Source organism: Sediminibacterium sp. (assembly GCF_030695065.1).
Classification (GTDB): domain Bacteria; phylum Bacteroidota; class Bacteroidia; order Chitinophagales; family Chitinophagaceae; genus Sediminibacterium.
Window position 1 is genome coordinate 288,356 of the sequence record NZ_JAUYTR010000016.1, and the last position, 57,671, is coordinate 346,026.

The following is a 57,671-nucleotide window of genomic DNA, read 5'->3' on the forward strand; positions in this document are numbered from 1 at the left end:
TCTTCAGGTAATCCGGCCAGCAAACCTCAGTTTATTCAAGGAGAAATGAAGTCAATTAGCGACACCATTTTTTACAACATGAAATCGGGTAAGGGTTTAACTAAAAACACTTTTTTTCAAGAAGGCGAAATTTATGTGAATGCCATAGACCTTAAAAAGATAAGTGCAACTGAAGTATATGCCAAAAGAGCCCGATTTACTACCTGTAATTTAGATGTACCACATTACAATTTCAGAACCAGCAAAATGAAAATCATCAATAATAAGATGGGGATTGCTGGTCCGTCATTTCCAGAATTTGAAGGCGTTCCTATGCCAATAGGAATACCCTTTGGTATATTTCCATTAAATAAAGGGAGGCATGGGGGATTATTGCCGCCGGCATTTACAGCTAGTCCCGATTTTGGTTTAGGCTTAGAAGGACTAGGCTATTATTTTGTGTTGAGTGAAAAAATGGATGTTACCTTACGCTCTAATTTATATTCATTTGGAGGATGGAACTTAAATATTAATTCGAAGTATATAAAGCGATATGCATACACTGGTAATTTGAATATTACTTTTCAGAATACCAAGAGTTTAAACAGAAGTACTTTATCTAAAGACGAATTTAATTCAAGCAGTTCATTCATGATTAACTGGTCTCATAACAGAGATTCAAGAGCAAGACCTGGTACCAATTTTTCAGCAAATGTCAATTTCGGCAGTAGCCGATTTAACCAAACCTTGCTCAACAACCCTTTCGTTAACTTTCAAAACCAGTTAAGTTCTTCTATTAGTTACAGCAAAGATTGGAAGGGCAAATACAATTTATCTGTTAACTTGAATCATAACCAAAACAACAATTTAAGATTGGTAAATATGAATTTACCAACGGTTAACTTTAACGTAGTAACATTTTATCCTTTTCAACCTAAAGACCAAGTTGGATCAGGTAAATGGTATGAAAAAATAGGTATTGGATATAGTGGGAACTTTCAAAACCAAATATCATTTTACGATACCGCATTTAGTATTAGAAGAATATTAGATACCTTGCAATACGGAGCACAGCACAGTATCCCCATTACATTATCACTTCCGTCTTTAGGTCCAATAACTATTGCACCAAGTGTATCCTATTCAGAAAGATGGTACGGCCAAAGAAATTTCAGGTCTTGGAACAATACCACCAATAAAGTTGATACAGTTATTCAACGAGGATTTTATACTGCCCGACAAATGAGCTTTGGCATTGCTGCAAATACACGCATATTCGGTACTTACAAGTTTAAACCAACCAGCAATATAGTTGCTATACGCCATGAAATAAGGCCTACCATTTCAGTTAACTACCAACCTGATATGAATGCCAAATACTATTACAATTTAAAAGTTGATACGAGCAACAGAACATTAAGGGTGTCTCAATTTGATGGAGGGATACTAGGAGCATTTGGAGAAGGAGCATTTGGAGGTATTGGTTTTGGCATAGACAACTTGCTTGAAATGAAAACAAAGAACAAACAAGACACTGCAGATAAAGCTGGTAAAAAAATAAAATTGATTGATGGCTTTGGATTCAATTCGAATTACAATTTCTTAGCAGATAGTTTTCAGTTAGGTAATTTTAATTTCTATGCAAGAAGTACCCTTTTTGAAAAAGTAAATATTACAGCTAGTGCCAACTTAGACCCTTACGATATTGATAACAGAGGGTTTAGATCAAAACAGATTTTATGGGATCCAGCTAAGTTCAAATTTGGAAGAATCACAAGCGGCAATGTGGCCATTGCTACTTCCTTTAGAAGTAAGTCAAAAGATGGGAAAGAGGAGAAAGACAAAGAAATTCCGGTAGATCCATTTATGACACCAGATGAACAGCAAAGACAATTACAATTTGCAAGGGCAAATCCTGCTGAGTTTACTGATTTTAATATTCCATGGAATCTTTCCATTGCTTACTCATTCAATTTTACCAGGGTACTTGCCCCAGATTATAGTGGATTTATTACTCAAACATTTTCCACTTTTAATTTTAATGGAGACTTTAGCCTTACAGATAAATGGAAAGTTGGGGCAACAGGATTCTATGACATTACAAGAGGAAATCTACAGCAGCTAAGTACATTTATTACCCGTGAAATGCATTGCTGGCAATTGTCTATTAATGTTACCCCAATTGGATTATATAGATCTTTTAATATAACCGTAAACCCTAAATCGGGTATTTTAAGAGACTTAAGAATCAACAGAAGTAGAACTTTCTCTAACTTTTAATTGGTGTGCTTTAAATAATGTTCAGCCATTTTATTATAAACAAGTTCCTTTAATACAGCAGCCGATTGTCCATTTACTTCAATGGGTTCTAAAAAATGAATGGCTAATGCGTGGGGCATCAAATAAAAAAATCGATTTGCTGGCAATGCTTTCTTTGTATTTAAAATAACAGCAGGTATAATAGAATAACCAGAATCTGCAGCCAATTTAAATGCGCCATCATAAAAATTTTTTAGTGGAGCGGCAGTTCTATTCCGAGTTCCTTCAGGATATATGCACATATGAAAACCCTTTTGTAGTGCAGCTTTCATTAGCTCATAACTTTTTCTTCTGCTTGCATCACTCTTGCGATCTACTATTACAGACCCTCTTTCATAATACCATCCAAAAAGGGGAACTTTAGTAAACTCTTTCTTTGCAATAGTTTGGTTTGCACCAGGTATAAAAGGAGAGGAAAGTGGTATATCTAATAATGAATTATGGTTACAAGTAACAATATAGGTTTGGCCTTTTTTAAAGTGAAATTTACCTCTAACAGAAACAGGGCATCCAATCATAAACAACCATGTATTCATCCATAATCGAGCAAGTTGAATAAAGTACCCCATTCCTTTTGGATCAGGGATTAATGCAGTAAGTAAGGAGGGTATTAAAATAATTAAAAAAGTGGCAACAAAACTTACCAATCCCCATAGGGCCCAAACTCTAGCAAATACCGATTTAATGCTATTCATTTTACTATTTTACAACCATTTTATAATTGCCAATTAATAGGGTCAATTCCTTGCTGTGCTAGCAGTTCATTGGTTTTACTGAAATGCTTACATCCAAAGAATCCTTTGTCTGCACTAAAAGGAGAGGGGTGGGCTGCTTTTAATACATAATGTTTGGTTTCGTCTATCAATGCTTGCTTTTCGTGTGCAAACTTACCCCATAGTAAAAAAACAATCCCTGTTTTTTCTTGTGATATTTTCCTAATAACGCTATCGGTAAAATCCATCCACCCTATTTTAGCATGACTGGCAGGCTCATTGGCTCGAACAGTTAATACAGCATTTAATAGCAATACACCTTGTTTAGCCCAGGGCAACAAATTGCCCGTATTGGGAATGGGCATTCCAATATCTTTATGCAACTCTTTATAGATATTAACCAAAGATGGCGGAGGTTTTACTCCATCAGGAACAGAAAAACTCAACCCATGTGCTTGCCCTGGTCCATGATAAGGATCCTGACCAAGAATCACAACTTTTAACTGATTTATTGGGGTTGTATTAAATGCATTAAAAATAAGTGGGCCTGGTGGATATATAATCGCTTTAGTAGCTTTCTCCGTTCTTAAGTGTGCAACAACTTGCAGAAAAAAAGGTTTCTCGAATTCCTTTACCAACAATTGCTTCCAGCCTTCTTCCATTTGAACGTTCATACCGCAAATTACAGAAATTACAGCTTAAATTTGTGGCTATGCAAGTATTTACAACGCAAGAGAAAATTATCATTACCTGTCATAAATGGTTATCTCCCGCATTACAGAAAGAAGTTACCAACTTGGGTTACCCAATCATCAACGTTTTTCAAACTGGCATAGAATTAAGAGGCACCATGCAAGATTGTATTCGATTAAACCTCCATCTTCGTTGTGCAAGTCAGGTCATGTATTCCTTAAAGCAATTTACTTGTAACGATCCAGATGAATTATACAATCAACTGGTTAGTATTCAGTGGGAAAATTTAATAAAAGCAGATGGTTATTTTTCTGTTTCAAGCAACGTATTTCATCCAACTATACAAACTAATTTATATGCTAATTTAAGGGTGAAAGATGCTATAGTTGATCGGCTTCGGAAAGAAACGGGGAAAAGGCCTTCAACTGGATCTGATCTTATTGGAGCAGTAGTTTATTTATTTTGGAAACACGAAGATGCGGAAGTATTTATTGATACTTCTGGGGAAACTTTGGCAAAACATGGGTATAGAAAATTACCTGGCAAAGCGCCCATGCTAGAAGCATTGGCAGCAGCAACCATTTTGTCTACTAAATGGAACTTTTCGGCCCCTTTCATTAATCCGATGTGTGGATCGGGAACTTTAGCTATTGAAGCAGCATTAATTGCATCCAAAAGAGCCCCTGGCTTATTAAGGAGTAATTATGCATTTATGCATGTATTAGGGTATGAAAAAACGATGTTCGAAATCGTGCGCAAAGAGTTAGAAGATCAAATAAAAGTATTGAGCAATATTAAAATAATTGCATCGGATATTAGCAGTTCGGCCATTGCAACCGCAAAGCTAAATGCTACAGCAGCAGGCGTTTTAGACTTAATAGAATTTGAAGTGGGAGACTTTGAAAAAACAACTATTCCAATAGAACAAGAAGGCATAATCATGTTTAATCCAGAATATGGAGAGCGCTTAGGTGATGAAACCGAATTGGCTACTACCTATGCTCGAATGGGCGATTTCTTGAAAAATAGCTGCAGAGGGTATACTGGATATATTTTCACCGGTAATTTAGATTTAGCCAAAAAGATTAGATTAAAACCAAGTAGAAGAATTGAATTTTACAATGCAACCATAGATTGTAGGCTTTTAGAGTACGAGTTGTATGCTGGCACTAAAAGAGTTTTATAAATTAAATGCAATAGATTTGCTCAAAAATTAGGGCTAATCCCTCTTTACAGTTATTATTTATGAGAAGAATCGCTAGTTACAGAAAATTATTAGGAGTGGATGAAACCGCTGAATTAAAGACTTTAAAATCAGTTTATAGAAATCTAATGAAGGAATGGCATCCCGACAAATTCAATGATGACCATGCATTAAAGATAGATGCCGAAGAAAAAAGCAAGAAAATAATAGAAGCATATCATTTTTTGGTAAGTATTGCATCAGAAACAATTTCTCAAACTTTACCGGAATACACCGAAACAATTAATAATTCGGTAATTGAAGACTTTGAATATAAATCTGAAATACTTACCATTCGTTTTGAAGATGGTAGCGAATATGAATATTACGGTGTTCCTAAGGGCATTTATGTAAAGTTGGTAAACGCAGATACGCCAGGTAGATTTGCTAGAAGGCATATTTTTAGCAATTATTTGTATAGAAGTACGTCTAAACAAGTAGCATCTGCTTAATACTATTTCAGAATAAAAGACAATAAAAAACCCTACAATCAATTGAATTGTAGGGTTTTGTTATTTTAAAAAAATGTGATTCGGATTGGATTCGAACCAATGACCTACTGCTTAGAAGGCAGTTGCTCTATCCAGCTGAGCTACCGAACCTTGATTTGGAGGTGCAAAATAAAGGATTTTTTTTTACTAAATCAAACAAGGAGTCAAATTGGGTCGATAAATTGTAAAACTGTTTACTTTGCACCAAACGATTGCCTTCATGAGCTACAATTATTTACCACTTGATAGTAAACCGCTACAATTTCAGCAAATCAAGCATTTATTAGAATATGACCAATTGGTATCCATCACTTTTGATGCACATGAAAAAATAACGCGCTGTAGGGAATATTTAGATCAAAAAATGCAGGAGCCAGGTAAAATGTATTACGGTGTAAATACAGGATTCGGATACCTGCAAAACGTACAAATAAGCTTAGATCAAATTGAACAATTACAATATAATCTGATTGTTTCCCACTCTTGCGGGCTGGGAGAAGAAGTGCCAAATGAAGTTGTAAAGTTGATGATGATGCTTAAAATTAAGCAATTGAGTTATGGGCATAGCGGTGTTCAAATACAAACAGTGATTCGGTTAATGGACATGTATAACAACAGTATGTTTCCCGTTATATATACCCAAGGTTCTTTAGGCGCTTCAGGAGATTTAGCTCCACTTAGTCATTTAAGTTTGCCCTTATTAGGTCTTGGAGAAGTTTACTTTAACGGCGAGAAAATGGCTTCAGCAGTAGCTTTAAAAAAGATGAACTGGGAGCCCATTCACCTACAAAGTAAGGAAGGCCTTGCGTTAATAAACGGCACCCAATTTATGAATGCCTATGGCTTGTTTTGCTTAAAAAAAGCGGAACAATTATTAGAAATGGCCAATTTAATAGCTGCGCTGTCTATTGATGCTTTTGATTGTGTTACTGAGCCATATCATCCTTCCATACATAAAATTAGAGGGCATAAAGGTCAAATAGATACTGCTGCAAGTATACAATGTTATTTGTATGGAAGCGAAATTGCCAACCAAGCTAAATCACAGGTTCAAGATCCTTACTCATTTAGATGTATTCCACAAGTACATGGTGCTAGTATAGACGCATTTAAGCATGTATTAGCAGTGTTTATGCAAGAAGTAAACTCTGTAACAGATAATCCGAATATTTTTCCAGATGAAGACCTAATTGTTAGTGGGGGTAATTTTCACGGCCAGCCCTTGGCAATTAATTTAGATTATTTGTGTATTGCAATGAGTGAAATTTCCAGCATTTCCGAAAGAAGAACCTATCAATTAATTTCTGGTCAGCGAAATCTTCCTATGTTCCTCGTTAAAAATGCAGGATTAAACTCTGGGTTTATGATACCTCAATATACTGCTGCCGGAATTGTAAGTGAAAATAAACAATTGTGTACTCCTGCTTCAGTAGACAGCATTTCAAGTAGCAATAACCAGGAAGATCATGTTAGCATGGGTGCTAATGCAGCTACTAAATGTTATAGATTAATGCAAAATGTAGAAAAAGTATTGGGAATAGAACTACTCACAGCCGCTCAAGCACTCGAATTTAGAAGACCTGCTAAAACATCTCCCATATTAGAAGAATTGATGTCTGAATTCAGAAAAGTAGTTGGTTTTAATGACGCAGACAGAATTTTACATACAGACATGATAAATTCAATTAATTTTATAGCCAATTATAAAACGAATAATTCAACAAATAAATAGGGAATGAGCAGCGAAGAGAAAAGTTTGAATTTTATAGAAGAAATTATTGAGTCAGATTTAGCCAGCGGAAAACACGTTTCAATTACAACTCGTTTTCCTCCTGAGCCAAACGGCTACTTGCATATTGGTCATGCAAAAAGTATTGTACTAAATTTTGGCTTAGCTAAAAAATATGGTGGTTCAACCAATCTTCGGTTTGATGACACCAATCCAGTAACAGAAGATACAGAATATGTAGAAAGTATTAAGAACGATGTAAAGTGGCTAGGCTTTGATTGGGCCAATGAATTATACGCGTCTGATTATTTTGATCAGCTCTATGCAATGGCATTAAAACTGATTGATTTAGGATTGGCTTATGTAGACGATAGTAATAGTGAAGAAATTGCTGCTCAAAAAGGAACACCTACCACTCCTGGAAAACGAAACCAGTACGCTGACCGCAGCCCCGCTGAAAACAGAACTTTATTTGAAGAAATGAAGGGGGGTAAATATGCGGATGGATCAAAAGTTGTTAGAGCAAAAATAGATATGGAGTCTCCCAATATGTTATTGAGAGATCCAATTATTTATAGAATTAAACACGCACACCATCATAGAACAGGTGACAAATGGTGTGTATATCCAATGTATGATTTTGCACACGGACAAAGTGATTCAATTGAAAAAATTACCCATTCCATTTGTACATTAGAATTTGTTCCACATAGACCATTGTACAATTGGTGTATTGAAAAATTAGCAACTTTCCCTTCTCAACAATATGAGTTTGCCCGTTTAAACATGACTTACACGGTTATGAGTAAACGGAAATTATTGCAGTTGGTTAACGAACAAATGGTAAACGGTTGGGATGACCCCAGAATGAGTACCATCAGTGGTATGAGAAGAAGGGGATACCCTGCGGCTGCTATAAGAGAATTCTGCGATAGAATTGGGGTTGCAAAACGAGATAATTTAATTGATGTTGGATTATTGGAATTCTGCGTTAGAGAAGATTTGAATAAGACAGCCCTCAGAAGAATGGTCGTGTTTGATCCACTTAAAGTAATCATTACCAATTACGATAAAGTGAGCGAAGATTTGACTAGTGAAAACAATCCAGAAGATCCTAATGGAGGCGTTAGAACGGTTCCTTTTAGCAAAGAAATTTGGATAGAGAAGGATGATTTCATGGAAATTCCTTCTAAGAAATATTTCCGCTTAGCACCAGGTCAAATGGTTCGTTTAAAAAGTGCTTATATTATTAAATGCGAGGAGGTTGTTAAAGATGCCAATGGAAATATAACTGAAGTGCATTGTACATATATTCCTGAGAGTCGCAGTGGCGCAGACAGTTCTGGCATTCATGTAAAAGGAACTTTACATTGGGTAAGTGCTACACACGCTATTCAAGCTGAAGTAAGATTGTACGATCGTTTATTTAAAGTGGAAGATGTAGCAAATGCTGAAGGAGATTTTAAAGATCATATTAATCCTGATTCTTTAACTATTTTATCCAATGCCTATGCTGAACCAGCTTTAGCCAATGATGCACCTAATCAAGCATTTCAATTTTTAAGAAAAGGGTATTTTGTTCAAGACCAAGATAGTACCTCTAGCAAATTGGTTTTTAATAGAACAGTTACACTGAAAGATTCTTGGGCTAAAGAAGTAAAAAAAGGGTAATCATAAGTATATTAACGTTTCCAAAGGAAATGGTTTCAGTAGAAATAATCATTTTTGAATATAAATATTCAATATGAAAAAAACGCTACTCTTAACCATTTCCTTTGTTTTGTTTTGGGGCTTGATTAACGCTCAATTTGGTGAGGTAAATCAACAATTATTAAGTGGGTCATTTAACCTAAGCCCTAATTCAAGTAAAAGCCAGCCTAATTTTTCGAGCCAACAAAAAAATCTTTTCTTAGGTGTAGGTATTGGGTATGGTAGGTTTGTTAAAAAAAATGTATTGACTTTTTTTAGTTTAGGTTACAATTATAGTAGCAATAAAAATATCAATAATAATCAAGAAGTGTCTAATCTAGGTAATGGATTGAATATTGGCTATCGGCAAATTCACTTTAAAGAAATTGCCAAAAAACTTTTTATTGGATTAAGCATTGGCGGCAGCTTGAATTTGCAAAATACTACACAAAAAAACGTGCCCAATCCTGTAAAAACAAATACTTATGCAGTTACCGTAGGCATCGCACCTGTTCTTAGTTACCAAATTTCTGAGCGATTGGTAATCAACCTACAGCCCAATAATAGTTTTGCTGATTTAAGTTATTCCAACAGTTCAACTAAAGATAATACAGGTACACTTTCCAAAAACAATAGTGTGCTGTTGAACGCCGGGTTCTTTACTTCACCGCTTACTAATTTGAGTTTTGGATTTAATTATTTACTCAAAAACAAGGGTAAATTCTAGTAGTACTTCAGTGGGTTTCTTCTTGCTGCAAAAACATAATTTTTGATGTTTTTCCAGAATGCCAATATCATGTAAATAATGATGGGAGAACCCATCGTTAGAAAGGAAATGTATATAAACCACATTCGAATTTTGGTAGAGGCAATTCCTAGCCTAACACCTATGGAGGAACATACCCCAAAAGCCTGCAATTCTAAAAATTCCCTAATTTTTTGCATGGTTGCACTTTCTTTGTAATAGTTAAAGTTAAGCACTAAATTATCAATAATGTGCATATTAATCTTTAATTCCATTTTAACCTAAGCCCGTTTTTTAGTAAATTTGCCCTGCTTACGAAAAGATATCAATTAATATAAAATCACTTCTTTATGGCTTTTGACATTGACATGATTAAGAAAGTGTATGCAGAAATGCCTGCCAAAGTAGATAATGCTCGAAAAGTATTAGGTAGACCACTTACTTTATCTGAAAAAATCCTATTTGCACACCTCCATTCAGACCAACCAATTGCTAATTTTGAAAGAGGCAATAGTTATGTAGATTTTGCCCCAGACCGAGTTGCTATGCAAGATGCAACCGCTCAAATGGCATTATTACAATTTATGCAAGCAGGTCGTCCTAAAGCTGCAGTACCCTCAACTGTTCATTGCGATCACTTGATTACAGCAAAAAATGAAGCTAAAAAAGACTTAGAAGTAGCTAATGCAGAAAGTAAAGAAGTGTACGATTTCTTGGCTTCTGTTTCTAACAAATATGGAATTGGATTCTGGAAACCTGGCGCAGGTATTATTCACCAGGTTGTTTTAGAAAATTATGCTTTTCCAGGCGGTATGATGATTGGAACCGACTCGCATACGGTAAATGCCGGTGGATTAGGTATGATTGCCGTAGGTGTTGGTGGTGCCGACGCTTGTGATGTAATGGCAGGATTGCCATGGGAGTTGAAATGGCCTAAACTAATAGGTGTAAAGCTAACTGGTAAGTTAAGCGGTTGGACTGCTCCTAAAGACGTGATTTTAAAAGTAGCCGGCATTTTGACTGTTAAAGGAGGTACTGGCGCTATTGTAGAATATTTTGGAGAAGGTGCAGTGGCAATGAGTTGTACGGGCAAAGGCACCATTTGTAATATGGGTGCCGAAATTGGAGCAACCACTTCTACTTTTGGATACGATGAAAGCATGAGTCGTTATTTAAAAGCGACAGGCAGAGATGAAGTAGCCAATTTAGCAGACGGAGTAAAAGCTTATTTGAATGCAGATTCGGAAGTGTATGATTCCCCAGAGAAATATTTTGATCAGGTTATCGAAATCAATTTAAGTGAATTAGAACCACACTTAAACGGGCCATTTACACCAGATTTGGCTACGCCTATTTCAAAAATGAAAGAAGCTGCAGCTGCAAATGGTTGGCCAACTAAAGTGGAAGTGGGTTTAATTGGTAGTTGTACCAATAGCTCATATGAAGACATTAGCAGAGCGGTAAGTTTAGCACGTCAAGCTGCTGAAAAAGGATTAAAACCAAAGGCACAATATACCATCACACCTGGTAGCGAACAAGTTCGTTATACCATTGAGCGTGACGGATTCTTAGAAGTTTTTGATAAAATAGGTGCTACTGTTTTTGCAAATGCTTGTGGGCCTTGTATTGGTATGTGGGATAGAGTAGGTTCTGAAAAGCAAGAGCGCAACACCATTGTACATAGTTTCAATAGAAACTTCGCAAAACGTGCGGATGGCAATCCAAATACCATGGCATTTGTTGCGAGCCCTGAATTAGTTACAGCTTTGGCAATTGCAGGAGATCTAACCTTCAATCCTTTAACTGATACCCTTACTAACGAAAAAGGGGAGCAGGTAAAATTAGACGAGCCAACTGGTATGGAATTACCTCCAAGAGGCTTTGCGGTTGAAGATGCAGGATATCAAGCTCCCGCAGAAGATGGTAGTAAAGTAAATGTTCAAGTAGAACCAACTAGTAAGCGTTTACAACTATTGGATCCATTTGCAGCTTGGGAAGGCACTGACCTAAAGGGATTAAAACTGTTGATTAAAGCAAAGGGTAAGTGTACCACAGACCATATTTCAATGGCAGGTCCTTGGTTAAAATTCCGTGGTCACTTAGATAATATTTCTAACAATATGTTGATAGGTGCGGTTAACTTCTTTAATGAAAAAACCGATAATGTAAAAAACCAATTAACCGGTGAATATGGTGCAGTTCCTGCAACACAGCGTGCTTATAAAGCTGCTGGCTTAGGATCAATTGTTGTTGGTGATGAAAACTATGGTGAAGGTAGTTCTAGAGAGCACGCTGCAATGGAACCTCGTCATTTAGGAGTTCGTGCCATTTTAGTAAAGTCTTTTGCACGTATTCACGAAACCAACTTGAAGAAACAAGGAATGTTGGCATTAACATTTAATGACAAGTCAGACTACGATAAAATTCAAGAAGATGATGTAATCAATATTGAAGGATTAACTTCATTTGCTCCTGAAACGCCTTTAACCATCGTGCTTCAACACAAGGATGGTTCTGAAGATAAAATTGTAGTGAATCATACTTACAATGCTCAGCAAATCGAATGGTTTAAAGCTGGTGGCGCATTGAATATTATTCGCAAACAAGTTGCTGGATAATTATTAATTGTTGAAATACATAATTCATATTAAGTCCTGCTAGTTAACATCTAGCAGGACTTTTATTTTTTGAAACTTTAATTTTTTTCTGACTAGATCACTTATCATATTATACTTAATCATTTTTGGATCATATATCTTATGGACAAGGCAGCCAGACTATTTTGATGGAGAAAAATATCCAGCAACTATTCAAATGGTTAAAGACAGTACCAGTAATAAAATGATACCAAAAGCATTTTATTCGATTGGTATAAATCAATATGCTATTGAAGTGGCATATCCATTATTAACTTATGAATCTAATGAGAAAGTGACAGTTATATTTGAAACAGAGCACCCTTCAAAAGCAAGCGTATATAGGTTTTGGGGCTATTGGTTGCACTGGGAAGAATTAATAGGGTCAATTATTGCAGCCATTGTTTTATTTCAAATTGCGGTTTCTATAACCAATAATCCTACAGAATCTGCAATGAAAGAACAAATGGATTACATCCCAGAAAAGAAAACCAAGTACGATTAAAAGGATTCAATAACTTAGCTTTTTATAATTTGAATATGAAAAAAAATGTCCTCATTGCACTAAGCTTAATTACGATAGGATTAGCTTGTAATAAGAACCCTTATAAAGCCACCAATAAAGTTTATAAGAAACAAGTAAAAAATTATTTAGAGAGCATTGCATCTATACCCGAACAGTCCATAATGAATGATACCATTCCCCCATCTCCTTATTGGGTAGGTACAACCAATTTTGGAATTCGTAAACCCAGCTATGTAATTATTCATCATACTGCACAACATTCTACCGATCAAACATTAAAAACTTTCACCTTACCTAGAACTGCAGTTAGTGCACATTATGTTATTGGAAGCGATGGCAAAGTATTTCAAATGTTAAACGATTATTTTAGAGGTCAGCATGCAGGTGTAAGTAGGTGGGGAAATCAACTTGATATGAATTCTGCATCCATTGGTATTGAATTAGACAATAATGGATTTGAATATTTTGAACAAGCCCAAATAAATAGTTTATTGGTTGTATTAGGGAAACTCAAAAAAGCATACAATATTCCAACTGCTAATTTTATTGGCCATGGAGATATTGCACCTACTCGAAAGAATGACCCCAATTGGAGATTCCCTTGGAAGCAATTAGCAGACAAGGGCTTTGGATTATGGTACGATGAGTTAAGGTCTACTGTACCTGAAGCATTTGACCATATTACTGGCCTAAGAATTGTAGGTTTTGATATAAAAGATACTACTGCAGCAATTGTTGCATTTAAAAGACATTTTCTACAAGATACTACCAAAGGAATGACACCATATAGTCGAGAAATTTTGTTCAATCTCCATAAGAAATATTTCTAATGGAGTAAACCAACTAATATGATAAGGAGATATTGGCTAATTGCTTTTCTAATAGTGCACTTAGCAAATACTGAGGCCGCTGGACAGTTATTACCTAATATTGAAATCATTAATGCATTAAAAGAAAGTGACCGCCATATTGCGAATGGTAAATCTCAATATGCACTGGTTCAACTTCATCAAGTGTTACAAACCAAAGAAGCTGTAACAGATCAAAATATTCTCTCTCATTTGTACAACAATTTAGCAATCGTACTTGCGCGTTACAACAATTTTACTGGTGCAATGGCTTGCTTTTATAAAGCAGGATCAATTGAAACTAAATATAATACCACAAAAAGAGGCAAGCGATATCTGTCATTTTTTAGCACCAATGCTAATTATGACAATAAAATAAAAGAAGATATTGTGAATGACGACATATTAGAGTTAATGGTTCAAGATCAAATTAATCAAAAGGAATTAGAAAGAACCGAAGAATATGAATCAGAGCGAATTCAACCCGAAACAATTGTTGAAGCTTTTTTAGATCAAAAAGAAGCAACCCACTACGCATTGGCCATTCTGATAAAACAACCCATTCCTGGTCAAAAAAATACAAATACCGGATTGGGTGAAGTGGGGCATTCCTTTATTTCGTTAATTAAATACAATAAAGACCAGTCGGCCATATGCAAATCTTTTGGGTTTTATCCTGAAGAGGGGCAATTGATTCCAGTAAATCCACTTATACCAACAGCCCTCTCTGTTATTAAAGATGATTCTTACCACAATTGGGATCAATTATTAGGAAAGTTTGTTTCGAAAGACCAATTTGAAAAAATATTAGAATACATTGACCATAATATTGCAAATGAATATCATTTAAGTGATTACAATTGTTCGGATTTTGCATTGACTATTGCCCAACTAGGAAATATTCAAATTGATAATACAGTGGGATATTGGCCACTTGGGAAAGGAGATAATCCAGGATATATAGGTCAAAGTATACTAGGAGGCAAATACTTTAATCTTGATACAAAAACGAAAGAAGGGCTCTTTACTTGTTCTAACAATTTATTTACAAAAACGAAGAAGTAACCATTTTTTTACAAAACATCGTACATCCTAACACTTGTTAGCTTATTTTTGCGCCATAAAATTTTACAACCATGCATTTTCAGTTGAGTGAAGAACATTTGATGATTCAGAAGGCGGCAAGAGATTTTGCCCAAAATGAGTGTAAGCCCGGCGTTATTGAGAGGGATGAACACCAAAAATACCCCTACGAACAAGTAATGAAATTAGCTGAATTGGGTTTTATGGGAATGATGGTAAGCCCTGATTATGGTGGTGCAGGAATGGACACCCTTAGTTATGTATTGGCTATGGAAGAAATTAGTAAGGTTGATGCTAGCACTAGTGTTAGTATGAGCGTGAACAACAGCTTAGTATGTTGGGGTTTAGAAACATTTGGGAACGAAGAACAAAAGAAAAAATACTTAACGCCATTGGCACAAGGTAGAAAAGACGATAAACTTTTTATAGGTGCATTTTTATTAAGTGAGCCAGAAGCAGGTAGTGATGCAACTAGTCAGCAAACAACTGCTGAAGACAAAGGAGATCATTATTTATTAAATGGTACCAAAAACTGGATTACCAATGGTTCTTCAGCATCCGTTTATTTAGTAATTGCCCAAACAGACCCAGCCAAAGGAAGTAAAGGCATCAATGCTTTTATTGTTGAGAAAAACTGGCCAGGTGTAACGGTGGCTGCAAAAGAAAATAAATTAGGTATCAGGGGTAGCGATACGCATACCATTTTATTTAACGATGTAATTGTTCCAAAAGAAAATAGGATAGGGGAAGATGGTTTTGGTTTCAAGTTTGCCATGAAAACATTAGCTGGAGGTAGAATTGGAATTGCTTCCCAAGCTTTGGGAATTGCCAGTGGTGCTTACGAATTAGCCTTAGCCTACAGCAAACAACGTAAAGCTTTTGGAAAAGAAATCATGCACCATCAAGCCATTCAATTTAAATTAGCTGATATGGCTACTAAAATTGAAGCAGCTCGATTACTTTGCCTAAAAGCAGCTTGGGAAAAAGACAATGGATTAGATTATACCTTAAGCTCTTCAATGGCAAAAGTATTTGCAAGTGAAGCTGCTATGTGGATATCAACAGAAGCTGTTCAAATTCATGGTGGTTATGGATTTGTGAAAGAATATCATGTTGAGCGTTTAATGCGTGATGCAAAGATTACTCAGATTTACGAAGGAACCAGTGAGGTACAAAGAATAGTTATTAGTAGAAGTATATTAAAATAAGGTAGATGAAATTAAAGTGCTTGCTCTTATTCTTGTTGTTTTTCTACATGAATAAGAGCATTGCTTTTGATACTACAATCGTAACTCAATTGCTACATCGCATTGAGCAACTTCAAGTAAAAGAAGACGGCATTTTTCCGAAAGGACATTTTTCCTCTTACAGAACTTATGCACTTAATCAAGATCGACAAAAAGCTGATATTAATCCATTTTTTACTGGACTAATTGTTTTTACCTTAAATAGGGTTAAAGACAAACTTACCCCTTACCAACAAAAACTAGTTGAGCAGATTGCTTCAAATGCAGCGCCTTCTTTTGCAAAATTTAAAAATCGGAAGGGGAGAGATACGTATAATTTTTGGCCAACAGACACGGCACAAATTTTTCCGAATAGTGGTTGGATGAATCTTTTTAATAAGCAACAATCATTGCCAGATGATATGGATGATACTGCTATTATTCTATTGGCGTTAAACGCAGATAAACAAACAGCCTCAAATGTTCATTTCTTGATGCAAGAATATATTAATGGCGCAAAGGGGAAAATCAATAATACAATTGCTTCTATAAGTCATTTACCGGCATATTCAGTTTGGTTTGGTAAAAAAATGCCAGTTGATTTTGATATTTCTGTACTAAGCAATGTGCTCTATTTTGTTCAAGCATATAAACTGCCATTTACAAAAGCAGATTCATCAAGTATTCAAGTGATTGTAAATATTCTAGAAGAAAACAAACATATAACTGAACCAAGCGTTATTTCTCCCCATTATGGTAGTACAGAAATTATTTTATATCATCTCTCAAGATTAATGGCATTAAACCCTATACCAGCAATTGAAAATTTTAGACCTATTCTCGTTCAACAAACTCAAGAATTACAACAAAAAACACAATCATTCTTGAGCCAAGTACTTTTGTCATCCGCATTACTAAATTGGGGGATAAAGCCAAATGAAATAAATATTCAAAGCAATCAAAATTTAAAAGGATTAATTGAAGATGAATCATTTTCTTTTTTTATTGCGAATATGGCTTCTATATTACCCAGTCAACTAAAAAAAACTTTTACGGCAAGTTCTTTGGGTAAATTCAATTACTATTGCCCTGCCTTTAACAATGTACTCTTATTAGAGAATATTATTTTACATCAAAAATTGGTTAATTAATCTATCAGTTCTATGCCCGTAAATACCATCGCATATCAAAATATTATAAAAGAATTAATTAGTTCTAATACCATTTTAGTTGCTGTGAGCAAAACCAAGCCCAACGAAGACTTAATGGAATTATACGAATTAGGTCAAAGGGATTTTGGAGAAAACTATGTGCAAGAATTGGTAGACAAAGCGGCAAGTTTACCTAATGATATTCGCTGGCATTTTATTGGACATTTACAAAGCAATAAAGTAAAATACATTGCTCCATTTGTTCACTTGATTCATGGGGTGGATAGTTTAAAGTTGTTACAAGAAATTAATAAACAAGCATTCAAAAACAACCGGGTTATTGATTGTTTGTTACAAATTCATATTGCGGAAGAAGAAACCAAATTTGGATTAGACGAAACAGAGTTGGAGCAAATAATTGCCCAAATTGGTCAACTACCAAATGTAAGGATCTGCGGCTTAATGGGAATGGCTTCTTTTAGTGAGGATCAAATTAAAGTTCGCAATGAGTTTAAAAAACTAAACCACATTTTCAATCAAAACAAATCTTGGTTCATCAAACATTCAAGTAAAGAACCCATCTTATCAATGGGCATGAGTGGAGACTATGCGAAGGCTATTGAAGAGGGGAGTACGATGGTAAGAATTGGTAGTTTATTATTTGGGGCAAGAAATTATGCTCAATAAAAAAGCGAACCAACTGATTCGCTTTTTACTACTTCTATAAAGTTTCCTTTAGCCATTTAAAAAATTCACGCTGCCACACCATCCCATTTTGTGCAGTGGAGACCCAATGATTTTCACCAGGTAAATACAAAAGCTTGCTTTTTATTCCACGCAACTGTGCTGCTTGAAAAGCTTGTAATCCTTGTTCTATTGGCACCCTAAAGTCAATTCCGCCTTGTACAATCATGATGGGTGTATTCCATTTAGCAACATGATTAATTGGATTTTGAACTCCATACGTTTTTTGTGCTGCAGGGTTTTTATCCCAATATGGTCCGCCGTAATCAAAATTGACAAACCACAATTCTTCAGTAGTTCCATACATACTCTTGGTATCGAATATGCCATCGTGAGAAATGAATGTTTTGAAACGATTGTTGTGTAATCCAGCCAGCATGAATACAGAATACCCGCCATAACTTGCACCAACACATCCCAGTCTATTCTTGTCTACAAAAGGTTCTTTGCTGATTGCATCAATAGCCGATAAATAATCGTTCATTACTTGACCTCCATGGTCCTTACTAATTGATTCATTCCATTGAGTTCCATGACCAGGCATTCCTCTTCGGTTAGGGGCAACTACTATATATCCTTGAGAAGCCATTAACTGAAAATTCCATCTGAAAGAATAAAATTGGGTGAGTGGGCTTTGCGGTCCACCTTGACAATACAATAAGGTTGGATATTTTTTAGACGCATCAAAACCTGGGGGATAAATTACCCAAACCAGCATTTTTTTCCCGTCTGTGGTAGTCACCCATCTTCTTTCTGTTTTACATTTTGCAATGCTACTGTAAAAAGAATCATTCACATGCGTTAGCTGCTCCAATTGATTATTCTGCAAATTCAGTTTGTATAATTCTGAAGCAGTATTCATATCTGTTCTAGAAACAACTAAGCTATTCCCATTCTGTGCCACTATTCCTGTGATATCAAAATCTCCTGAAGTCAGTTGCTTGATTACAGGTAATATTTTAGTTAATCCCGGATTATTTACTTGGAATAATTGAAGTGTACCATTGATAGGTGCCCAAAAAAACAAGGAACGACCATCTTCACTCCATTTAAATCCCTCTACATGAATATCATCTCTATGTGCAGTAAGGTTAATGGGAAACTTGTCATTAACCAATACAATCAGGTCTTGCTTGTCTGCTTCAAATCCATCTCTTTTCATTTGCATCCATGCCAATACTCCTTGTGCATTAAACTGTGGAGCCAAATCGTACCCCTTGTTGTTGACAGTTAAATTTGTAGTAAGCGCGGTTTCAATATTGTATTGATATAAATCGGTATTGGTACTAACTGCATATTCGGTTCCGTATTTTTTCTTTGCTACATATACAATATGCTTGCCATCTGGGTGCCAAATAAAATCTTCATCCCCACCAAAAGGCTTGGTTGGGGCATCGTAGGGCTCATTGGGCATGATGTCTTTTCCTCGTAAAGATTTGCCATTAACATAAGGGGCTACAAATACATGGTTGTATTCGCCATCTTCCCAAGTATCCCAATGCCTATAGTTTAAAGAAGTATAAATGTATGCATCCGATTTGGGCAAGTCTGGATACAATTCTTTTCCGGCTACTTTATTAATTTTCACTTCATCTGAATACAAAATGAACTTACCGTCTGCTGATATTCGATCATTGGCAACCAAGTTTTCATTATTTGCTAATTCAATTGCTGTTCCTCCAGTTATTGGAACTTTAAATTTCTTGCGATTGTTCTTATTGGCTTCAATATCAGGAGTTGCAACAGAATAAATAATATACTGTTTGTCTTTACTAATCCCTATTGGGCTAACCCTTTGTACCTGCCATAATTTTTCTGGCGTCAGATTCTCTTGTGCTTGGGTAAGTAGCATACATCCCAAAGCTGCAAATACTAATATTTTTTTCATGCTTTATTTTTTGCCCGTTTTTGCATAATCCAATACTAGGTGTACAAATGCTTTCACTCCAACATCTAGTTTAGAATCATTAATCATAAAACCTGGCGTATGGTGATCCGGTGCGGTTTCAAAACTAGCAAACTGAGGATCTCTAGCCCCTAAGAAAAAATAAAATGCAGGGGCTTTGGTGCCAAAAAAGGAGAAATCTTCTGCACCAGTTACCCAATTTGTTAGCTTTACATTAGCTGCACCTCCAGCTGCAGTTTGCAAAGAGGGTAGGGTTCTTGCAACTAATTCAGGATCACTATAAGTAACCAAAGTTTTAGTATCAATCATTACTTCTGCTGTAGTTCCATTTGCTTCTGCAATATTTTTTGCAATCAATTTTATTTTTTCGTGTACATATTTTTGAACTTGATCATCTAGGGTTCTAATGGTTCCTTCCATGATGGCTTCTTCAGGAATAATATTAGATCTAACACCAGACTGAATTTTACCAACCGAAACGACCACTGGAGATTTAGTGATGTCGATATTTCTGCTTACAATGGTTTGTAATGCTTGAATAATTTCTGCGCTTACTACAATGGGATCAATAGCGTTCCAAGGGTATGCACCATGACTCTGTTTACCTTTCACTTTAATAGTAAACCAATCAGAAGAAGCCATAGTAGATCCTGGCTTATAAAAAATTTTACCTAGATCGTATTTTGAGTTGATATGAATACCAAATACTGCATCCACTTTAGGGTTATCCATTGCACCTTCTTTTATCATCAATGGTGCTCCTCCTTCTTCTGTTCCTGGAGGGCCTTCTTCTGCTGGTTGAAATAAGAATACCACCGTACCACTAATATCATTCTTGATTTTGCTTAAAACTTCTGCAGCACCTAATAACATGGCTACGTGAGAATCATGTCCACAAGCATGCATTACAGGTACAGTAGCCCCATTGTATTCTCCTTTGGCTTTTGACGCAAATGACAAACTGTTTCTTTCTTCTACAGGCAAGCCATCCATATCGGCCCTTAATGCAACAACTGGACCTGGCTTACCGCCCTTTAATATGCCAACAACACCTGTTTTTGCTACTATACGCGTACTAATACCAAAACTCTTCAACGTTTCTTCTACTTTTTTACATGTATTGAATTCTCGATTTCCTAATTCTGGAAACTCATGAAAATACCTACGCCAATTAATTACTTTGGCATTTTCATCTTTAAACAATTGTTCTAGGGTTGCCTGTGAGGGTTGCGCTACTACTGTTCCTGAAACCAGTAATAGGAAGGTGATCATTTTTTTCATAAGAGCAAATAGTTAAGAAATTCTAAGGTACTGAATACCTTTATTAAATTTAACGGAACTAAGAATATAAAACGAGATTCTGTTAAACTTAGTGTAACTTCAAAGAAACCGTAATACTTATGAAAAAAATCATCTATTTGCTAGCAGCAGCTATTGTTTTTAATTTTTCAACAGCAACTGCTTCATCCGTTGGAACCACAACCGGGGAAACCAATAAGTCTTCGGCAACAGCTAGTACATCAATAACCATGGACGATGCAGTAGTAACAGATGCCATGAGTCAATTTAAGAGTTTGTCAAGAGTAGACAGAAAAGCCAAATTAAAAGAAGTAAAAAGTTTAATGAAAGAGTACAAAGCCAATAAAGCTAGTGCTACACCCTCAACAGACAAAGTATTGTTGGCTATCTTAGCTATATTGCTTCCCCCTTTAGCTGTTTACTTGCATGAAGGAACTACCAATGGTACTTTTTGGATTAGCGTTTTACTTACTTTATTGTTTTGGATACCTGGTGTTATTTTTGCCCTGATAACTGTATTATAAATTACCTATGTTCTCCGTATACTTGGCGAAGTGTATCTGCTATTTCGCCAAGTGTACAATAGGTTTCAACTGCGTCTACCACCAACGGCATCAAGTTTTTTGTGCCCATTGCTGCAGATTTAATAGCTGCTAAACATTGATCTATCTTTGCTTGGTCTCTTTTATATTTCAATTCAGTCAACTTTGCTGTTTGGAGTTGACGAATACTATCGTCAATTTTAAAACCAGGCACCGGATTTTCTTTATCAATGGTAAACTTATTTACCCCAACAATAATCTTATCACCGCATTCAATATTTCGCTGATATTCAAATGCACTTCGGGCAATTTCATCCTGCATAAAACCTTGTTCAATGGCACTTACACTACCACCCATTGCAGTTATTTTATTCATTAGTTCCCAAGCTTTGTTCTCTACTTCTGAAGTAAGCGATTCCACAAAATAACTGCCTGCTAATGGATCAACTGTATCAGGTGCTCCACTTTCAAAAGCAACAATCTGCTGGGTTCTTAATGCAATTCTAGCCGCTTCTTCTGTTGGCAAACTTAAGGCTTCATCATAGCCATTGGTGTGTAAGCTTTGTGTACCTCCAAGCACTGCAGCAAGTGTTTGAATAGTTACCCTGCTGATATTATTTAAAGGTTGCTGAGCCGTTAATGTGGCACCCCCAGTTTGAGTATGAAAACGCAACATCATTGCTTTTTCATCTGTTGCTCCTAATTCTTTCATAATTCGTGCCCACATTTTTCGGGCAGCACGAAACTTGGCTACTTCCTCAAATAAATTATTGTGTGCATTAAAAAAGAAGGACAACCTTTTTCCAAATACGTTGATGTCTAAACCCTTTGCCAGCGCAGCTTCCACGTATGCTTTGCCATTACTTAATGTAAAAGCTATTTCTTGAACAGCTGTACTGCCTGCCTCGCGAATATGATAACCAGAAATAGATATCGTATTCCATTTAGGTAAAGAAGTACTGCACCATTCAAATATATCGGTGATAATTCTCATGGAAGGTTTAGGTGGATAAATATATGTTCCTCTTGCTGCGTACTCTTTTAAAATATCATTTTGAATAGTTCCAGCAATCTTATTTAAATCGGCCCCCTGTTTTTTTGCTAATGCAACATACATGGCCAATAAAATAAAACCAGTTGCATTAATGGTCATTGAAGTACTTACTTGTTCCAATTGAATCCCTTTAAACAACAACTCCATGTCTTCTAAACTATCTATAGCAACACCTACTTTACCTACTTCACCCTCTGATAAAGCATGATCGCTATCATACCCAATTTGAGTAGGTAAATCAAAAGCTACACTTAGCCCCATTACACCTTGACTTAATAAATAATGGTAACGTTTATTGCTCTCTTCTGCAGTAGAAAACCCAGCATATTGTCGCATCGTCCATAACTTACCCCTATACATATCGGGTTGAACCCCTCTAGTATAAGGAAACGCTCCCGGCATTTCTTCGTTCAATTGCAATTTTGATAGGTCTTCAGCTGTGTAACAAGCTTTTATTTCAATTCCACTATCGGTCATTTTTTTTGCTGGCATGTTTCTCGTTTTATTTTACAACAATTGCTTTACTTCATAACTCAATGCTTCCGACACCAATTCATGTAAAGCTGCTGAAGGATTGGCAACCAAGTATTGCATAATGGCTTTTTGCAAATCTAATCCAGATGCATTAGAAGGCAATTGCAGCCCAATTTGGTTGATGATTTGTAAATTTTTTTCTTTCAAATTTTTAACCGCCTTCCAAGACGCAGGGCTGATATACATTTGCTGGGTTACGTTAAAATCAAATTCCTCCCGTATAATTTTAGTATACATTATTTGAAGTTCAGCAGCTGAGATGGCATTTGCGGCATTTCTATTGATTAAGTTAGGCAAAGCAATTCTATCGGTCAACAATAGAAGGCGTTCGTAAGCTTGCAATGGCAGCGGACTGTTTGCCTTACTTTGTTGCTTTTCATAAATGACCAGCCTGCGTTGTAAGTAAATTAAATACCCTGCCATAGAAGCAATAAAAACAGCCACTATTACCGTAATTAACACCGAATTATCCATTCTCTAGATTCTTTATACAAAGGTAGGGGATGAACAAGGAATTCCTTCTATCGTAAACCTAAAGAGACGAGGGTTCAGGCAAAATGGTAACTTTGTACCTTAAATATTGAATATGGAAACAGCAATTACAACTCAAATTCCAGTAACCTTCACTGAGGGGGCAATTGTAGAAATTAAGCGATTAATGGCTGAACCCAACTTTGACACTACACAACGTTTAAGAGTGGGCGTAAAAGGGGGCGGATGCAGTGGTATGACTTATGTGTTGGGTTTTGATCAAACCGAAAAAGAAGATGAATTATTTGAAATTGAAGGAATACCATGTATCATGAATAAAAGCCATAGCCTTTACTTATATGGCATGGAAATAGATTGGCAGGGTGGCCTTAATAGCAGGGGTTTTACTTTTAGTAATCCAAACGCCAGCAAAACTTGCGGCTGTGGAACTTCATTTGCTGTTTAAGTCAAAATCAACCGCTTCAAATTATTTGCGGTTATAATCCCCATTCAAAATTGAATTAAAATAAAAATGCCCCAATTTACATTGAGGCATTTTTTATTAAATAACTAATAGCTTATTTAGTTTTTGTACCCAAGGCTCTTCCTTTACCGAAATCTACTAGGAAAGGAGCTGCAACAAATATTGAAGAATAGGTACCAGTAGCCACCCCAATCAACATTGCAAATGCAAATCCTCTGGTTACTTCACCGCCAAATATGAATAAAATCAAGATGGTTAAGAACACCGTAACAGAAGTCATAATGGTTCTGCTTAAAGTTTCGTTGATTGCTCTATTAATGATGGTAGCATTAGGCGATCCCTTCATCATTGCGCTGTCTTCTCTAATACGGTCGTAAACAATAACGGTATCGTTCATAGAGAAACCTATAACTGTAAGTATTGCCGCAATAAAGTGCTGATCAATTTCTAATGGGAATGGAACAAAATCCTTTAAGAAACTAAATACAATCAAGGTTACAAATACGTCGTGCATTAACGCAACAATGGATCCCAAAGAATATCTCCAATCGCGGAAACGTATGAAGATGTACAAGCAAATTACAATTACTGCAAACAAAGTAGCTTTGGTTGCACCTGCTTTTAAATCATCAGAAATGGTAGGTAATACTGTTTGTGATCCTTGTTTGTAAGAATTTTCAAATGTATCAAAACTAGTTCCAGCAGGTAAGTATTTAGTTAACCCTTCATATAACTTGCGTTCTACTTCAGCATCAATATTATTACCCATTTCCTTAATCTTATAAGAAGTAGTAATATTTACCTGGTTCTTAACGTCAACAGTTTTAATAATTGGCGCTTCTCCAAACACCGTTTTTAAATCTTGGCGAATCATTTCTGGATCAACCGCTTTGTCAAACTTAACCGTGTAACTTCTACCACCAGCAAATTCTACTCCTTCATCAAAACCATGGAAAAAAGAGGCAATACCCATTACAAAGATTACTGCAGATAGCATGTATGCATACTTTCTGTATTCAATAAACTTGAAGTTGGCATGGTTAAAGACTTTTCTTGAAATACCCGTAAAATATTCAAAGTGTCTGTTCTTGTTGGTATACCAATCTGAAATTAAACGAGATACTAAGATTCCACAGAACAATGATAATAAGATACCAATGATTTGTGTGGTTGCAAACCCTAGCACAGGGCCTAAACCAAAGTAAGCAAGAATAATAGCTGTTAATAGGGTGGTGATATGACCATCTAATACAGGAGCAAGAGATCGCTTATAGCCTTCATTCACTGCTGCAGAATAGTTTTTACCCTTAGTTAACTCCTCTTTAATACGCTCGAAAATGATTACGTTGGTATCTACTGCCATACCAATGGTTAGTACCAAACCTGCAATACCAGGAGCAGTTAACGTAAATCCTAAAGCACTCAATACGCCTATGGTAAATAATAGGTTTAAGATCAATGCAATATTTGCAACCCATCCACCAGTGTTAAAATACAATAACATCAAGGCAAAAATGACCAAGAACGAAATACCAAAAGACAAAGCACCACCTTTGATAGATTCGCTTCCCAAAGTTGGCCCTACTGTTTGGCTCTGTACTATTTTAGCAGGAGCAGGTAATTTACCACTCTCTAAAATTTCAGATAAATCTTGTGCTTCTTTAATAGTGTAGTTTCCACTTATTTGTGAATTACCAGTAGTAATAGGATCATTCACGTTAGGAGCAGAGTAAACAAAATTATCTAATACAATTGCAATAGGCTTACCCACATTTCTGGTGGTCATTTTAGCCCATATATTAGAACCAACTTTGTCCATATTCATTTTGATAGCAATTCTACCACGCTCATCATAGTCTTGAGAAGCGCCCGCAATACGGTCGCCCTCTAATTCTGCCTGACCATTGTCTAATGTTTTGATTGCATATAAAGTAAGAATGTCTTTTGCTTTAGGATCGTCTAATTCTGCTTTACCATACATGAATACTAAGTTAGAAGGGAACTTGCTTTTTACAGATTCCATTGCTAAGTAATCATTTAAAGTACCAGTGTCTTTTGATTGAATATATCCTAAGGCTGCAGGATATACAGGACGACCATTTTCTGCTTGATAAGGTTGTGTCAATTGCATCAAACGAAGAATAGGATTCTCCGTTGCTTTAATAGCTGCAGAATCTGTTTTAGCTGTAGTTGCTTTATTTGCCAACGCAGAAATAGTAGCAGTTTTGCTGGTATCTCCTTTAGGCTGAACCACAGCGGTAGCTTTAGTTGTATCTACAACTGTTGCTACTTTATCGGCACCTGTTAAATAATCTTGAACTGCTTTATCTGCAGCAACAATACCTGACTGAACATCTTTGTTTTCCCAAGTATACACTTCAAAGAATTGAAGATTGGCAGTAGATTGTAAGTAATTTCTTACACGATCCTTATCGTTTACACCAGCCAATTCAATATTGATTCTACCTTTAGCTGGATCTGGATTGATGTTGTTTGATGATACCCCGAAACGATCAATTCTAGTTCTTAAAATTCTGAAAGTATTATTGAAAGCCGCTTCTGCCTGCTTCCTAAGGTAGTCTTCTACTTTAGCATTTGAATCTTCAATTTTTACCGCACTAGCACTTTTTGTTGTGAAGAATGGAGCTAATTTTCCATCTGGGCTTACTTTGCTATACTCTGCTAAAAACAAAGTAATCAAGTCTGCTCCACTGTTTGCTTTTCTTTCAACAGCAGCATCCAATGCTTTGTTGAAATTGGCATCTTTGGTAAAATTGCTTAATGATTTAATTAAACCATCTAAGCCAACTTCCATGGTTACACTCATACCACCTTGTAAGTCTAGACCCAACATCAACTCTTTTTCTTTGGCACTACGGTAAGTAGTTAATCCAAAAGCCAATTTGGTGTCTTTGGTACTGTCTAACAAACGAAGTAATCGGGTTTTCTTTAGGTCTTCTAAAGAATCGGTGTAAGCAGCTTGCAATTCCTTGTTGCCAGGGTATTGCTGTTCTGCAGTTGGGAAACGTTTTAACCACTCTGTGGCTTTCTTTTCCATTGCAGTTTCATGGCTATTTACAAACCAAGTGAATGATAACTGGTAAAGACAAATTAATGTAAGTGCTATGGCAAAAAAACGCACTAAACCTTTCAGTTGCATATTAGTAACGGTTTACGAAGTTTTATTCCTGATTTTTTCAGGACGGCAAAGATAGGGGAATGAGTGATTAATTCACAGTAACATCAAAGTAAAGAGGGGTATTAGGTGGAATTGCGCCTCTACCCACGCAGGAATAAGCCAATGCCGATGGGATAATTAAGCGGATTCTGCCACCTCTCTTAACCAATGGAATACCTATTTTCCAGCCTTCTATCACTTGATTTAGCCCAAAAGTTGCAGGGGTAGCATTGGCTTCAAATGTAACGCCATTAAGGTATTTACCTGTATAAATGGCAGAAACAGTGGATGCAGCGTCTAATGTGGCACCGGTACCAAGATTAATAATTTGATATAATAAACCACTAGGATGTTCGGTATAATTGATACTATTATCTGTGCAAAATTTAACCATGGCATCTTTTTCAGCAGCAACCGCAACCGGGGTACAGCCGGTATCCTGGGTTTTTCCACAAGACAAAACAGCAAAAGTGATCAATAAACCCAAAGCAATCAGTGATTTTTTCATTCTCAGTTTTCTTTTTAAGACGCAGAACTATTGTTTATGGCTGCATCATTGGTAGTTAATTTTTGTTTTTTGGCTAAAATTTCATGAAAACGTTGGTCATTCATTTCCCATTTAAACCTACGATACATAAAAGCGATAAATATAGATATGCCTAAAATGGCCATAAAAAGCACAAATGCACTCATTTTACTATTGGCTTCCATTGTAGCACGCTTATACCATCCCGATAAAATAAAAGCAAGCACAACAACACCTATAGCGAAACCTGAAGAAAGCCCGAACATAAAAGCTTTTCGGCTGCTTTTTTCTTTTTCACTATTCAATTGCCAGTAGGCAAAAAATGCTTCGTCGTCCATTTGCATGGAGCAAAATTAGGTCAGTTTAAGCTAAAAATCGTAGATTACCTTAGCCACTTGTATTAATTATTCCATTATGAATTTAAGAAAGATTACTGCGCCTCTTTATGTGGTTGTATTGTTGGTTCATTGTTATTTGCTTTGGATAGAACAACTAGAAATAGCAAGAATAACCAAAATTCTATTGATGCCATTATTGCTTTTGTATTTAGCTGAAGCGTTGGCGCCATCTTTAATAAAATTGAAATTGTCTAAAGCCTTGGTAGCTTCTGCTTTTTTAGCTTCATGGGGAGGTGATATATTTTTAATATACGATGGAAATCTATTTTTTATTGCAGGGATGCTTTGCTTTATGGCGGCACATTTTTGTTATATTATATTATTTATAAATATACAGCCATTTAAAATAAGCAAAGCTTTTTTACCCATTACAGGGGGAATTGTGGTGCTTGTTATGGGGGCAATCATTCTGAACCATTTAGCGCCAAAGTTGGGAGATTTATTTTTACCTGTTTTAGTATACATGATTGTAATTGCAACCATGTTTGCTAGCGCAATAATGATTTCTTGTAATGCAGGTACCAAACAGTTTGGTGTAAATTATTTTGTTCCGGGTGCTGCATTGTTTGTTTTGTCTGATTCTATTTTGTCTTTGAATATTTTTGCATACAAGAATGTTTTCTTAGGTGTGATTGTAATGCTAACTTATGGTTTTGCTCAGTTTCTTTTAGCTAAGGGTTTTAAAAATTACTTGTTGAACAAATAGCCATTTCTTTATGTATCTGTTATTTTTGCAGATGAAATTTTTTGCAACCTTCTTGACAATCCTATTATTGTCTATAAAAGTTCAATCACAGGAAGTACCAACTACTTCAAATCATACTATTAAGATTGTAGTTAGAGAAGCCGAAGAGAAAAAGCCTTTGGCAGGAGCAACAGTGATGATCCCATCGTTAAAAAAAACCTTAGTAGCAGATAGCAACGGAGCTGCTTTATTTACACAAATACCTGCCGGGAAATATACATTCAAGATCAGTTTTGTTGGATACGAAAATCAAGAAATTGTCATTAATCTGCCTCAAAAAAACGACTACTTTGAAATTTTATTGAGTCATGAAGAAGAGCATGAAGAGGAAGAAGTGATTGTTACATCAACCAGAATGAGTAGATCAATTGCAGATATTGCAACAAGGGTTGAAACCATTTCAGGAGAAGAATTAACAGAGAAAGGAAATATGAAACCGGGCGATATTAGAATGTTATTAAATGAGAGTACCGGTATTCAAACACAACAAACATCTGCTACTTCTTATAATTCAAGTATTCGTATTCAAGGGTTAGATGGAAGGTATACACAAATACTCCGTGACGGATTCCCTTTGTATGCAGGCTTTTCAGGTGGATTGAGTTTAATGCAAGTGGCACCATTAGACTTAAAGCAAATTGAAGTGATCAAAGGATCTAGTTCTACTTTATATGGTGGTGGCGCAATTGCTGGCTTGGTTAATTTAGTTTCTAAAACTCCCACGAAAGAAAAAGAATTGAGCTTTTTAGCCAATGCAACTACTGCAGGTGGTTTAGATTTAAGCGGATTTTATAGTGAACAATTCAGTAAAGTAGGGATTACTTTTTTTGGATCAAGAAATACTTCCAATGCTTACGATCCTGCTGGTATAGGGCTAACAGCCATTCCTAAATTTGAGCGTTACACGATTCACCCTAGATTATTTTTTTCTGGGAATAAAACCAAAGCAAATTTTGGTTTGAATTATATTACTGAGAAGAGGCTAGGAGGTAGTATGGATTATATTAAGAATGGCAGTTTAGGTTATTTTGAAAACAATCAAACCAATAGATTGACTTCTCAATTTCAATTGACACATCAAATAAACGAGCAATCTAATTTCGTATTTAAAAACAGCTATAGCCGATTCAACAGATCCATTCAAATTCCTGCCTATGAATTTAAAGGACTTCAACAAACCAGCTTTTCTGAAGCTACCTATCAATACAAAGCAACAAAACATGATTGGATTATTGGCACCAATTTTATTACCGATCATTTTAAAGAATTAAATACAACAGTTGCTAATTCTAGAGATTATCAATTCAATACATGGGGAATATTTATTCAAAATACTTGGAAAGCAAGCGAAATACTGAGCATTGAAACAGGACTAAGAGGAGATTATGTAAAACAATTTGGATTTGAATTGCTTCCAAGAATAGCAGCCATTTTAAAAGCCAATGCACAATTAACCTTAAGATTAGGCGGCGGAATGGGCTATAAAACACCTACTGTATTTAATGAAGAAGCAGAAAAATTACATTTTCGAAATATAAGACCAATTGATCAATTGATTTCAATCAATGAGCGTTCTGTTGGAGGAAATTTTGATATTAATTTTCGTACAAGATTAGGAGAAATAGGGTTCGCAGTTAATCAATTATTTTTTTATACTAGATTAAATTCCCCCTTGGTATTAGTAAATAGTGGAACAAGTTCATCTTTTGTAAACGCAAACGGTTTTATCAGTACCAAAGGAATGGAAACCAATCTGAGATTGAGTTACGAAGACTTCAAACTATTTATAGGCTATACTTATGCAGATGTTAATACTCAATTCAACAATGTAAAAAACTGGTTTCCATTAACGTCCAGACACCGAGTTAATAATGTATTGATGTATGAAAAAGAAGGTAAATTCAAAATTGGTGCTGAAGCTTATTATTTTAGTCCTCAACAATTAAGTGATGGTGCAATGGGAAAATCATATTGGATTTTTGGATTAATGGCCGAAAAAATCTGGAATAATTTCTCCTTATTTATCAATTTTGAAAATTTTACCGATACCAGACAAACCAAATTCGACACCATTTATTCTGGTTCAATTAACAACCCAATGTTTAGAGACATTTATGCCCCAGTGGATGGTTTTGTAATAAATGGAGGCCTCAAATTGAGATTATAAAAAAGCCCCACCTGAAAATCAGGTGAGGCAATATAACTATTGACTGAAATAGTATTAGTAACCCATTCCACCCATATCAGGAGCACCACCGTGCGCATGAGGAGCTTCAGGCTTTGGCTTATCAGCAATTACACACTCTGTTGTTAACAACATCGCAGCAATTGATGCAGCATTCTCTAAGGCAACACGAGTTACTTTGGTAGGATCAATTACACCTGCTTTAAACAAGTTCTCGTAAACTTCAGTACGAGCATTGAAACCAAAATCGCCCTTTCCTTCTTTTATTTTTTGAACCACAATAGAACCTTCGATTCCGCTGTTGATTACAATTTGACGCAATGGCTCTTCAATTGCTCTTTTCACAATTTGAATACCAGTTAATTCGTCTTCATTAGCACCTTTCAACTTCTCTAAGCTTTCTACTGCGCGAATGTAGGCAACACCACCACCTGGTACAATACCTTCTTCAACTGCAGCTCTTGTAGCGTGTAAAGCATCGTCTACACGGTCTTTCTTTTCCTTCATTTCAACTTCAGTTGCAGCACCTACATAAAGCACCGCTACACCACCGCTTAATTTAGCTAAGCGCTCTTGTAATTTTTCGCGATCGTAGTCTGAAGTGGTATTCTCTACCTGAGCTTTAATTTGGTTAACTCTTGCAGTAATATCTGCTTTTTTACCTTTACCACCTACAACAATAGTGTTATCCTTGTCAATAGTGATAGAAGCAGCTTGTCCTAAATAAGTAAGGTCTGCATTTTCTAATTTGAAGCCTTGCTCTTCGCTAATTACAGTACCTGCAGTTAGGATAGCAATATCAGTTAACATTTCTTTTCTACGGTCACCAAAACCTGGCGCTTTAACAGCAGCCACTTTAATGGTACCACGTAATTTATTCACCACTAGTGTAGCCAATGCTTCTCCTTCTAAATCTTCAGCAATAATTACCAAAGGACGACCAGTTTGAGCCACTTTCTCTAGGATATGTAAAATATCTTTCATAGCGCTGATCTTCTTATCGTAGATCAAGATGTATGGATTCTGCATTTCAGCTTCCATTTTTTCGCTATTGGTTACAAAGTAAGGAGAAATATAACCACGGTCGAATTGCATACCTTCAACTACATCAACAGTTGTATCGGTTCCTTTTGCTTCTTCAACAGTAATAACACCTTCTTTACCCACTTTAGCCATTGCAGTTGCAATTAACTTACCAATTTCGCTATCACTATTAGCAGAAATGGTAGCTACTTGCTCAATTTTTTTAGAGTCGTTGCCTACTGCTTGAGATTGTGCTCTTAAGCTATCAACCACTTTAGCAACTGCTTTATCAATACCACGCTTTAAATCCATTGGATTAGCACCAGCAGCTACGTTCTTTAAGCCTTCGCTAATGATTGCTTGTGCCAATACAGTTGCAGTTGTAGTTCCGTCTCCTGCAATATCCGCAGTTTTAGAAGCTACTTCCTTAACCATTTGCGCACCCATGTTTTCAATTGCATCTTCTAATTCAATTTCTTTTGCAACAGAAACACCATCCTTAGTTACTGAAGGTGCACCAAATTTTTTCTCAATAACCACATTGCGACCTTTAGGTCCTAATGTAACTTTAACAGCGTTGGCAAGGGTGTCAACGCCTTTCTTCATTTTATTTCTAGCTTCAATATCAAAGAAAATTTGCTTAGCCATATTTGTAGTTTTACAATTTTAGAAATGATAATAATTAAAGAATCGCCAACAGATCACTTTCTCTCATGATCAACAAGTCTTGTCCTTCAATTTGAACTTCAGTACCAGCATACTTGCCATACAATACAGTGTCACCTACTTTTACGGTCATTGGCTCATCTGTTTTACCTTTTCCAGCAGCAACGATTACACCACGTTGTGGCTTTTCTTTTGCAGTATCAGGGATAATGATTCCACCGGCTGTTTTTTCTTCAGCAGCAGCAGGCTTTACAAGAACTCTGTCGTGCAGAGGAGTAACGTTGATTTTCTTAGCCATACGTTATTGATTTTGGTTAGTTGTTTAAAATTTACTGTGAGAAAGCTATAATTATGCCAGAGCGTCATTTCAGCCAATTTTTCAGTTAATGGTATCAAAGGGGGAGCTAAAACGCTGTTGTTGACAGAATTATCTAGTTAAGAAAGAGTTGACTTATAGCAAGAGTGCCAAAATTTCACCGATAACTACAATTATCAAATCATAATAAACGATAAATCCCTACCTTCGCGCTGCTCAAAAAAAGTTCTTGTTTAATGATCAGCAGAAGAAATATCCGCGTAAAAGTAATGCAGTTGCTCTATATGATTGAAGCCGCGGATTCTACGAATACGTTTCAACATCCCGTTCAAACTCTAGAGAAACAAATGGATAAAAGCAGGGAACTTTTTGTTTACCTGATTTATTTTATTGCAGAAGTAGCACGTTATGCAGAAACCAGTGCACAAAAAAGGGCTTCTAAAAACCTTCCTAGCAGGGCAGACCTCAATGTAAATATCAAAATTGCAGGCAACGATTTTATTTGGAATCTCTTAGAGAATAAGGGATACCAACAATGTTTAGAAAAAGATCATCCTGAAAAAATGTTGGATAAAGAACTGGTAAGTAAAGTGTATAAAGCCTTATCAGAAAATGCTGTCTACCAAATTTATATAACAGAAGATAGTAGAGATAAGAGTAAAGAGAGAGAGATTATTAAATTGATATTCAGCGAGTTAATGCTTCCTAATGAGAATTTCATTTCACATATTGAAGAGCATTTTAACAATTGGGACGACGACGCAGAAATGATGGAGCAATTGGTTTTAACCTATATACAAAAGCCCAAATCGGTTCAATTTAATGAAATTATGAGCCCCGATAAATGGGAGTTTGCAAAAACATTACTAAAAACCGCTATAGATAAAAAAGAATATTGTGCTGAATTAATCAAGCCAAAATTAAAAAACTGGGATGCAGAGCGAATTGCTCAATTAGATATGGTATTGATGCGTATGGGCTTATGTGAACTCTTGTATTTTGACACTATTCCTACCAAAGTGACCATTAACGAATACATAGACTTAGCAAAAGAATACAGTACTGCGCAAAGTGGACAGTTCGTAAATGGAATTTTAGATAATATTCACAAAGAATTGGTAGCAGAGGGCAAGATTCAGAAAGTAAGTTTCAAGTAATTCCTTTTAATTTGCAAATCATTTAAACAGAGAATATATGTTATTGAACGCGTTGACTATTTTAGCTGCCGACCCTAAGCAGGGTGGTACTGTACAATTGATTATGATGGGTGCCATTATTTTGGTATTCTGGTTGTTCATGATTAGACCGCAAGCAAAAAAAGCAAAAGAGCAAAAGAAGTTTATTGATAATTTATCAAAGGGCGATAAAATTGTCACCATTGCTGGAATTCACGGTATCGTAAACAAGATTAACGAAGACGGAACCCTGCAGTTAGAAGTAACTCCTGGAAGCTATTTAAAGATTGAAAAATCTGCCTTGAGCATGGAGTGGACAGCTGCTATTAACAAGCCCGTTGTAGAAGAGAAAAAATAAATTGATTACTGGGCTTTCCAGTAGCTACCAATTATACCTTAATTTTATATCCTGCAAGCCCCAAACTTGCAGGATTTTTTATGCTTAGTATAGGACTAACAGGAGGAATTGGAAGTGGCAAATCGATAGTGGCTCAAATATTCAGAACACTGGGTATTCCTGTATTAGACGCAGACGCATTGGCCAAAAAAATCATGCAGGAGAACAAAGAAGTAAAAACCCAAATAATTACTGCATTTGGGGAAGAATCTTACAATCAACAGGGTTTAAACCGATCGTATATTGCCAATATAGTTTTTAAAGACCCTTTTCAATTACAAGTACTGAATTCCATTGTACACCCCGCCACCATTGAAGCGGGGAAAATATGGGCCTCACAACAAAATGCACCTTATACCATTAAAGAAGCAGCTTTGTTTTTTGAATCTGGTTCTTCTGAAGGGATGGATATGATTGTTGGTGTTTATGCTCCTGATGCCTTGCGAATTCAGCGTGTGATGCAAAGAGACCAAATAAATAGAGAAGAAGTATTAAACAGAATGAATCATCAAATAAGTCAAAGCATTAAAATGAAGCTTTGCGATAAAGTCATTATTAACGATGAGCAATCTTTATTGATACCGCAGGTTTTGCAATTGCATAATGAATTAACTACTTATTAATTAAATAACACCATCGCTTTAATTTTCCCTCAAAATCAAAAGGAGTAGTAGCTTTGGTTATATCTTTTATTTGGGTAGAATGAATTGCTGCCGTATCTAATTGAAACCGCACAAAATTGGTACTGAAATACAATTGACCCTCTGGAGCTAGCGCTGCTAAAACATCATTAATCAGCTCTGCATGGTCTCGCTGTATATCAAGTATATCTTTCATTCGTTTACTATTGCTGAACGTTGGCGGATCCATAATAACCAAGTCAAAACTATTGGGTTGCAGTGTTTTTAGGTATTGCTTAACGTCGGCGTGAATAAATTGATAAGCTTTCTTATCCTTAAATAAATTAATAGTCATATTGTCTTCTGCCCAAGCCAAATAGGTCTTAGATAAATCTACTGAAGTTACGCTAGAAGCTCCGCCAGCAGCTGCATAAACTGAAAAAGAACCTGTATAACAAAATAGATTCAATACCCTTTTATTGGCACATGTAGACTTAACCATTTTACGAGTGATGCGATGATCTAAAAACAAGCCTGTATCTAAATAGTCGGTTAGGTTTACCAAAAATTTTAGCCCATCTTCTATTACAGTGCTGTATTCTTTTTCGGTGCTTATTTTTTCGTATTGTTCATCTTTATGGCTCATTCTTTTGCGCAGTTTAAAATTCATGCGCTCAATTGGAATGCCTACAATATCTGAGATAATAGCTTTGCATTCTTCCATCCATGCATCGTGCACTTCGTCTTCCATACCATGCCTTCGCAAGTATTCAGCAATATATAATTGATCTTCGTACAACTCAATACTAAAAGGGAATTCAGGTAAATCATGGTCGTAAATTCGATAACATAAAATATTTTGTCTACGGGCCAATTTACTTTTGTGCTTAACAACTTTGCTCAGCCTGTTTCTAAACATTTCTGCCTTTACCGGATCAATCATATGCCCTGTTTATAATACGAAGGTACAAGCCATTTATCCATAATGTAAACTTTGAACCTTCATTTCAATTATATTTATAACCTAAAGCTTGCACATGAAAAAACTTTTCCTGATGGCTTGTTTTTTGCCCCTGATAGGACAAATAAAAGCACAACAGTATCCAACATTACAAGAACAACAAAACCGACTAACGCAGTTGGTAAAAAACAACCCAAAATGGGTATCTATCCAATCTTTGGCCAAAACTAGTGGCGGTAAAGATATATGGGTAGTAACATTGGGAACTGGTAAAACCGAAACCAAACCAGCTATTGCTGTGGTGGGTGGAGTAGAAGGCACTCATTTACTAGGCACCGAATTAGTGATTCAATTTGCAGAGAAACTATTGAAGCAAATTGACAAAGACAGCGTGCAAAAATTATTAACCGAGAACACATATTATTTGTTTCCCAATATGAGCCCTGATGCCATGGAAACCTATTTTAGTAATCTCACATTTGAGCGATTGGGCAATGCCAATAACACCGATGACGACAGAGATGGCAAAACAAATGAAGATGCGTTTGATGATTTAGACGGGAATGGAAAAATTACCATGATGCGTGTAGAAAGTCCTGTGGGCATATATAAACTTCATCCCGACGACCCTAGAGTCTTAATTAAAGCGGATATTTCTAAAGGAGAAAAAGGAAAATACTTGTTACTATCCGAAGGAATAGACAATGATAAGGATGGGCAATTTAATGAAGATGGGGTTGGTGGAATCCATTTCAATAAAAACCTGACTTATAAGCATAAAACATTTGCAGCAGGTGCCGGTGAATTTCCAGCAAGTGAAATAGAAACAAGAGCCCTCCTCGATTTCTTGTATGATGCATTCAATGTTTATGCAGTGGTTAGTTTTAGCAGTTTAAATAATTTGAGTGCAAATGATGATAAAATAACAACCGTAGTAAGTGAATTGTATAATAAAACGATGGGGGCTAAAGATGCCCCAAAGCCAACTGCAGAAGGAGGAGATTTCATGAGTTGGGCTTACCAACATTATGGTCGTTTTAGTTTCAGCACCCCTGGCTGGTGGGTTCCCAAAGCCAAGCCAGATACGGCAAAGAAAGAAAAAGCATTTACTGTAGAAGATGCCACAGCTAATTATTTAAGATGGAGTGCACAGCAAGGATTAAATCATTTTACTGATTGGAAAACCGTACAACATCCCGACTTCCCCAATCAAGTAGTGCAAGTTGGAGGCGTAGATCCCTACGTAATGATTAATCCTCCATATAAAATGGTGGATAGTATTGCCTCAAAACATACAATGTTTTTAACCAAGTTGGTGAATTTAAAACCACAAGTAGTTATTCAAAAAGTAGAAACCCAAAGATTGAGTAATGGCTTAACCAAGATTACAATTGATGTATCAAATGCTGGAATGCTACCTACACATAGCAAATTTGCTGACCGAAATTATTTTGTAAAACGATTGAAGGTTGCCTTACAATTAAACGACAAACAACAATTGATTGGAGGCAAAAAATTAGAGCTACTCAACAATATGGAACCACATACTATGCAACAATTCAGCTGGATTGTAAAAGGCACTGGAAGTATTACTGTTGAGGCCGGCTCACCTGCTATTGGCTTAACTACTAAAGCCATTTCGTTACAATAAAAATTCAATCATGAAAAAAATATATTCTTTTTCGATAGCACTTATATTGAGTATAAGCTTGATGGCTCAAGAAGCCAATCAGGTTTTTAAAGCTGCTGGAACCCCTGTTAATCCTAAGGTGCAGGCAAGCTGGAACCGTTATTATGATCATGCAGGAATTACCGCTCTCTGTAAAAAAATTGCAGCAGCTTATCCTGATTTAGCCAAATTAACTTCTTTAGGAAAGTCTTATGCAGGCAGAGATTTGTGGTGTTTAACCATTACCGATTTTAAAAAGGGAAATGAATTGCAAAAGCCAGGCATGTACATTGATGGCAATATTCACTCAAATGAAATTCAAGGAGCCGAATTCGCTTTATATACAGCTTGGTATTTAACGGAGAGTTTTGGCGATACAAAATTCATTCAAGAATTATTAACCGATAAAGTATTCTATATTGTTCCTAGCATTAACCCAGATGGAAGAGATAGTTATATGCACCAGCCCAACACTGCTAGTTCCCCTAGATCTGGTGTTAAGCCTGTAGACAATGATGGTGATGGATTAGTAAACGAAGATTGGTACGATGATTTAGACGGCGACGGGCATATTACCATGATGCGTAGAAAAAATGTTAATGGTCGATATAAATTAGATCCACGTGATCCTAGAAATATGGTGATGGTAGGTGCAGATGAACAGGGGGATTATGAACTCCTTGGTATGGAAGGCATAGACAATGATGGTGACGGCCGCGTAAATGAAGATGGCTATGCATTTGAGTACGATCCCAACAGAGATTGGGGTTGGGGATGGCAGCCAAATTATATTCAAAATGGTGCCTATAAATATCCATTCTCTATACCTGAGAACAGAGCGATAATGGAGTTTGTAATGAAACACCCCAATATTGCTGCAGCACAGTCTTATCATAATGCAGGCGGAATGATATTAAGAGGACCTGGTGCTTCTGCTGATGTTACTACTTACAATTCACAAGATGTGGCTATTTATGATGCCATTGCCAAAAAAGGAGAGGAGTTGATGCCTGGCTATAAATACTTAGTGGTATATAAAGATTTGTATTCTGCGTACGGGGGAGAACTAGATTGGTTTTATGCAGGAAGAGGCATTTATACCTATTCGAATGAATTGTGGACTCCGTATTTAATGTTCATGAAAGAGAGTACTAGAAGCCCTTTTGACAATAGCTCTTATAATTTTGACAAGTACTTATTGTTTAAAGATGGATTTGTAGATTGGAAAGAATACGATCATCCACAATATGGCAAAGTAGAGATTGGTGGATTTAAAAAGAACTTTGGAAGAGCTCATCCCGGATTTTTATTAGAATCTGATGCGCACAGAAATATGGCATTTAGCATATATCATAGTTACCATACACCTAAATTATCTGTTTCAGAAATTAAAGAAAAGGATTTAGGAGGTGGATTAACAGAAGTAACTGCTGTAATAGCCAATGAAAGATTGATGCCTACGCATAGCAGTCAAGATGTAAAGAATAAAATAGAAAGGCCAGATTATATTACTTTGAATTCCACTGCTAAAATAGTAGCTGGAATGATTATGACCGATAAAGATTTGAATCTTTCTAAAATTCAAAAAAACAATCCAAGTACTATTGAAGTAGACAATATACCTGGGTTAGGAACTGTAACAGTTAAATGGATTGTTGAAGGCAAAGGAAAATACACGGTGAATGTAGACAGCAAAAAAGGAGGAATAGCTACCAACGCTAAATAGCTAATAAAAAAATGCTTTATAACACAAACGGCTGGCACTTTTAAAGTTCCAGCCGTTTGTATTTAAATAAACGAGATTAGGAGAGTTTGCCGAGCGCATTAGCAATTCTATCCCAAGCTTTTTCAATATTGGACATGCTATTAGCAAAAGAAAAACGAACGCAATTGGGTTCTCCAAACGCATCTCCCATTACCGAACTTACATGGGCGGTATTTAACAAATACATACTAAAATCAGCAGCATTTTTAATAGTTTCTATTCCATTCGATTTGCCATAATAATAACTTACATCAGGAAATACATAGAAAGCGCCTTCTGGTGCAAAACATTTAAACCCTGAAATAGCATTAACCAATTCTAAGGTCTTTGTTCTTCTTCTTGTAAACTCTTCTGTCATTTCAATAGAGGGCTTCAAATCTCCTGTAAGAGCTGCCACCGCTGCTTTCTGTGCAATAGAACAAGTACCACTGGTAAACTGTCCTTGTAATTTTTCACATGCTTTAGATATGGTTGCATTAGCAGCAATATAACCTAAACGCCATCCGGTCATAGCAAAGCCTTTACTCAACCCATTAATAATTACTACTTGATTTTTTATGCTTTCAAATTGTGCAATGCTTTCGTGCTTGCCCATAAAATTGATGTATTCATAAATTTCATCGGAAAGGATAGTTATTCCTGGATGCTTTTCAAATACTTTTACCAAGGCTTCCAACTCATCCTTACTGTACACTGCACCCGATGGGTTACAGGGTGAAGAAAACATAAATACTTTTGTTTTTGGAGTGATTGCTGCCTCCAATTCTGCAGCTGTTGTTTTGAATTTATTTTCTACAGTGGTTCTAATTTCAACTACTTTACCACGAGCAATTTTTACCAACTCAGAATAAGTAACCCAATAAGGAGTGGGAATAATAACTTCATCGCCTTCGTCTACCAATGCTAAAATTGAATTGGCTAAACTTTGCTTAGCGCCAGTAGACACCACTATATGCTCTGGTTTATAGTTTAAGTTATTATCACGTTTTAATTTTGTACAAACCGCTTCTCTTAAATCTAAAAAACCAGGCACAGGGGTATAATGACTCCAGTTATCATTAATTGCTTTAATAGCTGCATCTTTAATATGTTGTGGCGTATCAAAATCGGGTTCGCCCAAACTTAAATCAATCACATCTATTCCTTGGGCACGCAATTCACGACCCAGTTTAGCCATTTTAAGTGTTTCTGGCTCACTAAACCTGTTCAATAAAGAAGACAATTCCATTCAGAAAAATTTAAGACGACAATTTACTTAATTATGGGCAATTTGCCCTTGCGCTGTAATTCTTGTTGATAAATGGCAATACCCAAGTCGCGCATAAAAGGGAATCCTAATGTATCGTATTCATATTGATCATCATTATAAATACCGTCTGTATTACAAGAAATCACTGCACTAAGCAAGAATTCAATATTGTTAACAGGATCTGTTATGTAAGCAATATCTAATAGAAAACCATATGCATCACCTACCTTATTATAAATTTTCACATTAGGAAACAAGGTGGTTCTTTCAGAACCTTGTAACAGAAATTTACAGTAAGTATCATAATAATAACTTGAATCATAAAACGGAGACTCCGACTCTCTGGGATACATGCTCATGAATTTTTTTACAAAATCATAATCATCATTAGTTAAGTTAAAACGTTTTTTACGAGGAAATTGCTCCGGAAAAATAACTGATTGTAAAATATGATGTAAGTCTTGTAAATAGATTCTGTTCTTATTTAAAAAAGAAAATGGTTCATTAATAATTTTTCCACCTTTCATGTAACCTTTACCCAGTAACACATTGGTAGCTTCAAACACTGCATTACTTTTAATAGCGGGTTGCTCATAAATTAAGTTACCTGCAGTGTCATAAAATTTCACAGGATTGGTAATGGCTTGTTGTTCTACAGTTCTACTCAATTGAAGTCTATGGCGAATAATTACATCTGGATAACCTTTCTCTTTCAGTTTACGCTGAATATACTCTTGACCTAAAAACTCATACAATCGATTGAATGCATCATTATCGCTTACTAAAAATATTTGTTTGATGTAATTCTCAATAGTGGGTGCGCCATCATTTGCATTGGGTTGATTATACACGTGGTCTTGAGAAGCTGCAGCACTATCAGTAATCATAATGCTATTACGGGTAAGTCCGTTAATACCTAATTCATTAATTTTTTCCAAGGCTAACAATGCAATGGGCATTTTAACCGTACTGGCAGGATAGAAATATTCCTGATTATTCAAACGATAACCAAAATCTTTAAAAGAAGGCTTATTTCTTTTATTTCTGTTGATTTGAGTATAAATAATTTGTACCCTAAAACTGTCTGGATTGCTGGTAATACGTTTAAAATATTGGGGATTGTTTTTAAGTACTTGATGAAGAGGGGATTGAGGGTCGAATATTTGCCCATTGACCATAATAGTAAAAGTACATATAAGGGTTACTAAAAAGAGATGCTTCATTTACCAAACTTAATGAAAATTGATAATTAACTTTACCAAATGCCACATGAAGCAATTTCCGTATTTGATATGTTTAAAATAGGGGTAGGGCCTTCTAGTTCACATACGCTTGGGCCTTGGCGCGCCGCCCTTCGTTGCTTGGATAATTTAAGTAAGCAACACCCATTAGCTACTGTTAAAGCAGTAACTGTTCTATTATATGGCTCATTAGCCAAAACGGGGAAGGGACACGGCACTGATATAGCTGTGTTAATGGGTTTGATGAAAGAGGATCCTGTTACCATTGATGTAAACAGCATCAATCCTAAGATTGCTGAAATTAAAACTACTCATCAGTTATTATTAGGGGGAGAACATGCCATTCCATTTGAATTTAAAGAAGACTTGGTTTTTTTAACTAATGAATCGTTACCCTTTCACCCGAACGGTTTGAGTTTTTTAATTACACTCAACAATGGTGATCAGTTAAGTGAAACTTACTTTTCAATTGGGGGTGGATTTGTGGTGAAAGAAGGCGAATCATCTGCTGGAAATAGGGAAAGTGTTGAGCTTTCTTTCCCTACCAACAATGCAGCCGACATATTGCATTGGTGCAGAAAAACGGGGATGGCAATACATGAAATGGTTTTGGAAAACGAAACCAGTTGGCGTTCAGAAGCGGAAACTAAAAAAGGGGTATTAGCCATCTGGCATGCCATGCGCGATTGTACTTATAGAGGATGCCATTCAAAAGGCGAATTGCCTGGTGGATTACAAGTTAGAAGAAGGGCTTTTGAGCTAAACAAAAAGCTCATTAATAAACAGCCATATAGTAATTACGAAGAATGGTTAGAAGCCATTCGTAAAGGAGGTAACTCCTTCAATTATATTTTAGATTGGGTAAGCTGTTTTGCATTGGCAGTGAATGAAGAAAACGCCTCATTTGGTAGAGTTGTAACTGCACCAACCAATGGCGCTGCAGGTGTTATTCCTGCGGTTTTGCAATATTATATTGCTTTTTGCGAAGGTGGAACAGAAGAAAAAATCATTCAATTTTTATTAACTGCATCAGAAATAGGATCCATTTTTAAAAAGGGAGCTACCATTTCAGCTGCAATGGGAGGCTGTCAGGCTGAAATAGGAGTATCCTCAGCCATGGCTGCAGGCGCTCTTACTGAATGCATGGGCGGAACCCAACAACAAGTATTGATGGCTGCAGAAATTGCAATGGAACATCACTTAGGTTTAACCTGTGATCCAATTGGTGGTTTAGTGCAAATACCTTGTATAGAAAGAAATACAATGGGTGCCATCAAAGCCATTACCGCTTCACAATTGGCGCTACAAAGCACACCAGATTTTGCACTAGTTAGTTTAGACAAAGTAATTGCAACCATGTGGACCACCGCTTTAGACATGAACAGTAAATACAAAGAAACCGCAGATGGTGGCTTAGCCATTCAAGTTCCATTGGGTTTGAGTGAATGTTGAGGATAGTTATTGGATTTGAAAAATCAATTATGAAACAAAAATCATGAATTACCCACATTTATTCGAGCCATTAGATTTAGGGTTTACAACATTGAAAAACAGAATCCTCATGGGTTCTATGCATACTGGATTAGAAGAAATCAAGAATGGTTTTGCAAAACAAGCCGCTTATTTTGCTGAAAGAGCCAAGGGTGGAGTTGGATTAATTGTAACTGGTGGAGTAGCACCTAATAGAGCTGGATGGACATCTCCGTTTGGGAGTAAATTAACTACCCGTTCCGAAGCAAATCAACATCGATTAATTACCGAAGCAGTTCATGCCGAGGGTGGTAAAATATGCATGCAAATTTTACATACAGGCAGGTATGGATATCATCCAATTTGCGTTGCTCCATCTGCTATTAAATCGCCAATTTCGCCTTTTAAACCTTGGAAACTAAGCAGGGGTGGAATAAAGCGCACCATTAAAGATTTTGTGAACTGTGCAAAATTAGCGCAGGAAGCAGGCTATGATGGTGTTGAAATTATGGGATCAGAGGGATATTTAATCAATCAGTTTATCGTTTCAAAAACCAATCAAAGAACCGATGAATGGGGAGGTACTTATGAGAATAGAATTAAATTTCCGATAGAAATAGTCCGCCAAACTAGAGAAGCAGTTGGCAAAAATTTCATCATCATTTATAGATTATCGATGTTGGATTTAGTGGAAGACGGATCTAGTTTGGTAGAAGTTGAGCAGTTGGCAAAAGCCATTGAAAAAGCAGGAGCAACTATTATTAATACTGGTATAGGTTGGCATGAAGCAAGGGTTCCTACCATTGCTACGATGGTGCCTAGAGGAGGATTTAGTTGGGTTACCAAAAGATTGATGGGTAAATTATCTATTCCTTTAATTACTACCAACAGAATTAATATGCCCGATGTGGCAGAACAAATTTTAGCAGATGGCCATGCCAATATGGTTTCTATGGCCAGACCATTTTTAGCCGATCCTGAATTTCCTAAAAAAGCCTTGGAAGGAAGAACCGATGAAATCAATACTTGCATTGCTTGTAACCAAGCATGTTTAGATCATGTGTTCGAAAGAAAAACAGCCAGTTGTTTGGTAAACCCTAGAGCATGTAAAGAATTATCAACGATTGTTTTGCCTGCAACTTCTAAAAAGAAAATTGCTGTTGTAGGAGCAGGGCCTGCAGGGCTTTCAGCAACTGTTACTTTGGCTCAACGCGGTCATGAAGTGCATTTATTTGAAGCGCAATCAGTAATTGGAGGGCAGTTTAATATTGCTAAAGAAATTCCAGGTAAAGAAGAATTTATGGAAACATTGCGCTACTATAAAAAGCAGATGGAATTACATAAAGTACAAATTCAATTGAACAGTGCTTTTAAACAAGAGCAAGCAACCAATTTTGATGAGGTAGTTGTTTCAACAGGTGTGAGCGGAAGAACTTTATCAATTGAAGGAATAAATGATCCAAAAGTATTGACCTATACAGATGTTGTTCTGCATAAAAAACCAGTAGGCAAAAAAGTGGCCATAATTGGTGCTGGAGGTATCGGTTTTGATGTTGCAGAATTTTTAACCAATGAAGAAAGCAATACCATTCCAACATTTATGGAAGAATGGGGTGTTGATATGAATTATACTGAGAGAGGAGCATTACAAAAAAAACATGCAACAAAGTCCCCAAGAGAAGTTTATTTATTACAACGATCCAAAGGCAAACTGGGAGGGGGTTTGGGCAAAACTACCGGATGGATTCATCGGGCAGCTTTAAAGATGAAAAAGGTGAAAATGATTGCAGAAGTAAGTTATGAAAAAATAGATGCAGAAGGATTTCATATAAAAGTTGCAGGTATACCTCAAGTGCTTGATGTAGACAATATTATTATTTGTGCAGGTCAAGTTTCTAATAATCAATTGTACCATTCCATAAAATCCAACTATTCTAATGTTCATTTAATTGGAGGTGCTTTAGAAGCTGGAGATCTTGATGCTAAAAGAGCAATTGAACAAGGATATCAAATTGGGATTAGTTTATAAAATAGTAAAACTAAATAATGGCCTACTCAGTGCTTATATTTGGGTTACTTAACAAATAAAATGAAAGCAATCTCCATCCGACCTTTTATTGGTTCCAAGGATTTCAACCTAAGTCGTTCATTTTACAAAGACTTAGGTTTTGAAGAGCATATTATTAGCCCACAGCTAAGTGCCTTTCATTTTTCTAAAATGATATTTTATTTACAAAATGCATACGTTAAGGATTGGGTAGATAATACCATGGTATTTGTAGAAGTGGAAAATGTAGATGATTATTGGACTGAGTTACTTTCTTTAAACTTAATGCATAAATATCCGATGGTACGTTTAGTACCACCCAAGATGTTAGATTGGGGCAAAGAATGTTTTGTACACGATCCTTCGGGCATACTTTGGCATTTTGGAGAATTTAAAGTAAAATAAATATTCTATAGAGGTGCATTAAACTACATCCATCGCCACTTCATTATAATCCTTGATTTCATTGTATAAGGTACCACGCTCAACTGGTTGACGTCTTACTTGTTTAATTAATTGAACTAGGTCTGCAGTGCTCATGGTAGGTGTTTGCTCCTCACTTCCCGCCATAGCATAAATTTTAGTGGTATCGTCAATGGTTCCATCAATATCGTTAACGCCAAAGGATAAGGTTAATTGGGCATTCTTTCTGCCCAACATTGGCCAATAGGCTTTGATATGATTGAAGTTGTCTAAAAACAGTCTAGATACTGCATACATTTTCATGTCTTCAACAATGGTACTTTCTGCAACATTACTCATATCATTATCCTTGTTGCGGAACTTTAATGGAATGAATGTATTGAATCCGCCAGTTTCGTCTTGCAAGCTGCGCAAGCGATCCATATGATGTATACGATGCCAATAAGATTCAATATGACCATAGAGTAGAGTAGCATTGCTGTGCATGCCTAATTCATGAGCCGCTTTGTGTATAGCCAACCATCCGTCAGCATCTACTTTATCGTCACATATTTGTTTACGGATATCTGGATGAAAAATTTCTGCACCACCACCAGGTAAAGAATCCAATCCAGCTTCATGTGCTAAACGCATACCTTCTTCTACAGAAACTTTGGCCTTTCTGAACATATAATCTAACTCAACTGGTGTAAATGCTTTTATATGCAAATCAGGACGATGCGCTTTAATGGTGCGCAATAATTCTAAAAAGAATTCCATATTCATTTTAGGATGAACGCCACCTACAATATGCACTTCCGTAACAGGCTTACCATCATAGCTTTTTACTAAATGCATCATCTGCTCAATGCTTAATTCCCATCCTTCTTCACGATGTGCATATAATTTTGAATAAGAGCAAAACGCGCAGGAAAACACGCAAACATTGGTAGGCTCTATATGAAAATTTCTATTGAAATAAGTTTTATGCCCGTGCTTTTGCTCTCTTACCCAATTGGCAAGAGCACCCACAAAGGAGAGAGACGCTTGTTCAAATAAAGCAACGCCCTCATCAAAACTGATGCGTTCTTTATTTAATATTTTATATCCAATGGATTGTAACTGTTGATTTTTCTCAGCGTCTACCAATACTTTAGTTGCTCCTGTATTCATGGCTCCAAATTTTGTGCAAATTTACACCATTAGAACATCAGAATGCCTGCAATTGTTGCAGATAAATAAGAAGCTAGGGTTCCACAAAGTAGTGCTCTCAATCCCAATTTAGCTAAATCGGCTCTACGCGTAGGAGCTAACTCGCCAATACCGCCAATTTGCATACCAACGCTACTAAAATTTGCAAACCCACAAATGGCAATACTTACAATTAACAAGCCCTTTTCAGACACAATAGGGATGGTTTTAGTAGTTAAATTATTGAATGCAACAAACTCATTAATGGTGAGCTTTTGACCCAACAAAGAGGCAGCATTGGCAATATCTACTTGTGGCACACCCATTGCCCAAGTCATTGGATAGAAAATTTTGCTAAAAATTACATCTAGCGTTACCCCAGGAATAATTAACCCAATACAATAATTAATTAGCGCAATCAATGCAATGAATCCAATTAACATGGCAATTACATTCAATGCTATTTTCATTCCATCGCTGGCTCCATGAGATATGGCATCAATAATATTACTGTATGGGCTTTTTACCTCTAATTTTACTTTGCCCATTGTTTGGGACTCTTCGGTTTCTGGGAACACAATTTTAGAAATCACCAACGCACCGGGAGCAGCCATTAAACTTGCTGTTAACAAATATTCTGCTTTAGCACCCATATTTGCATAAACAATCAATATACCACCGGCAATACAGGCCAAGCTTCCACTCATGCTTGCCAATAATTCACTCTTGGTCATGGTGCTTAAATAGGGGCGTATCATTACCTGTGCTTCTACTTGACCAACAAAAGCCGAAGCAACATTACTGAGTGCTTCGGCTCCGCTTACGCGCATGATAAAATTCATGGCTTTGGCAATAACAGATACAATGAACTGCATTACCCCAAAATGATATAAAATGGCTACTAAAACGCAAACCAAAATAATGGTTGCAGTAACACTAAATGCAAATACAAATCCACCCTGACTAAAATTCTTTACACCGTCTGGGGCATTTACCATAATGCCACTGTACACAAAAGCAACGCCCTCTCTTGCAAACCGTTCAATTTTTTCCATTCCATGACCCAGCAATTGAAAAAAGCGGGTTACAGGGGGCACTTTTAACACCATCACAGCAATAAAAATCTGCAATAATATTCCGCTAAAAACCAGTCTGTAGTTAATTCTTCGCTTGTTATTAGAAAACAAAAATGCAATGCCCAGTATCAGTATAATCCCAATAATTCCTTGAAACCTTTCCATATACAATCAGTTAGTAATAGATTAGGTTTGAAAGATACGGAATCACTACATGTGTGCTTGAATTTTTTTGTCTAAAACAGATTTAGGAACAGCTCCAATTTGTTTGTCTACGATTTGTCCTCCTTTAATAAATAGGATAGCAGGAATAGAAGTGATACCATAGTTCACGCTCAAATTTGGGTTATGATCTACGTTTACTTTACCCACATTTATTTTACCATCGTATTCTTTAGACAATTCTTCAATAACTGGTCCAATAGCTCTACATGGTCCACACCATTCTGCCCAAAAATCTACTACGGTTAATTTATCGCTGTCCAATACAGTTGATTGGAAATTCGCGTCTGTTAGTTCTAATGCCATATTTAATGTTTTATTAAATTGTTTTAATCAAATTTACTACCAAAGCTATGGAACTGCTCATTTGACTTTTCCACCAATGTGACAAGTTTATTTTGGCTGTTTATACTGCCAATGGGGCAGAAAATACCCAAATTACCCAACCAACCCTACTTTTACCTCAATATCTAAATTATTCATTAGGTATTCTGCCATTTCCTCGTTCATTTGAAACCCCCTTTCAATAGTGTACATACTTATTTTTAAGTTTTCTTTGGGTTCCATGATATTAATTCTAAGCGTACTCTTACCAGGGTATGCCTTCAAATTTTTTTCTATAAAGCCCACCATGGATGGGGTAACTGCAGAAGGGTGCATATTAATTTCAACAGAACGGGTTAATTGTTGCTTCACCGTTTCTAAGAGAGACATGCTACTGATTTTAAATTCGAATAAATTGGGTTGATTGTAGCGGTTTCTAAATACGCCATTCAGCAATATATTCTGTCCCTTCTCTAAATAGTCTTTGTAGCGAATATAATCTTCGCTCCACAACATGTATTCGGTTTTTCCACTGTAGTCTTCTATTACAAAGGATCCAAAGTTCTTACCCGTCTTGGTAACTCGATGCTGCACGTCGGTTACCAATCCTGCAACCCGATACATTTTACCCAAACTTGACCCTTCAACCAAAGCATCGCGCACTTCATTAAAGTCGGCAATATTGGTGATTTCATAATGTTTTAATTCGAATTTGAAATGATCTAATGGATGCCCACTCATGAACATACCAGTTACTTCTTTCTCATAATTCAATAGTTCTGTTAATGTCCATGGCTCGCAAGGGGCTACCTTAGGTTTTGGAACATGCATAGCACCTGGTAAATCACCAAAAAGGGTATTCGTATTACCAGAGCTCAAGCTCTGTTGTACTTGACCATAGTTGACTATTTTTTCTAAGCCATTCACCCTTTCTCCATCAACTGTATGAAAATATTGTGCACGGTGCATTGCAGGAAAACAATCAAATGCGCCTGAATACACCAAGCTTTCTAATGATTTTTTATTGACCGACTTCTGTAATACTCGTTGAACAAAATCAAAAATATCTACATAAGGGCCATTCTTCTGGCGCTCTGATATAATAGATTCAATGGCCATTTCACCAACGCCCTTTAATCCGCCCAAACCAAATCTGATTTCACCTTTGGCGTTCACGGCAAAACCTTTCAGGGATTCATTAATATCTGGCCCTAGTACATTTATACCCATGCGTTTACATTCTTCCATAAAGAAAGTAATCTTTTCAATATTGCCTTGGTGGTTCAATACTGCAGACATGTATTCACCAGGATAATGGGCTTTTAAATATGCTGTTTGATAAGCTACAAAAGCATAACAGGTAGAGTGCGATTTATTAAATGCATATTGTGCAAATGCCTCCCAATCGGTCCAAATTTTTTCGAGTTTATCTGCAGGATGCCCCTTGGCAGTTGCACCTCCAATAAACTGTGCTTTCATTTTATCGAGCACCGATTTTTGCTTTTTACCCATTGCTTTACGCAACACGTCGGCATCTCCTTTTGAAAAGCCTGCTAAACTTTGGCTGAGCAACATTACTTGCTCTTGGTATACTGTAATACCATAAGTATCACTGAGGTATTCTTTGGTTTCTTCTATATCATAGCTGATTGCTTCCTTGCCATGTTTTCGGGCAATAAAGTTGGGAATATATGCAATGGGGCCTGGTCTATACAATGCGTTCATTGCAATTAAATCGTTAAAGTGGTCGGGCTTTAATTCACGCAAATATTTTTGCATACCCACACTTTCAAACTGGAATGTTCCATTGGTTTGGCCGCTTTGATACAATTGAAATGTTTTTTCATCATCCAATGGAATGGTATCTAAATCAATTGTTACATCATGATTCAATTTTATTAATTCCAATGCGGTCTTTAAAATGGAAAGGGTTTTTAAACCCAAAAAGTCCATCTTAATTACACCTGCATCTTCAATAATACTACCTTCAATTTGGGTAACCCATAAATCGGAATCCTTAGCTGTTGCTACGGGTATTAAATCGGTTAAATCTCTAGGTGCAATAATGATACCTGCGGCGTGTATGCCTGTATTTCGTACCGACCCCTCTAATCTTTCTGCTTCTCTTAAAACTTGAGCTCGTATATCTGAACCTTTATAAATTTCTCGCAGCTTTTTTACATTATCAATGTCTTCCTGCTGATAACCTTCTTTTTCCTCTAATGATTTAGGGCCCTCTTTAATGGTAAGTGGTGCTTTTAGAACCCTTCCTAATTCAGTACCAGGTTTATCAGGTACCAGCTTGGCCAACATATTACTTTCTGCTAGTGGTAAATCTAACACGCGAGCAACATCCTTAATACTCATTTTTGCAGCCATGGTGCCATAAGTCACAATTTGCGCTACCTGACTCTTTCCATATTTCTGAACCACATAATCAATTACTTTTTGACGGCCTTCGTCGTCAAAATCTGTATCAATATCGGGCATGCTCTTTCGGTCCGGATTTAAGAAACGCTCGAATAGTAAGTTGTATTTTATTGGATCAATATTGGTAATGCCTATGCAAAAAGCTACTACAGAGCCTGCCGCAGAACCACGACCAGGGCCAATAAAAACCCCCATGTCTCTACCTGCTTTAATAAAATCACTTACAATTAAAAAGTATCCAGCAAAACCCATGGTTTTGATAGTAAACAATTCAAAATCTATCCGTTCTTGAATTTCAGGTGTAATATCACTGTATCGTTGTTTGGCTCCTTCATATGTTAAGTGCTTCAATAATTCCCATTGATTCAAATTGGCGTCTGCATGTATTTGAAATTCTTTTGGAATTGGAAAAGCGGGGAGGAGTATGTCTTTCTTTAAATTCAGCACCTCAACTTTGTCTACAATGCGGTTGGTATTATCTAAAGACTCTGGAATATCATGAAATAGCTTGGACATTTCATCTTGAGTCTTAAAATAAAACTGATCATTAGGAAATTTAAATCGACGATTTTTAATTTGTACTTCATCATTTACAAAATCATCAAAACCCGGTGTGCTTTGTTTTTCTCCTGTATTAATACACAATAAAATATCGTGTGCGTTGGCATCGTCTTGGTCTACATAATGACTATCGTTGGTAGCTATAACTGGCACATTGTATTTCTTAGAAAACTTGAGCAGCGTATGATTAATAATTTCCTGTTCTTTAATATCGTGTCTTTGTATTTCTATATAATAATCATCTCCAAATAAATCTAACCACCATTTAAATTCTTGCTCTGCTTTCTCTTCACCTTGATTTAAAATGGTTTGAGGCACATAGGCCCCAATACAACAAGTAGTGGCTATTAATCCCTCATGATATTGTTCTATCAATTCTTTATCAATTCTCGGATACTTACTATACATCCCTTCAATGTAACCCAGTGAAGTAAGTTTAACTAGATTTTGATAACCAATTGCATTCTTTGCTAATAGAACTTGATGGAATCGATTGTCTTTAGAATCCTTGGTAAAAGTTTTTATATGTCGATCTTTTACCACATAAAACTCACAACCAACAATAGGTTTAACTACTGGCGCTAAAATATCTTTTCCGTTGGCGTCTTTTCCCACTACTTTGGTATTCTTCCATGCCTGACTTACAAAATCGAATGCCCCAAACATATTACCGTGATCGGTAATAGCCAATGCAGGCATATTATTAGCAGCCGCTTTTTTGTACAACTCATCAATAGGAGCTGCGCCATCTAATAATGAATACTGAGTATGAACATGTAAGTGAGAAAATTGCGGCATAAATCAAGAATAGTCTTCAAAGTTCGGGCATTGCAAAACCATAACAAAGTGACAATTTTCCACATTAGCATAAAGAAGCTAAATTGCAGACCATATGAGTAGTAAATCATATATCAATTTAGTTTTGTTTATGCTGGTAATAAGTAGTTGTAATACCGTTCGGAAGATGGTAAACAATGATCAATCTGCAAAAAAACCAGTTACAAAAGTCTATTCTAATGAGAAAAGGGAGTTTATCAATGGAATAGAAGTTACACTAGGAACAGTTACTACTACTAAACACAAAACCAGTAGCACGGCAACCACTGCAAAAAAGAAAGCAACCAGTAATGGAGGTAATCCTCCATCTAAAGCAGAACTAGAAAAAGCAAATTGGTTGCAAATTAAATATGCTATTGTTATGGATATGCCTGCAGAGGACTTAACTAATATCCCATTATTAGAATTAATGGATAAATGGTGGGGAACACGCTATTGTATTGGAGGCAGCACAATGAATTGTATTGATTGCTCCGCCTTTACTCAAGTAATCATGAAAGAGGTTTACAATACACAATTGCCTCGTACTGCACAAGAGCAATTTAACATGATGCAACCGATTGCAATAGATGAACTACAAGAAGGCGATTTAGTTTTCTTTAATACGGGTGGAAGAGGAATATCGCATGTGGGCATTTATATTCAAAACAATAAGTTTCTACATGCGTCTACTTCGCAGGGCGTTACCATCACCGACTTAAGCGATAAATATTGGAACCCCAAATTCAGGGGTGGGGGAAGAATGCGTTAACTATTTCTTGAAACGTTGCATAAAATTATGATAGAGCTGTCCTGCATCTGGAGTTAGTTTTAATTTAAATATTGCCAATACCATTAACGCAGAGAACAATACACTACGAAGTATAATACCTGCCCATCCATGCATGTTTTCAAAAATAAAATAACTGATGCCAAATGCTCCGGCTGCTACTCCAAATGCTAATAATGTTTTTACATCAAATGGTTGCATCTTAAATTTCCTTCGCAAAAATTCAAAGCGGATAAAATTGTATAAACTATAAGCGAACAACTCTGCAAATGCGGAACCAATAATACCGTAGTTCATAATCAAATAATAGGTGAGGGGCAACCTAAATGCCAATAATATTACCCCACTAATAAAATCGAACCGCCAATATGTTGAAGTATTAATAACCATTGCATTTAACCCCGTGCCTGCATCAATAATGCGAACCATCCCCAAAATAAAAATAGTGCCTAAACCTGCTTCGTACTCTTTTTGAATATGCAATACCCGCATACCATCTGCCACATTTAACCAAAGATTTCCAAAGATGAAAAGGGCCATAATTAATAGATTAATACATGACCTTTTGTAAATTCTTTTGATCTCGTTCATGTCTTTGTCTTTCCAAGCACGAGAGAGCACCCCTGCAGATATGGCTTGTATACTTCGCTGAGGAACTTGAATTAAATTGGCTGCATACTGCGCTAATCCAAATACACCTACCACGGCCAATCCTTGGAATTTAGCAATGATAAAACTATCGATAGTTGCAGCTATTGAAGCAATTACCGTTCCGCTATAAATTAATACCTGCATTCCCAACATTTTTTTCCAGAATTTTTTAGTAACCCTACTAATTGTTGTTGGAAAATGCACTTGTTGAGTAGCATACAAATAAGTGGCAAGAATTACGAAAATCAATAAATATAAAAATGCAAAAAAGAAGATAAACGATTCAAAAGGAATTAATTTAAAATAATACAAGGCAATTAATACACTGGTGAAAATTCTTAAGCCTGTCTCCTTTAGAAAATTAGAGAACACCGTTTTTTGTAGTGCCCAACAAAACCCTTCTAAAACAGAAAAAAACAACATTCCCAACGCAAATGGAAACATTAAATAATAGTAGTCTACAATTAACTTTGATTTTTCATAAAATTGTGCTTCAAAAACTGGCCTAAAATACCAACCTGCTAATAAAACCAACATAAATCCGAGCAATGCAGCGAGCATTCCCCAAGTCATTAGATCAATTTTGTGTTTTTCTAAATTGTCTTTATAATAAGGGTAAAATTTATAGATAACGGGTATTACCCCTAATGCACCAAATGCATACATATTTTGAGCAAAATCAAAGAATATACGGGTTAACGCAAACTGCTCTAAGGTAAAAGATCCATCTTTTGTATAGATATACATATTGATGGCGCCTATAAAGAATCCTATATAGACCAATAAACTTGAGATGATTGTTTGCTTCCGAATGGTTCCCATGCGCACTAATTCATTTTAATCTGTACTTCTTTTCTTCCGTTAATGCCAATGTAAAAATAGTTCTCTAAATCTTCTAATTGTAAATTGGCTCCTTGTTTAGAAGTTAAACGAATCGTTTGCCAAATATTCACTTTTGGCTTCAACACCAATAAACCATTATTTGTTTTCACTTGCAGTGGCATATAAAAGTTTTTAACTGCATTAGAATACCTATAGCTTAGTGTTTTGCCATCTACAGACAATTTATAATCAAATGAAGGTATTTGAGTTGTAGTAAGGTATTGGGTAAATATTCCTTTAACTGAATACCCTGCAAACAAGGAAATTTCTTTTTCTATCATGGTTGTTGTAACAATTTGATGATAGAATTTTTTATTGAGATGGCGCAACAGCTGCCTGAATTTTTCATCGTTGTTCATAGACATTCTAATACTATGTAACATAGCAGATGCTTTTGGATACATATCTCCACTGCCTGTATTGTGTACATTGTAGGTTCCTAGTATTGGTTTATCGTTGCGGATATTTTTTCTGGCTCCTTTATTGTATGCTGAGCCTGCTTCTTTCCCGCTTAACCATTGCGTAAACAAAGTTTCAGAATAATTGGTAAACCCCTCATGAATCCACATGTCGGCAATATCTTTTGAAGTGATATTATTTCCAAACCATTCATGTCCACTCTCATGCACTACAATAAAGTCCCATTTTAATCCCCAACCTGTTCCAGACAAATCTCTTCCTAAATAGCCATTCATGTATTTGTTTCCATATGCCACATTGCTCTGGTGCTCCATACCCAAGTAGGGCACTTCTACCAATTTAAATCCATCTTTATAAAATGGATATTTCCCAAACCAATGTTCAAAACATTCCAACATAGGTTTTACTTGGGCAAATTGTTTTTCGGCTCCATGTTTATTTTGTGGCAATACATAGTAATCTAAACTCAACTTTCCAGCTTCCCCATTAAACTCATCATGTAGATGAATATATTTTCCAATATTCATACTCACGCTATAATTATTAATGGGTTCATTTACCTGCCATACCCATGTTTTTGTTGCATCTTCATGTTGAATGGTATTAATTAATCTACCATTGGAAACATTCATTAAGGTATCAGGAACCCTAACAGAAATGGTTACTCCTTTTTCTGGTTCATCATATTGATGGTCTTTACAAGGCCACCAAACACTTGCACCCAAGCCTTGACAGGAAGTGGCTACAAATGGATTACCCAATTCGTCTTTCGCCCAACTAATGCCACCATCCCACGGGGCTCTTATGGCAGCTCTCGGCACTCCATGATAATATACCTGTACCAATCCCTCCGTATTGGCTTGTAAATTATTGGGCATATTAACCATTGCAACGTTGCCTTCTCTGTTAAATGTTAAATGCTGCTTGGATTTGCCTAAATAAAAGATACTGTCTATTACCAAAGGTTGCTGCAAATCAATTTGCATACGTTTCCCTTTGGTCAAAACTTTGAATTGGATGTCTACTATCCCTTGTATCGTTTTGTCAACCAAATTGGGCCTTACTTGAATATCGTAGTGCAACAAATTCCACCAGGCTCTTTCTGGGGTAATGGATCCCCTTAATGTGTCGGCCTTGGTAAATAAGTTAGTGTCTGCTTTTTGCGCCATTATAGACAATGGTAGCAAAAGCAGAAGACTCATCTTTAGCAAAGGTTTTTGATTCATTTGCTAAATGTAGCATATTCATCAAAAGAAAGTTTATTGCTTCTTTAATTTGTCTTTGAAGACTTTTTCAAATTTCTCTAGCTTGGGCGCAATTACAAAACGGCAATACCCTTGGTTTTGATTATTGTTATAATAATTCTGGTGGTAATTTTCTGCAGGATAAAAGTTTTTAAATGGTTCAATAATGGTAACAATAGGTTTTGCCCATGCACCACTCTTATCTAAGGCAGCTTTGTATTTCTCCGCTTTTTGCTTTTGTTCGGCATTGTGGTAATATATGGCCGAACGATATTGTGGCCCAATATCATTGCCTTGCTGATCCATTGTAGTTGGGTCATGGGTTTTCCAAAACACTTCCAACAATTCGTCGTAGCTAATTTCGTTTGGATCAAAAACAATTCTAGCCAATTCTATATGACCAGTATTTTTATCACATACTTGTTCATAAGTGGGGTTTTCAACAAATCCGCCACCGTACCCACTCAAAACCTCTTTTACTCCTTTTAAACGCTGAAAAAACGCTTCTGTACACCAGAAACAACCTTCTCCAAATGTTGCAGTGTCTGTTATTATATTCATTAAATTGGGTTTAGGGTTCAATTTTAAAGCTGCTTTATTGGGATCTTCTGCTGCTGCGCAAGAAAGCAACCACATTGTTAGGGTAAGGGCAAATAGGTAGTTCTTTTTCATAATGCTTTTCTAATCTACGGAATACTACTACAAACAGTTTGGTATTTTTGTTGAATAAGTATCCACTTATATACGAAACAGTGTTATTTAAACGATATATACCTAAGAATTGATATTTTAAGATAAATTTGTGATACCGTAACCACTATGAGTTTTCAGTCCCAATTTTGGAAGTACATGTCTCTACGCTTAGAGTCGCTGCTGCTGGCAATGCCGCTGTTGCTATTTTTTGCGCTATATCACTTCTACGACGC

The 57,671-nt window shown here is 36.2% G+C and carries 49 protein-coding genes and 1 tRNA gene (2 of these 50 running past the window's edge); 27 read left to right on the plus strand and 23 right to left on the minus strand.

The annotated features are described in order from the left end of the window. Nucleotides 1-2,259: the 3' portion of a putative LPS assembly protein LptD gene (locus tag Q8S25_RS08175; RefSeq protein ID WP_305536621.1), read on the plus strand. Its footprint begins 384 nt before the window's first position; 2,259 of the gene's 2,643 nt are visible here — the last part of the coding sequence; its start codon lies off the left edge, out of view; its stop codon occupies nucleotides 2,257-2,259. Here the strand turns inward: Q8S25_RS08175 and Q8S25_RS08180 are convergent. Next, entirely contained in the window at nucleotides 2,256-2,993 is a 738-nt protein-coding gene (locus tag Q8S25_RS08180; protein ID WP_305536623.1) for a 1-acyl-sn-glycerol-3-phosphate acyltransferase, read from the minus strand. The two genes, Q8S25_RS08175 and Q8S25_RS08180, sit on opposite strands and share 4 nt — an antisense overlap. Nucleotides 2,994-3,013: 20 nt before the next feature. Further along, nucleotides 3,014-3,685, minus strand: a complete 672-nt coding sequence (gene ung, locus Q8S25_RS08185) for a uracil-DNA glycosylase (RefSeq protein ID WP_305536625.1) — start codon at nucleotides 3,683-3,685, stop codon at nucleotides 3,014-3,016. Between the two features lie 38 nt (nucleotides 3,686-3,723). On the opposite strand from ung, the gene Q8S25_RS08190 reads away from it, so the two are divergent. Both Q8S25_RS08190 and Q8S25_RS08195 read left to right on the plus strand, forming a co-directional pair. Then, nucleotides 3,724-4,890: a class I SAM-dependent RNA methyltransferase gene (locus Q8S25_RS08190; RefSeq protein WP_305536627.1), complete on the plus strand. Its 1,167-nt coding sequence runs from the start codon at nucleotides 3,724-3,726 to the stop codon at nucleotides 4,888-4,890. Between the two features lie 59 nt (nucleotides 4,891-4,949). Beyond that, nucleotides 4,950-5,399 (plus strand): KTSC domain-containing protein, encoded by a 450-nt coding sequence (locus Q8S25_RS08195; RefSeq protein ID WP_305536629.1) that lies wholly within the window; start codon nucleotides 4,950-4,952, stop codon nucleotides 5,397-5,399. A gap of 76 nt (nucleotides 5,400-5,475) precedes the next feature. Here the strand turns inward: Q8S25_RS08195 and Q8S25_RS08200 are convergent. Next, a tRNA-Arg gene (locus Q8S25_RS08200) sits at nucleotides 5,476-5,549 on the minus strand. A 109-nt stretch (nucleotides 5,550-5,658) separates the two neighbouring features. On the opposite strand from Q8S25_RS08200, the gene hutH reads away from it, so the two are divergent. The 3 genes from hutH (at nucleotide 5,659) to Q8S25_RS08215 (ending at nucleotide 9,583) form a co-directional block, all read left to right on the plus strand. Beyond that, nucleotides 5,659-7,170: a histidine ammonia-lyase gene (gene hutH / locus Q8S25_RS08205; RefSeq protein ID WP_305536631.1), complete on the plus strand. Its 1,512-nt coding sequence runs from the start codon at nucleotides 5,659-5,661 to the stop codon at nucleotides 7,168-7,170. A 3-nt stretch (nucleotides 7,171-7,173) separates the two neighbouring features. Further along, complete coding sequence (locus Q8S25_RS08210) at nucleotides 7,174-8,838, plus strand: glutamine--tRNA ligase/YqeY domain fusion protein (protein ID WP_305536633.1); 1,665 nt, start codon at nucleotides 7,174-7,176, stop codon at nucleotides 8,836-8,838. Between the two features lie 73 nt (nucleotides 8,839-8,911). Continuing rightward, the gene (locus Q8S25_RS08215) at nucleotides 8,912-9,583 is read left to right on the plus strand and encodes a hypothetical protein (protein ID WP_305536635.1); all 672 of its coding nucleotides are present in this window, start codon (nucleotides 8,912-8,914) and stop codon (nucleotides 9,581-9,583) included. Here the strand turns inward: Q8S25_RS08215 and Q8S25_RS08220 are convergent. Then, the gene (locus tag Q8S25_RS08220) at nucleotides 9,580-9,876 is read right to left on the minus strand and encodes a PspC domain-containing protein (RefSeq protein ID WP_305536637.1); all 297 of its coding nucleotides are present in this window, start codon (nucleotides 9,874-9,876) and stop codon (nucleotides 9,580-9,582) included. The two genes, Q8S25_RS08215 and Q8S25_RS08220, sit on opposite strands and share 4 nt — an antisense overlap. 75 nt (nucleotides 9,877-9,951) lie before the next feature. Here Q8S25_RS08220 and Q8S25_RS08225 point away from each other — a divergent pair, with 75 nt between their 5' ends. The 7 genes from Q8S25_RS08225 (at nucleotide 9,952) to Q8S25_RS08255 (ending at nucleotide 17,758) form a co-directional block, all read left to right on the plus strand. After that, entirely contained in the window at nucleotides 9,952-12,219 is a 2,268-nt protein-coding gene (locus Q8S25_RS08225; protein ID WP_305536639.1) for an aconitate hydratase, read from the plus strand. 196 nt (nucleotides 12,220-12,415) lie between these two features. Next, complete coding sequence (locus tag Q8S25_RS08230; protein ID WP_305536641.1) at nucleotides 12,416-12,742, plus strand: hypothetical protein; 327 nt, start codon at nucleotides 12,416-12,418, stop codon at nucleotides 12,740-12,742. Between the two features lie 35 nt (nucleotides 12,743-12,777). Beyond that, nucleotides 12,778-13,593 carry an N-acetylmuramoyl-L-alanine amidase gene (locus Q8S25_RS08235; RefSeq protein ID WP_305536643.1) on the plus strand — a complete coding sequence of 272 codons (816 nt, stop codon included), beginning with the start codon at nucleotides 12,778-12,780 and terminating at the stop codon, nucleotides 13,591-13,593. A gap of 18 nt (nucleotides 13,594-13,611) precedes the next feature. Then, nucleotides 13,612-14,676: a hypothetical protein gene (locus Q8S25_RS08240; protein WP_305536645.1), complete on the plus strand. Its 1,065-nt coding sequence runs from the start codon at nucleotides 13,612-13,614 to the stop codon at nucleotides 14,674-14,676. A 71-nt stretch (nucleotides 14,677-14,747) separates the two neighbouring features. Beyond that, nucleotides 14,748-15,902, plus strand: coding sequence for an acyl-CoA dehydrogenase (locus Q8S25_RS08245; RefSeq protein ID WP_305536647.1), 1,155 nt, complete (start codon nucleotides 14,748-14,750; stop codon nucleotides 15,900-15,902). A gap of 5 nt (nucleotides 15,903-15,907) precedes the next feature. Next, nucleotides 15,908-17,071 carry a hypothetical protein gene (locus tag Q8S25_RS08250; RefSeq protein WP_305536649.1) on the plus strand — a complete coding sequence of 388 codons (1,164 nt, stop codon included), beginning with the start codon at nucleotides 15,908-15,910 and terminating at the stop codon, nucleotides 17,069-17,071. Nucleotides 17,072-17,083: 12 nt separating this feature from the next. Then, entirely contained in the window at nucleotides 17,084-17,758 is a 675-nt protein-coding gene (locus tag Q8S25_RS08255; RefSeq protein ID WP_305536651.1) for a YggS family pyridoxal phosphate-dependent enzyme, read from the plus strand. 34 nt (nucleotides 17,759-17,792) lie between these two features. Here Q8S25_RS08255 and Q8S25_RS08260 read toward each other — a convergent pair whose 3' ends face one another. After that, the gene (locus Q8S25_RS08260) at nucleotides 17,793-19,703 is read right to left on the minus strand and encodes a S9 family peptidase (RefSeq protein WP_305536653.1); all 1,911 of its coding nucleotides are present in this window, start codon (nucleotides 19,701-19,703) and stop codon (nucleotides 17,793-17,795) included. A 3-nt stretch (nucleotides 19,704-19,706) separates the two neighbouring features. Continuing rightward, nucleotides 19,707-21,002, minus strand: a complete 1,296-nt coding sequence (locus tag Q8S25_RS08265) for an amidohydrolase (protein WP_305536655.1) — start codon at nucleotides 21,000-21,002, stop codon at nucleotides 19,707-19,709. A 119-nt stretch (nucleotides 21,003-21,121) separates the two neighbouring features. Here Q8S25_RS08265 and Q8S25_RS08270 point away from each other — a divergent pair, with 119 nt between their 5' ends. Further along, nucleotides 21,122-21,544: a YqaE/Pmp3 family membrane protein gene (locus tag Q8S25_RS08270; RefSeq protein WP_305536656.1), complete on the plus strand. Its 423-nt coding sequence runs from the start codon at nucleotides 21,122-21,124 to the stop codon at nucleotides 21,542-21,544. A gap of 1 nt (nucleotide 21,545) precedes the next feature. Here the strand turns inward: Q8S25_RS08270 and Q8S25_RS08275 are convergent, their stop codons facing one another. Together Q8S25_RS08275 and Q8S25_RS08280 are read right to left on the minus strand one after the other, a co-directional pair. Next, complete coding sequence (locus tag Q8S25_RS08275; protein ID WP_305536658.1) at nucleotides 21,546-23,108, minus strand: methylmalonyl-CoA mutase; 1,563 nt, start codon at nucleotides 23,106-23,108, stop codon at nucleotides 21,546-21,548. A gap of 15 nt (nucleotides 23,109-23,123) precedes the next feature. Further along, nucleotides 23,124-23,624 (minus strand): hypothetical protein, encoded by a 501-nt coding sequence (locus Q8S25_RS08280; RefSeq protein ID WP_305536660.1) that lies wholly within the window; start codon nucleotides 23,622-23,624, stop codon nucleotides 23,124-23,126. Between the two features lie 112 nt (nucleotides 23,625-23,736). Here Q8S25_RS08280 and Q8S25_RS08285 point away from each other — a divergent pair, with 112 nt between their 5' ends. Continuing rightward, nucleotides 23,737-24,087, plus strand: coding sequence for an iron-sulfur cluster assembly accessory protein (locus Q8S25_RS08285; protein ID WP_305536662.1), 351 nt, complete (start codon nucleotides 23,737-23,739; stop codon nucleotides 24,085-24,087). A gap of 112 nt (nucleotides 24,088-24,199) precedes the next feature. On the opposite strand, the gene secDF is transcribed toward Q8S25_RS08285, so the two are convergent. From secDF to Q8S25_RS08300, 3 genes are all read right to left on the minus strand, one after another. Continuing rightward, nucleotides 24,200-27,265 (minus strand): protein translocase subunit SecDF, encoded by a 3,066-nt coding sequence (gene secDF, locus Q8S25_RS08290; protein WP_305536664.1) that lies wholly within the window; start codon nucleotides 27,263-27,265, stop codon nucleotides 24,200-24,202. Nucleotides 27,266-27,332: 67 nt separating this feature from the next. Continuing rightward, on the minus strand, nucleotides 27,333-27,791 hold the full coding sequence (locus Q8S25_RS08295; RefSeq protein WP_305536666.1) for an FKBP-type peptidyl-prolyl cis-trans isomerase: 459 nt from the start codon (nucleotides 27,789-27,791) through the stop codon (nucleotides 27,333-27,335). A 14-nt stretch (nucleotides 27,792-27,805) separates the two neighbouring features. After that, on the minus strand, nucleotides 27,806-28,153 hold the full coding sequence (locus Q8S25_RS08300) for a hypothetical protein (RefSeq protein ID WP_305536668.1): 348 nt from the start codon (nucleotides 28,151-28,153) through the stop codon (nucleotides 27,806-27,808). Between the two features lie 70 nt (nucleotides 28,154-28,223). Here Q8S25_RS08300 and Q8S25_RS08305 point away from each other — a divergent pair, with 70 nt between their 5' ends. Further along, nucleotides 28,224-28,913 (plus strand): lysoplasmalogenase, encoded by a 690-nt coding sequence (locus tag Q8S25_RS08305; RefSeq protein ID WP_305536670.1) that lies wholly within the window; start codon nucleotides 28,224-28,226, stop codon nucleotides 28,911-28,913. A 31-nt stretch (nucleotides 28,914-28,944) separates the two neighbouring features. Continuing rightward, complete coding sequence (locus Q8S25_RS08310) at nucleotides 28,945-31,119, plus strand: TonB-dependent receptor (protein WP_305536672.1); 2,175 nt, start codon at nucleotides 28,945-28,947, stop codon at nucleotides 31,117-31,119. Between the two features lie 54 nt (nucleotides 31,120-31,173). Here the strand turns inward: Q8S25_RS08310 and groL are convergent, their stop codons facing one another. Together groL and groES are read right to left on the minus strand one after the other, a co-directional pair. Beyond that, nucleotides 31,174-32,808, minus strand: coding sequence for a chaperonin GroEL (groL, locus tag Q8S25_RS08315; protein WP_295189899.1), 1,635 nt, complete (start codon nucleotides 32,806-32,808; stop codon nucleotides 31,174-31,176). Between the two features lie 34 nt (nucleotides 32,809-32,842). After that, the gene (groES, locus tag Q8S25_RS08320; protein ID WP_349254898.1) at nucleotides 32,843-33,124 is read right to left on the minus strand and encodes a co-chaperone GroES; all 282 of its coding nucleotides are present in this window, start codon (nucleotides 33,122-33,124) and stop codon (nucleotides 32,843-32,845) included. Nucleotides 33,125-33,378: 254 nt separating this feature from the next. Here groES and nusB point away from each other — a divergent pair, with 254 nt between their 5' ends. The 3 genes from nusB (at nucleotide 33,379) to coaE (ending at nucleotide 35,337) form a co-directional block, all read left to right on the plus strand. Continuing rightward, nucleotides 33,379-34,299, plus strand: coding sequence for a transcription antitermination factor NusB (gene nusB / locus Q8S25_RS08325; RefSeq protein WP_305536675.1), 921 nt, complete (start codon nucleotides 33,379-33,381; stop codon nucleotides 34,297-34,299). Between the two features lie 37 nt (nucleotides 34,300-34,336). Then, complete coding sequence (gene yajC / locus Q8S25_RS08330; RefSeq protein WP_305536677.1) at nucleotides 34,337-34,675, plus strand: preprotein translocase subunit YajC; 339 nt, start codon at nucleotides 34,337-34,339, stop codon at nucleotides 34,673-34,675. 80 nt (nucleotides 34,676-34,755) lie between these two features. Beyond that, nucleotides 34,756-35,337 (plus strand): dephospho-CoA kinase, encoded by a 582-nt coding sequence (gene coaE / locus Q8S25_RS08335; RefSeq protein ID WP_305536679.1) that lies wholly within the window; start codon nucleotides 34,756-34,758, stop codon nucleotides 35,335-35,337. Here the strand turns inward: coaE and Q8S25_RS08340 are convergent. After that, entirely contained in the window at nucleotides 35,327-36,277 is a 951-nt protein-coding gene (locus tag Q8S25_RS08340) for a class I SAM-dependent methyltransferase (RefSeq protein WP_305536681.1), read from the minus strand. The genes coaE and Q8S25_RS08340 overlap by 11 nt on opposite strands. A 94-nt stretch (nucleotides 36,278-36,371) precedes the next feature. Between Q8S25_RS08340 and Q8S25_RS08345 the strand changes: the two genes are divergently transcribed. Further along, a complete protein-coding gene (locus tag Q8S25_RS08345; protein ID WP_305536683.1) occupies nucleotides 36,372-37,946 on the plus strand; it encodes a M14 family metallopeptidase in 1,575 nt (524 codons plus the stop codon). 10 nt (nucleotides 37,947-37,956) lie between these two features. Continuing rightward, nucleotides 37,957-39,690, plus strand: a complete 1,734-nt coding sequence (locus tag Q8S25_RS08350) for a M14 family metallopeptidase (protein WP_305536685.1) — start codon at nucleotides 37,957-37,959, stop codon at nucleotides 39,688-39,690. A 76-nt stretch (nucleotides 39,691-39,766) separates the two neighbouring features. On the opposite strand, the gene Q8S25_RS08355 is transcribed toward Q8S25_RS08350, so the two are convergent. Then, nucleotides 39,767-40,957 carry a pyridoxal phosphate-dependent aminotransferase gene (locus Q8S25_RS08355; RefSeq protein ID WP_305536687.1) on the minus strand — a complete coding sequence of 397 codons (1,191 nt, stop codon included), beginning with the start codon at nucleotides 40,955-40,957 and terminating at the stop codon, nucleotides 39,767-39,769. Nucleotides 40,958-40,980: 23 nt separating this feature from the next. Beyond that, the gene (locus Q8S25_RS08360) at nucleotides 40,981-42,201 is read right to left on the minus strand and encodes a serine hydrolase (RefSeq protein ID WP_305536689.1); all 1,221 of its coding nucleotides are present in this window, start codon (nucleotides 42,199-42,201) and stop codon (nucleotides 40,981-40,983) included. A gap of 39 nt (nucleotides 42,202-42,240) precedes the next feature. Here Q8S25_RS08360 and Q8S25_RS08365 point away from each other — a divergent pair, with 39 nt between their 5' ends. The 3 genes from Q8S25_RS08365 to Q8S25_RS08375 are packed head-to-tail and all read left to right on the plus strand — an operon-like array spanning nucleotide 42,241 to nucleotide 46,141. Then, nucleotides 42,241-43,671, plus strand: coding sequence for an L-serine ammonia-lyase (locus Q8S25_RS08365; RefSeq protein ID WP_305536691.1), 1,431 nt, complete (start codon nucleotides 42,241-42,243; stop codon nucleotides 43,669-43,671). A gap of 43 nt (nucleotides 43,672-43,714) precedes the next feature. Then, nucleotides 43,715-45,718, plus strand: a complete 2,004-nt coding sequence (locus tag Q8S25_RS08370) for an NADPH-dependent 2,4-dienoyl-CoA reductase (protein WP_305536693.1) — start codon at nucleotides 43,715-43,717, stop codon at nucleotides 45,716-45,718. 60 nt (nucleotides 45,719-45,778) lie between these two features. Next, on the plus strand, nucleotides 45,779-46,141 hold the full coding sequence (locus Q8S25_RS08375) for a glyoxalase (protein WP_305536695.1): 363 nt from the start codon (nucleotides 45,779-45,781) through the stop codon (nucleotides 46,139-46,141). A gap of 18 nt (nucleotides 46,142-46,159) precedes the next feature. Here Q8S25_RS08375 and mqnE read toward each other — a convergent pair whose 3' ends face one another. From mqnE to dnaE, 4 genes are all read right to left on the minus strand, one after another. Further along, a complete protein-coding gene (gene mqnE, locus Q8S25_RS08380) occupies nucleotides 46,160-47,311 on the minus strand; it encodes an aminofutalosine synthase MqnE (protein ID WP_305536697.1) in 1,152 nt (383 codons plus the stop codon). A 29-nt stretch (nucleotides 47,312-47,340) separates the two neighbouring features. Further along, complete coding sequence (locus Q8S25_RS08385; protein ID WP_295233794.1) at nucleotides 47,341-48,570, minus strand: NupC/NupG family nucleoside CNT transporter; 1,230 nt, start codon at nucleotides 48,568-48,570, stop codon at nucleotides 47,341-47,343. A gap of 45 nt (nucleotides 48,571-48,615) precedes the next feature. After that, nucleotides 48,616-48,933, minus strand: coding sequence for a thioredoxin (gene trxA, locus Q8S25_RS08390; RefSeq protein WP_026763532.1), 318 nt, complete (start codon nucleotides 48,931-48,933; stop codon nucleotides 48,616-48,618). A gap of 132 nt (nucleotides 48,934-49,065) precedes the next feature. Continuing rightward, on the minus strand, nucleotides 49,066-52,740 hold the full coding sequence (gene dnaE / locus Q8S25_RS08395) for a DNA polymerase III subunit alpha (protein ID WP_305536702.1): 3,675 nt from the start codon (nucleotides 52,738-52,740) through the stop codon (nucleotides 49,066-49,068). Nucleotides 52,741-52,834: 94 nt separating this feature from the next. On the opposite strand from dnaE, the gene Q8S25_RS08400 reads away from it, so the two are divergent. Continuing rightward, entirely contained in the window at nucleotides 52,835-53,530 is a 696-nt protein-coding gene (locus tag Q8S25_RS08400; RefSeq protein WP_305536704.1) for a C40 family peptidase, read from the plus strand. On the opposite strand, the gene Q8S25_RS08405 is transcribed toward Q8S25_RS08400, so the two are convergent. Genes Q8S25_RS08405 through msrA form a run of 3 tightly spaced genes read right to left on the minus strand, consistent with a single transcriptional unit; the run spans nucleotide 53,531 to nucleotide 57,417 of the window. Further along, nucleotides 53,531-55,021 (minus strand): polysaccharide biosynthesis C-terminal domain-containing protein, encoded by a 1,491-nt coding sequence (locus tag Q8S25_RS08405; RefSeq protein WP_305536706.1) that lies wholly within the window; start codon nucleotides 55,019-55,021, stop codon nucleotides 53,531-53,533. A 5-nt stretch (nucleotides 55,022-55,026) separates the two neighbouring features. Then, entirely contained in the window at nucleotides 55,027-56,727 is a 1,701-nt protein-coding gene (locus tag Q8S25_RS08410; RefSeq protein ID WP_305536708.1) for a M1 family metallopeptidase, read from the minus strand. A gap of 33 nt (nucleotides 56,728-56,760) precedes the next feature. After that, the gene (gene msrA, locus Q8S25_RS08415; protein WP_305536710.1) at nucleotides 56,761-57,417 is read right to left on the minus strand and encodes a peptide-methionine (S)-S-oxide reductase MsrA; all 657 of its coding nucleotides are present in this window, start codon (nucleotides 57,415-57,417) and stop codon (nucleotides 56,761-56,763) included. 177 nt (nucleotides 57,418-57,594) lie between these two features. Here msrA and Q8S25_RS08420 point away from each other — a divergent pair, with 177 nt between their 5' ends. Next, nucleotides 57,595-57,671, plus strand: partial view of a hypothetical protein gene (locus tag Q8S25_RS08420; protein WP_305536712.1) — the beginning only. 403 nt of this gene lie beyond the right edge of the window; the window shows 77 of its 480 coding nt (coding positions 1-77); it begins with the start codon at nucleotides 57,595-57,597; its stop codon lies off the right edge, out of view.

Bases quoted from the DNA above. Each gene is read 5' to 3' on its own strand.
- Q8S25_RS08180 (WP_305536623.1), bottom strand. From the start codon at position 2,993: ATGAATAGCATTAAATCGGTATTTGCTAGAGTTTGGGCCCTATGGGGA.
- ung (WP_305536625.1), bottom strand. From the start codon at position 3,685: ATGAACGTTCAAATGGAAGAAGGCTGGAAGCAATTGTTGGTAAAGGAA.
- Q8S25_RS08190 (WP_305536627.1), top strand. From the start codon at position 3,724: ATGCAAGTATTTACAACGCAAGAGAAAATTATCATTACCTGTCATAAA.
- Q8S25_RS08195 (WP_305536629.1), top strand. From the start codon at position 4,950: ATGAGAAGAATCGCTAGTTACAGAAAATTATTAGGAGTGGATGAAACC.
- hutH (WP_305536631.1), top strand. From the start codon at position 5,659: ATGAGCTACAATTATTTACCACTTGATAGTAAACCGCTACAATTTCAG.
- Q8S25_RS08210 (WP_305536633.1), top strand. From the start codon at position 7,174: ATGAGCAGCGAAGAGAAAAGTTTGAATTTTATAGAAGAAATTATTGAG.
- Q8S25_RS08215 (WP_305536635.1), top strand. From the start codon at position 8,912: ATGAAAAAAACGCTACTCTTAACCATTTCCTTTGTTTTGTTTTGGGGC.
- Q8S25_RS08220 (WP_305536637.1), bottom strand. From the start codon at position 9,876: ATGGAATTAAAGATTAATATGCACATTATTGATAATTTAGTGCTTAAC.
- Q8S25_RS08225 (WP_305536639.1), top strand. From the start codon at position 9,952: ATGGCTTTTGACATTGACATGATTAAGAAAGTGTATGCAGAAATGCCT.
- Q8S25_RS08230 (WP_305536641.1), top strand. From the start codon at position 12,416: ATGGTTAAAGACAGTACCAGTAATAAAATGATACCAAAAGCATTTTAT.
- Q8S25_RS08235 (WP_305536643.1), top strand. From the start codon at position 12,778: ATGAAAAAAAATGTCCTCATTGCACTAAGCTTAATTACGATAGGATTA.
- Q8S25_RS08240 (WP_305536645.1), top strand. From the start codon at position 13,612: ATGATAAGGAGATATTGGCTAATTGCTTTTCTAATAGTGCACTTAGCA.
- Q8S25_RS08245 (WP_305536647.1), top strand. From the start codon at position 14,748: ATGCATTTTCAGTTGAGTGAAGAACATTTGATGATTCAGAAGGCGGCA.
- Q8S25_RS08250 (WP_305536649.1), top strand. From the start codon at position 15,908: ATGAAATTAAAGTGCTTGCTCTTATTCTTGTTGTTTTTCTACATGAAT.
- Q8S25_RS08255 (WP_305536651.1), top strand. From the start codon at position 17,084: ATGCCCGTAAATACCATCGCATATCAAAATATTATAAAAGAATTAATT.
- Q8S25_RS08260 (WP_305536653.1), bottom strand. From the start codon at position 19,703: ATGAAAAAAATATTAGTATTTGCAGCTTTGGGATGTATGCTACTTACC.
- Q8S25_RS08265 (WP_305536655.1), bottom strand. From the start codon at position 21,002: ATGAAAAAAATGATCACCTTCCTATTACTGGTTTCAGGAACAGTAGTA.
- Q8S25_RS08270 (WP_305536656.1), top strand. From the start codon at position 21,122: ATGAAAAAAATCATCTATTTGCTAGCAGCAGCTATTGTTTTTAATTTT.
- Q8S25_RS08275 (WP_305536658.1), bottom strand. From the start codon at position 23,108: ATGCCAGCAAAAAAAATGACCGATAGTGGAATTGAAATAAAAGCTTGT.
- Q8S25_RS08280 (WP_305536660.1), bottom strand. From the start codon at position 23,624: ATGGATAATTCGGTGTTAATTACGGTAATAGTGGCTGTTTTTATTGCT.
- Q8S25_RS08285 (WP_305536662.1), top strand. From the start codon at position 23,737: ATGGAAACAGCAATTACAACTCAAATTCCAGTAACCTTCACTGAGGGG.
- secDF (WP_305536664.1), bottom strand. From the start codon at position 27,265: ATGCAACTGAAAGGTTTAGTGCGTTTTTTTGCCATAGCACTTACATTA.
- Q8S25_RS08295 (WP_305536666.1), bottom strand. From the start codon at position 27,791: ATGAAAAAATCACTGATTGCTTTGGGTTTATTGATCACTTTTGCTGTT.
- Q8S25_RS08300 (WP_305536668.1), bottom strand. From the start codon at position 28,153: ATGCAAATGGACGACGAAGCATTTTTTGCCTACTGGCAATTGAATAGT.
- Q8S25_RS08305 (WP_305536670.1), top strand. From the start codon at position 28,224: ATGAATTTAAGAAAGATTACTGCGCCTCTTTATGTGGTTGTATTGTTG.
- Q8S25_RS08310 (WP_305536672.1), top strand. From the start codon at position 28,945: ATGAAATTTTTTGCAACCTTCTTGACAATCCTATTATTGTCTATAAAA.
- groL (WP_295189899.1), bottom strand. From the start codon at position 32,808: ATGGCTAAGCAAATTTTCTTTGATATTGAAGCTAGAAATAAAATGAAG.
- groES (WP_349254898.1), bottom strand. From the start codon at position 33,124: ATGGCTAAGAAAATCAACGTTACTCCTCTGCACGACAGAGTTCTTGTA.
- nusB (WP_305536675.1), top strand. From the start codon at position 33,379: ATGATCAGCAGAAGAAATATCCGCGTAAAAGTAATGCAGTTGCTCTAT.
- yajC (WP_305536677.1), top strand. From the start codon at position 34,337: ATGTTATTGAACGCGTTGACTATTTTAGCTGCCGACCCTAAGCAGGGT.
- coaE (WP_305536679.1), top strand. From the start codon at position 34,756: ATGCTTAGTATAGGACTAACAGGAGGAATTGGAAGTGGCAAATCGATA.
- Q8S25_RS08340 (WP_305536681.1), bottom strand. From the start codon at position 36,277: ATGATTGATCCGGTAAAGGCAGAAATGTTTAGAAACAGGCTGAGCAAA.
- Q8S25_RS08345 (WP_305536683.1), top strand. From the start codon at position 36,372: ATGAAAAAACTTTTCCTGATGGCTTGTTTTTTGCCCCTGATAGGACAA.
- Q8S25_RS08350 (WP_305536685.1), top strand. From the start codon at position 37,957: ATGAAAAAAATATATTCTTTTTCGATAGCACTTATATTGAGTATAAGC.
- Q8S25_RS08355 (WP_305536687.1), bottom strand. From the start codon at position 40,957: ATGGAATTGTCTTCTTTATTGAACAGGTTTAGTGAGCCAGAAACACTT.
- Q8S25_RS08360 (WP_305536689.1), bottom strand. From the start codon at position 42,201: ATGAAGCATCTCTTTTTAGTAACCCTTATATGTACTTTTACTATTATG.
- Q8S25_RS08365 (WP_305536691.1), top strand. From the start codon at position 42,241: ATGCCACATGAAGCAATTTCCGTATTTGATATGTTTAAAATAGGGGTA.
- Q8S25_RS08370 (WP_305536693.1), top strand. From the start codon at position 43,715: ATGAATTACCCACATTTATTCGAGCCATTAGATTTAGGGTTTACAACA.
- Q8S25_RS08375 (WP_305536695.1), top strand. From the start codon at position 45,779: ATGAAAGCAATCTCCATCCGACCTTTTATTGGTTCCAAGGATTTCAAC.
- mqnE (WP_305536697.1), bottom strand. From the start codon at position 47,311: ATGAATACAGGAGCAACTAAAGTATTGGTAGACGCTGAGAAAAATCAA.
- Q8S25_RS08385 (WP_295233794.1), bottom strand. From the start codon at position 48,570: ATGGAAAGGTTTCAAGGAATTATTGGGATTATACTGATACTGGGCATT.
- trxA (WP_026763532.1), bottom strand. From the start codon at position 48,933: ATGGCATTAGAACTAACAGACGCGAATTTCCAATCAACTGTATTGGAC.
- dnaE (WP_305536702.1), bottom strand. From the start codon at position 52,740: ATGCCGCAATTTTCTCACTTACATGTTCATACTCAGTATTCATTATTA.
- Q8S25_RS08400 (WP_305536704.1), top strand. From the start codon at position 52,835: ATGAGTAGTAAATCATATATCAATTTAGTTTTGTTTATGCTGGTAATA.
- Q8S25_RS08405 (WP_305536706.1), bottom strand. From the start codon at position 55,021: ATGGGAACCATTCGGAAGCAAACAATCATCTCAAGTTTATTGGTCTAT.
- Q8S25_RS08410 (WP_305536708.1), bottom strand. From the start codon at position 56,727: ATGAATCAAAAACCTTTGCTAAAGATGAGTCTTCTGCTTTTGCTACCA.
- msrA (WP_305536710.1), bottom strand. From the start codon at position 57,417: ATGAAAAAGAACTACCTATTTGCCCTTACCCTAACAATGTGGTTGCTT.